The 57,671-nt window shown below is 42.0% G+C and carries 50 protein-coding genes and 1 tRNA gene; 37 read left to right on the forward strand and 14 right to left on the reverse strand.

The annotated features are described in order from the left end of the window. Nucleotides 1–157 precede the first annotated feature (157 nt). The 10 genes from ABEQ24_RS07105 to dnaA form a co-directional block, all read right to left on the reverse strand. Nucleotides 158–1,246: an HD-GYP domain-containing protein gene (locus ABEQ24_RS07105; protein WP_430006133.1), complete on the reverse strand. Its 1,089-nt coding sequence runs from the start codon at nt 1,244–1,246 to the stop codon at nt 158–160. A gap of 101 nt (nt 1,247–1,347) precedes the next feature. Then, nucleotides 1,348–3,906: a DNA gyrase subunit A gene (gene gyrA, locus ABEQ24_RS07110; protein ID WP_430006134.1), complete on the reverse strand. Its 2,559-nt coding sequence runs from the start codon at nt 3,904–3,906 to the stop codon at nt 1,348–1,350. Between the two features lie 582 nt (nt 3,907–4,488). Further along, complete coding sequence (locus ABEQ24_RS07115; RefSeq protein ID WP_430006135.1) at nt 4,489–5,862, reverse strand: copper amine oxidase; 1,374 nt, start codon at nt 5,860–5,862, stop codon at nt 4,489–4,491. A gap of 145 nt (nt 5,863–6,007) precedes the next feature. Then, nucleotides 6,008–6,268 (reverse strand): spore coat protein, encoded by a 261-nt coding sequence (locus ABEQ24_RS07120; protein ID WP_133313043.1) that lies wholly within the window; start codon nt 6,266–6,268, stop codon nt 6,008–6,010. Between the two features lie 160 nt (nt 6,269–6,428). Next, complete coding sequence (gyrB, locus tag ABEQ24_RS07125) at nt 6,429–8,351, reverse strand: DNA topoisomerase (ATP-hydrolyzing) subunit B (protein WP_430006136.1); 1,923 nt, start codon at nt 8,349–8,351, stop codon at nt 6,429–6,431. Between the two features lie 37 nt (nt 8,352–8,388). After that, nucleotides 8,389–8,667, reverse strand: a complete 279-nt coding sequence (gene remB / locus ABEQ24_RS07130; protein ID WP_430006137.1) for an extracellular matrix regulator RemB — start codon at nt 8,665–8,667, stop codon at nt 8,389–8,391. Between the two features lie 16 nt (nt 8,668–8,683). Continuing rightward, complete coding sequence (recF, locus tag ABEQ24_RS07135) at nt 8,684–9,796, reverse strand: DNA replication/repair protein RecF (RefSeq protein WP_154318358.1); 1,113 nt, start codon at nt 9,794–9,796, stop codon at nt 8,684–8,686. Nucleotides 9,797–9,873: 77 nt separating this feature from the next. Further along, nucleotides 9,874–10,086, reverse strand: a complete 213-nt coding sequence (gene yaaA / locus ABEQ24_RS07140; RefSeq protein ID WP_430006354.1) for a S4 domain-containing protein YaaA — start codon at nt 10,084–10,086, stop codon at nt 9,874–9,876. Nucleotides 10,087–10,446: 360 nt separating this feature from the next. Then, nucleotides 10,447–11,583: a DNA polymerase III subunit beta gene (gene dnaN, locus ABEQ24_RS07145; RefSeq protein WP_430006138.1), complete on the reverse strand. Its 1,137-nt coding sequence runs from the start codon at nt 11,581–11,583 to the stop codon at nt 10,447–10,449. Between the two features lie 225 nt (nt 11,584–11,808). Then, a complete protein-coding gene (gene dnaA, locus ABEQ24_RS07150) occupies nt 11,809–13,158 on the reverse strand; it encodes a chromosomal replication initiator protein DnaA (RefSeq protein ID WP_430006139.1) in 1,350 nt (449 codons plus the stop codon). A gap of 967 nt (nt 13,159–14,125) precedes the next feature. On the opposite strand from dnaA, the gene rpmH reads away from it, so the two are divergent. From rpmH to ABEQ24_RS07205, 11 genes are all read left to right on the forward strand, one after another. Next, nucleotides 14,126–14,260, forward strand: coding sequence for a 50S ribosomal protein L34 (rpmH, locus tag ABEQ24_RS07155; RefSeq protein WP_070878917.1), 135 nt, complete (start codon nt 14,126–14,128; stop codon nt 14,258–14,260). A gap of 162 nt (nt 14,261–14,422) precedes the next feature. Beyond that, nucleotides 14,423–14,797 (forward strand): ribonuclease P protein component, encoded by a 375-nt coding sequence (rnpA, locus tag ABEQ24_RS07160; protein WP_070878916.1) that lies wholly within the window; start codon nt 14,423–14,425, stop codon nt 14,795–14,797. A gap of 115 nt (nt 14,798–14,912) precedes the next feature. Then, nucleotides 14,913–15,689: a YidC family membrane integrase SpoIIIJ gene (spoIIIJ, locus tag ABEQ24_RS07165; protein ID WP_070878915.1), complete on the forward strand. Its 777-nt coding sequence runs from the start codon at nt 14,913–14,915 to the stop codon at nt 15,687–15,689. After that, nucleotides 15,686–16,306: an RNA-binding cell elongation regulator Jag/EloR gene (gene jag / locus ABEQ24_RS07170; protein ID WP_430006140.1), complete on the forward strand. Its 621-nt coding sequence runs from the start codon at nt 15,686–15,688 to the stop codon at nt 16,304–16,306. The genes spoIIIJ and jag overlap by 4 nt, the downstream gene beginning before the upstream one ends. Nucleotides 16,307–16,578: 272 nt before the next feature. Next, complete coding sequence (gene mnmE, locus ABEQ24_RS07175) at nt 16,579–17,964, forward strand: tRNA uridine-5-carboxymethylaminomethyl(34) synthesis GTPase MnmE (RefSeq protein WP_430006141.1); 1,386 nt, start codon at nt 16,579–16,581, stop codon at nt 17,962–17,964. 84 nt (nt 17,965–18,048) lie between these two features. After that, nucleotides 18,049–19,938, forward strand: a complete 1,890-nt coding sequence (mnmG, locus tag ABEQ24_RS07180; protein WP_430006142.1) for a tRNA uridine-5-carboxymethylaminomethyl(34) synthesis enzyme MnmG — start codon at nt 18,049–18,051, stop codon at nt 19,936–19,938. A 23-nt stretch (nt 19,939–19,961) separates the two neighbouring features. After that, complete coding sequence (gene rsmG / locus ABEQ24_RS07185; RefSeq protein WP_430006143.1) at nt 19,962–20,678, forward strand: 16S rRNA (guanine(527)-N(7))-methyltransferase RsmG; 717 nt, start codon at nt 19,962–19,964, stop codon at nt 20,676–20,678. 95 nt (nt 20,679–20,773) lie between these two features. Further along, nucleotides 20,774–21,640, forward strand: coding sequence for a nucleoid occlusion protein (noc, locus tag ABEQ24_RS07190; protein WP_430006144.1), 867 nt, complete (start codon nt 20,774–20,776; stop codon nt 21,638–21,640). Nucleotides 21,641–21,840: 200 nt separating this feature from the next. Next, nucleotides 21,841–22,602, forward strand: a complete 762-nt coding sequence (locus ABEQ24_RS07195; protein ID WP_070878939.1) for a ParA family protein — start codon at nt 21,841–21,843, stop codon at nt 22,600–22,602. Then, nucleotides 22,595–23,449 (forward strand): ParB/RepB/Spo0J family partition protein, encoded by an 855-nt coding sequence (locus ABEQ24_RS07200; protein ID WP_430006145.1) that lies wholly within the window; start codon nt 22,595–22,597, stop codon nt 23,447–23,449. Before ABEQ24_RS07195 ends, ABEQ24_RS07200 begins: the two co-directional genes overlap by 8 nt. Before the next feature lie 150 nt (nt 23,450–23,599). Then, nucleotides 23,600–24,301, forward strand: coding sequence for a DUF554 domain-containing protein (locus ABEQ24_RS07205; RefSeq protein WP_430006146.1), 702 nt, complete (start codon nt 23,600–23,602; stop codon nt 24,299–24,301). Here the strand turns inward: ABEQ24_RS07205 and yyaC are convergent. Then, nucleotides 24,298–24,921: a spore protease YyaC gene (gene yyaC, locus ABEQ24_RS07210; protein ID WP_430006147.1), complete on the reverse strand. Its 624-nt coding sequence runs from the start codon at nt 24,919–24,921 to the stop codon at nt 24,298–24,300. The two genes, ABEQ24_RS07205 and yyaC, sit on opposite strands and share 4 nt — an antisense overlap. A gap of 179 nt (nt 24,922–25,100) precedes the next feature. Between yyaC and ABEQ24_RS07215 the strand changes: the two genes are divergently transcribed. From ABEQ24_RS07215 to ABEQ24_RS07330, 24 genes are all read left to right on the forward strand, one after another. Beyond that, a complete protein-coding gene (locus ABEQ24_RS07215) occupies nt 25,101–25,994 on the forward strand; it encodes a mechanosensitive ion channel family protein (RefSeq protein WP_430006148.1) in 894 nt (297 codons plus the stop codon). After that, on the forward strand, nt 25,991–26,188 hold the full coding sequence (locus tag ABEQ24_RS07220; protein ID WP_430006355.1) for a DUF951 domain-containing protein: 198 nt from the start codon (nt 25,991–25,993) through the stop codon (nt 26,186–26,188). Before ABEQ24_RS07215 ends, ABEQ24_RS07220 begins: the two co-directional genes overlap by 4 nt. Nucleotides 26,189–26,552: 364 nt before the next feature. Next, entirely contained in the window at nt 26,553–27,653 is a 1,101-nt protein-coding gene (ychF, locus tag ABEQ24_RS07225) for a redox-regulated ATPase YchF (RefSeq protein ID WP_430006149.1), read from the forward strand. Nucleotides 27,654–27,765: 112 nt separating this feature from the next. Continuing rightward, nucleotides 27,766–28,053, forward strand: coding sequence for a 30S ribosomal protein S6 (gene rpsF, locus ABEQ24_RS07230; protein ID WP_070878903.1), 288 nt, complete (start codon nt 27,766–27,768; stop codon nt 28,051–28,053). Between the two features lie 39 nt (nt 28,054–28,092). After that, on the forward strand, nt 28,093–28,629 hold the full coding sequence (ssb, locus tag ABEQ24_RS07235) for a single-stranded DNA-binding protein (protein WP_430006150.1): 537 nt from the start codon (nt 28,093–28,095) through the stop codon (nt 28,627–28,629). A 43-nt stretch (nt 28,630–28,672) separates the two neighbouring features. Beyond that, complete coding sequence (gene rpsR / locus ABEQ24_RS07240; RefSeq protein ID WP_029282950.1) at nt 28,673–28,912, forward strand: 30S ribosomal protein S18; 240 nt, start codon at nt 28,673–28,675, stop codon at nt 28,910–28,912. Nucleotides 28,913–29,060: 148 nt separating this feature from the next. Next, entirely contained in the window at nt 29,061–29,990 is a 930-nt protein-coding gene (locus tag ABEQ24_RS07245; RefSeq protein WP_430006151.1) for a YybS family protein, read from the forward strand. A 95-nt stretch (nt 29,991–30,085) separates the two neighbouring features. Further along, on the forward strand, nt 30,086–32,065 hold the full coding sequence (locus ABEQ24_RS07250) for a DHH family phosphoesterase (RefSeq protein WP_430006152.1): 1,980 nt from the start codon (nt 30,086–30,088) through the stop codon (nt 32,063–32,065). Continuing rightward, nucleotides 32,062–32,511 (forward strand): 50S ribosomal protein L9, encoded by a 450-nt coding sequence (gene rplI / locus ABEQ24_RS07255; RefSeq protein ID WP_430006153.1) that lies wholly within the window; start codon nt 32,062–32,064, stop codon nt 32,509–32,511. The genes ABEQ24_RS07250 and rplI overlap by 4 nt, the downstream gene beginning before the upstream one ends. A gap of 166 nt (nt 32,512–32,677) precedes the next feature. Further along, the gene (dnaB, locus tag ABEQ24_RS07260) at nt 32,678–34,042 is read left to right on the forward strand and encodes a replicative DNA helicase (RefSeq protein ID WP_430006154.1); all 1,365 of its coding nucleotides are present in this window, start codon (nt 32,678–32,680) and stop codon (nt 34,040–34,042) included. An 899-nt stretch (nt 34,043–34,941) separates the two neighbouring features. After that, entirely contained in the window at nt 34,942–36,228 is a 1,287-nt protein-coding gene (locus ABEQ24_RS07265) for an adenylosuccinate synthase (protein WP_430006155.1), read from the forward strand. Between the two features lie 441 nt (nt 36,229–36,669). Continuing rightward, nucleotides 36,670–36,742, forward strand: a tRNA-Phe gene (locus tag ABEQ24_RS07270). 371 nt (nt 36,743–37,113) lie between these two features. Continuing rightward, the gene (locus tag ABEQ24_RS07275) at nt 37,114–38,568 is read left to right on the forward strand and encodes a peptidoglycan DD-metalloendopeptidase family protein (protein WP_430006156.1); all 1,455 of its coding nucleotides are present in this window, start codon (nt 37,114–37,116) and stop codon (nt 38,566–38,568) included. A gap of 257 nt (nt 38,569–38,825) precedes the next feature. Next, nucleotides 38,826–39,530, forward strand: coding sequence for a response regulator YycF (gene yycF / locus ABEQ24_RS07280; RefSeq protein ID WP_070878896.1), 705 nt, complete (start codon nt 38,826–38,828; stop codon nt 39,528–39,530). A 5-nt stretch (nt 39,531–39,535) separates the two neighbouring features. Next, nucleotides 39,536–41,380 carry a cell wall metabolism sensor histidine kinase WalK gene (gene walK, locus ABEQ24_RS07285; RefSeq protein ID WP_430006157.1) on the forward strand — a complete coding sequence of 615 codons (1,845 nt, stop codon included), beginning with the start codon at nt 39,536–39,538 and terminating at the stop codon, nt 41,378–41,380. Next, nucleotides 41,370–42,716 (forward strand): YycH family regulatory protein, encoded by a 1,347-nt coding sequence (locus ABEQ24_RS07290; RefSeq protein WP_430006158.1) that lies wholly within the window; start codon nt 41,370–41,372, stop codon nt 42,714–42,716. Before walK ends, ABEQ24_RS07290 begins: the two co-directional genes overlap by 11 nt. Next, entirely contained in the window at nt 42,703–43,509 is an 807-nt protein-coding gene (locus tag ABEQ24_RS07295; RefSeq protein WP_309193483.1) for a two-component system regulatory protein YycI, read from the forward strand. The genes ABEQ24_RS07290 and ABEQ24_RS07295 overlap by 14 nt, the downstream gene beginning before the upstream one ends. 6 nt (nt 43,510–43,515) lie before the next feature. Then, nucleotides 43,516–44,310 (forward strand): MBL fold metallo-hydrolase, encoded by a 795-nt coding sequence (locus ABEQ24_RS07300; protein WP_430006159.1) that lies wholly within the window; start codon nt 43,516–43,518, stop codon nt 44,308–44,310. A gap of 103 nt (nt 44,311–44,413) precedes the next feature. Further along, nucleotides 44,414–45,634 (forward strand): S1C family serine protease, encoded by a 1,221-nt coding sequence (locus tag ABEQ24_RS07305; RefSeq protein WP_430006160.1) that lies wholly within the window; start codon nt 44,414–44,416, stop codon nt 45,632–45,634. A gap of 208 nt (nt 45,635–45,842) precedes the next feature. Then, entirely contained in the window at nt 45,843–45,998 is a 156-nt protein-coding gene (locus ABEQ24_RS07310; RefSeq protein WP_430006161.1) for a CxxH/CxxC protein, read from the forward strand. An 82-nt stretch (nt 45,999–46,080) separates the two neighbouring features. Next, on the forward strand, nt 46,081–46,560 hold the full coding sequence (rlmH, locus tag ABEQ24_RS07315) for a 23S rRNA (pseudouridine(1915)-N(3))-methyltransferase RlmH (RefSeq protein WP_133312999.1): 480 nt from the start codon (nt 46,081–46,083) through the stop codon (nt 46,558–46,560). A 485-nt stretch (nt 46,561–47,045) separates the two neighbouring features. Beyond that, complete coding sequence (locus ABEQ24_RS07320; protein ID WP_430006162.1) at nt 47,046–48,173, forward strand: GerAB/ArcD/ProY family transporter; 1,128 nt, start codon at nt 47,046–47,048, stop codon at nt 48,171–48,173. Further along, complete coding sequence (locus tag ABEQ24_RS07325; RefSeq protein ID WP_430006163.1) at nt 48,139–49,596, forward strand: spore germination protein; 1,458 nt, start codon at nt 48,139–48,141, stop codon at nt 49,594–49,596. The genes ABEQ24_RS07320 and ABEQ24_RS07325 overlap by 35 nt, the downstream gene beginning before the upstream one ends. Beyond that, complete coding sequence (locus ABEQ24_RS07330; RefSeq protein WP_430006164.1) at nt 49,596–50,753, forward strand: Ger(x)C family spore germination protein; 1,158 nt, start codon at nt 49,596–49,598, stop codon at nt 50,751–50,753. The genes ABEQ24_RS07325 and ABEQ24_RS07330 overlap by 1 nt, the downstream gene beginning before the upstream one ends. 115 nt (nt 50,754–50,868) lie before the next feature. Here ABEQ24_RS07330 and ABEQ24_RS07335 read toward each other — a convergent pair whose 3' ends face one another. Further along, nucleotides 50,869–52,083: an MFS transporter gene (locus ABEQ24_RS07335; protein WP_430006165.1), complete on the reverse strand. Its 1,215-nt coding sequence runs from the start codon at nt 52,081–52,083 to the stop codon at nt 50,869–50,871. Between the two features lie 326 nt (nt 52,084–52,409). Between ABEQ24_RS07335 and ABEQ24_RS07340 the strand changes: the two genes are divergently transcribed. After that, nucleotides 52,410–53,627: a TerD family protein gene (locus ABEQ24_RS07340; protein ID WP_430006166.1), complete on the forward strand. Its 1,218-nt coding sequence runs from the start codon at nt 52,410–52,412 to the stop codon at nt 53,625–53,627. Nucleotides 53,628–53,690: 63 nt separating this feature from the next. Here the strand turns inward: ABEQ24_RS07340 and ABEQ24_RS07345 are convergent, their stop codons facing one another. Then, nucleotides 53,691–54,986, reverse strand: coding sequence for an MFS transporter (locus ABEQ24_RS07345; protein WP_430006167.1), 1,296 nt, complete (start codon nt 54,984–54,986; stop codon nt 53,691–53,693). 121 nt (nt 54,987–55,107) lie between these two features. Between ABEQ24_RS07345 and ABEQ24_RS07350 the strand changes: the two genes are divergently transcribed. Beyond that, nucleotides 55,108–56,340, forward strand: coding sequence for a helix-turn-helix domain-containing protein (locus tag ABEQ24_RS07350; RefSeq protein WP_430006168.1), 1,233 nt, complete (start codon nt 55,108–55,110; stop codon nt 56,338–56,340). 57 nt (nt 56,341–56,397) lie between these two features. Here the strand turns inward: ABEQ24_RS07350 and ABEQ24_RS07355 are convergent, their stop codons facing one another. Beyond that, on the reverse strand, nt 56,398–57,567 hold the full coding sequence (locus tag ABEQ24_RS07355) for a DUF418 domain-containing protein (protein ID WP_430006169.1): 1,170 nt from the start codon (nt 57,565–57,567) through the stop codon (nt 56,398–56,400). Between the last annotated feature and the right edge of the window lie 104 nt (nt 57,568–57,671).

Here is a 57,671-nt window from a genome sequence, read left to right on the forward strand (position 1 = left end):
GACCCCTTTAATATATCATTTCCACCCAGTTCGTGTCAATCATTTTTTTAAAAATAATTTTCTTAAACTGCTTTATGTAGAAGGTTTCTTACTGACTTATAGAATTATATCAGCACCTATTAAAATAAGCAATAAGAAAAGAGCAAAAAGTTTGCTCTTAAATGATTTCTTCTATAAAAAGGTGATTTTGTCCTTTAAGTGCAAGAATTTCATCAGTTTCTTCTATCTTTATAAGAGGTCTGGTCGGATCTTTATCTTCTATAAATACAATCACTGCTATTCTGCCGTCTGACAATCTGACAGTTGTCCCTGAACTTAGTTTTAGCAGCCCCTTTTTCAATTCGTTCAGTGCCTTGAGATCAAATTTCCCGAACTCATCATGCATGAGCTGTTCTAAGACTTTAAAAGGTGATTGTCTTCTTCTGTGCGGCCTTTCGGAGACCATTGCCTGATATGCATGAGCAAGAGCCGCAATTCTGCCGAAGGGATGAAGCTGTTCTGCCTTTGCTCCTAATGGGTACCCGCTGCCGTCAAGGCGCTCATGATGCTGCAGAACTCCAAGCTTAACAGCTTCTTTTAAAGAAACGATATTTTTCAGCATTTTGTAACTGTGAACGGGATGCTGCTTAATTTCTTTAAACTCTTTGTCTGTCAGAGCTGTCTTTTTAGTCAGAAACCCCTGCTCTACTTTTGTTATGCCGCAGTCACACAGAAGACCCGTCATAGCGACCTGTGTCGTATCTCCATAGGAAAAGCCCATACCCTTTCCTAAATAAGCGCTTACTAATCCGGCAGATACTGAGTGGTGGTAAAGATGATCATCATCTTTCGTATATTCGTAGGTTTTAAATATCTTATCGGGTTCTTTCAGTCCCTGCTCAACAACAGGAATTAATAGATTTCTGATTTTCGAGATATCAACCAAAGCGCCGGATTGCCAGTCCAGATACAATTGCTTAAAGGCTTGCACAGCGTTATTATACAGTTCTTCGAAACGGGTGTTCTTTGTTGAATTTACTGTTTTTTCAGCTGCAGAAGAATCAAGGATTACCCCAGCAGGTTTAAAGGCATTTCCATTTTCAAAGTATGGCTCTACTTCTACTTCATTTATTAAAAAAGCCTGCAGAATTTGCAAAAGATCTTGATTTAAAATGGTCTGGCTTCGCATCAACGGTTTGTGCGACTTTGAAAATACGTCTTTTGACAGTATGCATCCTTCAGACAGCTGATTAATATGGACTCTCACATGAATCCCTCCCATCCATATTATAAACGATTCCATTTAGTAGAAAATGGTTTTTAAAAATAAAAAAAGACATAGCTTTAAAGGCTATGTCTTTCAATTTCTTATTCTTCTGTATCCGGTTCACCAGAGGTGTCTTCTGCAGAAACTTCTTCAGTTGAGATTGGTGCTGCAGATGAATCTTCCTGTAATCCTTCTTCATTCTCCAAAAGCTCAGCATCTTCCGGTTCGAGCTCTTCTTTTTCTACAACAGCGACAGTAGCGACGTGCTCTTCGTCGCCAAGTTTAATCAGCTTAACACCTTGTGTGTTACGGCCGGTAGTAGAAATACTGTCGATTGCCATCCGGATAAGAACACCGCTTGCCGTTATCAGCATGAGATCCTCTTCTCCGGTCGAAGGCTTAACAGAAATCACTGTACCATTTTTCTCAGTGACGTTGCATGTTTTAATCCCTTTACCGCCGCGGCTTTGAATCCGGTATTCAGCTGCAGGCGTCCGTTTGCCGAATCCATTGCGTGTTACTACAAGGACATCGACATCTTCTTCAAGGATTTCCATTCCGACAACTTCGTCATCAGAATCCAGGGTAATCCCCTTAACACCAGTAGCTGTACGTCCCATTGAGCGGACATCTGTTTCAGGGAAACGAATGAGCATTCCTTTTTTCGTTCCAATCATGATGTGTTTCGTTCCATCTGTTAAACGGACAGAAATAAGTTCATCGTTTTCACGCAGGTTCACTGCGATCAAGCCGCCTTTTCTGATATTCGCGAATTGTGTCAGAGGAGATCGTTTAGATATTCCTTCTTTTGTTGTAAAGAATAATGACCAATCGTCCACAAATTCAGAAACAGGGATGATGGCATTCACCCATTCGCCTTTTTCTATTTCCAGAAGGTTAATAATCGGAAGTCCTTTTGCTGTTCTTCCGTACTCTGGAATTTCATACCCTTTTGCACGATAAACTTTCCCTTTATTCGTAAAGAAGAGAATCGTGTCATGAGTAGATGTTGTTAAGAGATGTTCTACGAAATCATCCTCATTCGTGCCCATACCCTGAATCCCTCTGCCTCCTCGGCGCTGGCTGCGGTACGTTGAGATTGGCAGTCTCTTAATATAGCCGTTGTGAGTAAGAGTAATAACAATATTTTCAACAGGAATCAGATCTTCATCTTCAATCATTTCAATTCCGCCGGACACAATTTCCGTACGGCGAACGTCATTGAAACGCTCCTTGATTTCTTCTAATTCCTCGCGGATAATTTCAAGAACTTTTTCATCGTCAGCCAAGATTGCTTTTAATTCTGCAATCAGCTGCACAAGTCCCTGGTACTCTTCTTCGATTTTTTCTCTTTCAAGACCTGTTAAACGCTGCAGACGCATATCAAGAATCGCCTGTGCCTGTTTTTCAGATAGAGAGAAGTTATCCATCAACCCAAGACGTGCAATATCCGTAGTCTGAGAGCTGCGGATCAGGGAGATGACTTCATCCAAGTGATCGAGTGCAATTCTCAAACCTTCTAAAATATGTGCGCGAGCTTCCGCTTTGCGAAGTTCAAACGCTGTACGGCGGCGAATAATAACCTTCTGATGATCCAGATAGTAGACAAGGAACTGCTTAAGGTTCAATACTTGAGGCTGTCCATTTACAAGGGCAAGCATGTTAATGCCGAAGCTTGTCTGAAGGGCAGTCTGCTTGTAAAGGTTGTTTAGTAGAACGTTTGAATTGGCATCTTTGCGCACTTCAATGACGATGCGCATCCCGTTGCGGTCTGATTCATCACGCAGATCGGTAATGCCTTCAATCTTCTTGTCACGCACAAGCTCAGCAATTTTTTCAATTAACTTCGCTTTATTTACCTGGTAAGGAAGTTCTCTTACGATAATGACTTCTTTACCTGATGCTTTTTCCTCAATTTCTACCTTGGCACGGATAGTAATCGAACCGCGGCCTGTTTCGTAGGCTTTACGAATTCCGCTTCTGCCGATAATCTGACCCGCAGTCGGGAAATCCGGCCCTGGAATAATCTCCATCAGCTCAGGAATGCTTACATCAGGGTCCTTGCTTACAGCAAGTACACCGTCAATGACTTCTCCCAGCTGATGAGGAGGGATATTTGTTGCCATGCCGACTGCGATACCCGCTGCACCGTTTACCAGCAAGTTAGGGTAACGTGACGGAAGAACAACCGGCTCACGTTCAGAACCATCATAATTGTCCTGATAGTCGATTGTATCTTTATTGATATCGCGGATAAGCTCCATCGCAATTTTGGACATGCGCGCCTCTGTATAACGCATCGCTGCAGCTCCGTCGCCATCGACAGAACCGAAGTTTCCATGTCCGTCTACAAGCATATATCGGAAGTTGAAATTTTGAGCCATGCGGACCATTGAATCATAAACGGCACTGTCACCATGCGGGTGATACTTACCGATTACTTCTCCGACGATACGGGCAGATTTCTTAAACGGTTTATCAGACGTCATCCCTAAATCGTTCATAGCATATAAAATACGGCGATGAACAGGCTTTAACCCGTCACGAACATCGGGAAGAGCGCGCGAAACGATAACACTCATCGCATAATCAAGGAAAGATGAGCGCATTTCATGACTAATATTTATCTCTTTTACTTGAGGAGTTTTATTTTCTTCCATGTTTGAACCTCCCTAATCTATATAGCTCCAACCAGAAAACCGGAAACGCCAAGGTCCGTTTGGACCGGGAATACAGGCGCCGGAGCCTGTCAAAGTGTACGTATATTTAAACTCTTATTTAAACTCTCTAATCTCATAAGAAAAGCGCAAAAATTTATACTTTCTTATCTCATAAAAAAAACAGGAGTTAAAGGTCTCCAGAAACTTTTGATCTTATAATTCTTTGTTAATAAAATATCAAACTGAATATGTATGGCTGAATAAAATTAAATAATAGCCTACTCTCCATTATATCAATAAACCTATGACATTACACGTCAAATTCAGATAAAAATACGATTCATCTAAAGAATCCCCGCCTATTTAGGCGGGGATTTCAGTTTTTCTTTTAATTTCTGTATAGGCAATCAATCTTTCGTCATGTGTCCGTTCTATAAGGTGTATTTTTATTAGCGTCACCATTTGTCGCCTGCCTCAGCAGTGCTGAGACCAGTCTTATAGCTTCTTTTTTCATTCAGCAGTCCTGAAGCTTTGCAGCCTGTCCGCCCCATTTAGATGACTTTCTCTGCCCCGCTTTATCCCTTAGTTATTAACAGATTTCCTGCGAGCGATCATCGCAATCGAAACTGAAGCAAGGATAAATCCAAAAATGCTCCATAAGACTGCACTGTTGTTTGTTTCGCTCATGCCGCCCAAGCCTGTTTTAGGCATTTCAGATGGTTTTTCCCCTTCAAATTTTTCAGGGAACTGATCAACAATCGCACCGGACATTGCCTGGCCAACTCCAAACATATGTGTGTAAGCCACATGAATATTTTCATAAGCTGCAGGATAATCTTTGCCTGTATAGCTGTTGAATGCATTCAGCAATTGATCAACATGCTCTTTAAGGCCCGCCTCAAGGTCAGCCGCTTTTAAGCGTCCTTCTGTTGCTGCATCAAGGAATGCCGCTTGTTCTGCACGGTATTCATCTAATTCCGCTACAGCCTGTTCTTTCCCTTCTTCGTTGTTTTCAGCTGTTGCTGTTACATAATCGACAAAGTACCCGATGTGGCTGCTCCAAATCTCTTTAAATTTTGCAGCGCCTTCTGCACCGTAAACAGATTCAACGGCTGCTGTTAAATCCTCTGTATTTTCATTTAATGCGCCTGCTGCTGCTTCGAAGTCTTCTGCTCCGTCGATGCCTTTTTGCATAGTAAGCGCTGCAAGTGCTGCATGCTCAGAGAATACTTGGTTTAAATCCGCTCTTAAGTCTGCAGCTGGTGTATCCACTGATGTATTTTCAAACTTGTCAGGATACTGATCGGTAATTGCCCATGATAAGCCTTTGCCGACTCCGAACATATGGTGCATTGATTCTGTTATGTTGTCATATGCTTTATCATATTCGCCCGTTCTGTAGCTTTCGAAAGCCCAGATTAATTGATCAATATGAACGTTTAATCCTTCTTTAAGATCTTTCGCTTTTAAACGCCCTTCAGTTGCCGTATCAAGGAATCCTGCTTGCTCGGCTCTATACTCGTCCAGTTCAGCTAATGCCTGTTTTCTGCCTTCTTCATTGTTTTCAGCTGTTGCTGTTACATAATCGACAAAGTATCCAATATGGCTGCTCCATATTTCTTTGAATTGTGCTCCAGCTTCTTCACCGTATACAGATGCCACTGCTGCTGATAATTCTTCTGTATTTTTATTAAGCTGACCCGCTGCTGCTTCAAAATCTTCTTTGCCGTCCATTCCTTTTTGCATAGCAACAACGGCTAAGTACGCATGTTCTGAGAGGATCGCATCAAGTGATGCACGAAGATCGACAGCAGGGTTAGAAACGTCTGTTGAAACCATACCTCCGTGATTGCCTCCATGACTTCCGCCGTGATCTTCTGCGCTCGCTGTGCCAAACGCCGGAAACAGCAGGGAAAAACTGAGGGGTACTGCGATTAGAGCTTTTTTCATCTTCATTTTGGATTCTCTCCTTTTTCCATTTAGTTTATTGGGTATTTACATTAGGACTAACGGAAAGAGCTTTAATAAGGATCACAAAATATTGAAAAAAATTTAATTTAAAAAGAAAAAAACATCCTTTTCGGATGTTTTTCGGCTGATCTTAGTAATAAGGGTAGTACGGATATGGATACGGCGGATAATACGGATAAGGATAACCATAGCCATATCCATATCCAGGTGTTAATAATGCACCTGTTGCAAGCCCTCCAAGAAATCCAGTTGCAAACGGAAAACCAAATCCTGGTCTGCCGAAACCGAACCCCGGTCTTCCAAAACCAAATCCAGGTCTCCCGAATCCGAATCCAGGTCTGCCGAATGGACGCCGCATGTCATCTTGGTGATAAAACTGCTGATTATTCATCTTTACGCCTCCTGCTTAGATAAATTGCCTACTTACTTTAAAAAGATATGCAGGACGAGTTTAAAAGTAGTGGGCTACTTGTGAATTAATCAGCATGGAGAAAAAGAAAAGGCAAAGCATTTTTCTGCTTTGCCTTTTCTTTATGAGTAATCCGGGATTCTTAAATATCCAGATTCTTTACATATTGTGCATTTCCTTCGATGAAGTTTCGGCGCGGCTCTACTTTGTCACCCATAAGGATGTCAAACGTTTCATCTGCTTCCATCGCATCTTCTAATGTTACTTGAAGGAATGTTCTTGTATTCGGATCCATCGTTGTTTCCCAAAGCTGCTCAGGGTTCATTTCCCCAAGACCTTTGTAGCGCTGAATGCCCGGTTTAGGAGTAGCCGGCAATTCCGCCATCAGCTTCTCCATTTCTCTGTCATTGTACGCATATTCAATTCGTTTACCCTGCTGCACTTTATATAAAGGCGGCTGCGCAATGTAGACAAATCCATTTTCAATGATTTGTCGCATATAGCGGTAAAAGAATGTCAGCAGAAGGGTCCGGATATGGGCTCCATCCACGTCAGCATCTGTCATGATGATAATTTTATGATAACGGGCTTTTGAAATATCAAAATCCTCTGCAATCCCTGTTCCGAGAGCGGTAATGATCGTGCGGATCTCGTTATTGGAAAGAATTTTATCCAGACGGGCTTTTTCAACATTAATAATTTTCCCTCTAAGCGGAAGGATCGCCTGGAAATGACGGTCGCGTCCTTGTTTAGCAGAACCTCCGGCAGAGTCACCCTCAACTACATACAATTCAGAGATAGAAGGGTCTTTAGAAGAACAGTCTGCAAGTTTTCCCGGCAGATTTGAAATTTCAAGTGCGCTTTTGCGGCGTGTTAATTCACGAGCTTTTTTCGCTGCAAGACGTGCTCTAGAGGCCATTAGTCCTTTTTCAAGGATTTTCTTGGCCGTTGAAGGATTTTCCAGTAAAAACTTCTCAAATCCTTCTGCAAAAAGGTTATCCGTAACGGTTCTCGTTTCAGAGTTGCCTAATTTTGTTTTGGTTTGACCTTCAAACTGCGGATCAGGATGTTTAACAGAAATAATCGCTGTTATCCCTTCACGCACATCATCACCAGTCAAATTGGCATCATTCTCTTTAAATGCACCATTTTTGCGGGCATAGTCATTTATGACTCTAGTGAGGGCTGTTTTAAATCCAGCTTCATGAGTTCCGCCTTCATACGTATGAATGTTATTGGCAAAAGAATAAATGTTGCTTGTATAAGAATCATTGTATTGCAGGGCAACCTCAACTGTAATGCCGTCCTTTTCGCCTTCCATGTAGACAGGCTCTTCATGAATGACTTCACGCGTGCGGTTTAGATGCTCGACATATGATTTAATGCCGCCTTCATACAAGTATTCCTTTTTGCGTTTATTTTCGCGTTTATCTTCAATTGTGATTTTAATATTCCGATTCAAGAACGCAAGCTCTCTTAAACGGTTTGCAAGAGTATCAAAATCATATTCAACCGTTTCAGTAAAGATTTCTGGGTCCGGACAGAAGTGAGTTGTCGTCCCTGTGAGTTCACTTTCTCCGATTATTTCCAAATCGCCAGCCGGCACTCCGCGCTCAAACTTTTGATAATGGATTTTCCCTTCACGGTAAACAGTAACCTCAAGGACAGTCGAAAGCGCGTTAACTACTGAGGCACCAACGCCATGCAATCCGCCTGATACTTTGTAGCCTCCGCCGCCGAATTTCCCTCCGGCATGGAGAACGGTCATGATGACCTCAACTGCAGGACGTCCCATTTTTTCATGAATCCCTACCGGAATCCCGCGTCCATTGTCTTTTACGGTGATGCTGTTATCTTCTTCAACAATAATGTTGATTTCATCACAGTAACCAGCAAGCGCTTCGTCAATACTGTTATCTACAATTTCCCAAACGAGATGGTGAAGACCTTTTGCTGCTGTTGATCCAATATACATCCCAGGACGTTTCCGGACAGCCTCTAAGCCTTCTAATACTTGTATTTGGTTTTCATCATAAGTTTGCTGTTCGATTTGTTTTTGTTCCATCGCCACTATGATCACCTACACTTTTCTTAAGGGCTTATTACGAATGATTTTTAAATGGTTCATCCGCAACCATATCTATGTCAAATGTGAATTTTGCGCGTTTTTTCAACGTGCCTGATGCAAGAGGGGAAAAATAGATTTTATCTGTGGTTACAACAATTGATTTTGTCACACCGCTCGCAAGCTTGACTGTATGATTCTGATGTTTTTCTAAAAACTCGCTGACAATGCCGGAAGTATTTGAAGAATGATGATCAATAATCATGACAACTTCTTTTGAGGGAATCACAAAATTATCTCCCAGGTGAATATACAAGAAAAACCACCTCTTTTCAGCGTGTCAGCCTGCCTTTTGAAACACGGTATGTCGTTGCTTCTTTCAGCGTCTGATGGTCAATGCCTTCAACACTTGTTGTTGTTACAAATGTCTGCACTTTCCCTTGAATCGTATTCAATAAATGAGATTGTCTGTAGTCGTCGAGTTCTGATAAAACATCATCAAGCAGCAAAATCGGGTATTCTCCAATTTCCTCATGGATTAATTCAATCTCTGCAAGCTTCAGCGATAGTGCGGTCGTCCTCTGCTGACCCTGGGATCCAAATGTCTGCACATCTCGCCCATTCACAAAAAATAAAAGATCATCTCTGTGAGGTCCGGCAAGGGTTGCGCCGCGCTCAATTTCTCTATCTTTTATTTTATCAAACTTCTCTTCATATGCTTCTATCATTTTCGACAAACTTGCCTCTTCTGATACATCGACAGAAGCTTTATACTCAATTGTTAACGTTTCAAGTCCTCTGCTGATGCCTGTATGAATCGGCTGAGCCCACTTTTGCAGTTTTTCTATGAACTCAATTCGTTTTAAAATGACCTTTGCGGCAGACTCTGCAAGCTGCGAAGTAAGTACATCAAGCATCGTTCGATCCGTCTGTTTGCGCATTTGCATCTGCTTTAAATACTGATTTCTCTGCAGCATAATTTTTTGAAATCTATTTAAATCATGAAGATAGACAGGTGAAACCTGACCGATTTCCATATCAATAAAACGCCTTCTGATTTGAGGGCTTCCCTTTACGAGATTGAGATCCTCGGGTGCAAACATGATGACATTCATTGCCCCTACATACTGGCTTAATTTCTGCTGTTCAATATGATTCAGCTTCGCTTTTTTCCCTTTTTTCGAGACAACAAGCTGCATAGCAACTGATCCGCTGTACTTTTCTACTCTGCCTTCTATTTTAGCATATTCCTTGTCCCAATAGATAAGATCTTTGTCATTTGAGGTGCGATGGGACTTTGCCATAGCTAATACATAGATGGCTTCCATCACATTGGTCTTGCCCTGGGCATTCTCTCCTAAAATAACATTGACTTTATTTTCAAACTCTACGGTCAGTTCTTCATAATTCCTGTAATTCCGCAGCGTTAATTCTTTGATAAACAAATCCGTTCACCAACTTTAGTTTTTGCTCTTTTTGCAAAGAGAGTGATCATTCTATATATATTAATGGCCTGCAAGCCTTAGTTTTTCACAATAAAAGAGCCAAAGTCCGGAATATCAACTGTATCATCAGCAAACAGTTTTTTCCCGCGGCGGTTTTCAGGTTCGCCATTTACAAAAATTGCATATTCCTGCAAAAACCATTTAGCCATGCCGCCTGATTGAATAACTTCAGCAAGCTTCAGGAACTGGCCAAGCGTAATGTATTCTGTCTCAATTTTCACTGGCTTTATTGACATTGCAGATCGCCTTCTTTCTTTAAGTTTCCAACAGCTAATTTTACTAAACTTATCCATACTTTCACAACATCTATTTAAACCTTTATTCTCTTCGCGCCAGCCTTGTTCGTTATCGCGAATAACAGTGTCCGCCACACGTGTACACAAAGCGGGTATAAGGTCCTGCGAAAGGAAAAGAAAAGCTGCCAGCTTGTGCCAGCAGCTTGTTTAAGAGATAAGAAAATATAAAAATTTGCGCTTCGATGGCGAGCGGAATCGCCCAGAACGGCACCGAAAGTAGCGGCAAAAAGCGCCTTTTCTGACAGAGCCTTATCTGTCATGCCTGCGCTAAACGGGCGCTTTCACTTTTCTTGATTAATACGTTCTGACAGGAAGAATTAATTGGAGAATCGAATCGTCTTCCGGAGTGCGGATTAAAAATGGTCTCATTGCACCCGTAAAGCTGATTTTAATTTCCGTTCCTTCAAGTGCTTTTAATGCATCCATCATATATTTTGCACTGAATGAGATTTTTAATTCTTCGCCTGTAATCTCCTGAGTCTGAACTTCCTCAATGACTTTTCCGATTTCCGGCGTGTTTGAAGAAACTTCTACAATACCTTCTTCAAGCGTTGAAAACTTAACTACGTTATTTCTTCCTTCTTTTGCAAGAAGCGATGCCCGGTCAATTGCCTGAAGAAATTCTTTTGTATTAAGGACCATATCTGTTTTGCTCTCAGCAGGAATAAGTCTTGTTGTATCCGGGTAGTTTCCGTCCAATAATCTTGAGAAGAAAAGTAAATTTTCAGCTTTAAAAAGAACTTGGCTTTCTGTTATCACTATTTCAATTTCATCACTTGTGTCTGCGAGAATTTTGCTTAATTCATTTAAGCTTTTTCCTGGAATAACGACATTATAAGTGCTGTCAGTATCCGTTTCGATTTTTGCTTTACGGAGAGCCAGACGGTGACTGTCTGTTGCAATACAGATTAATTCTCTATCTTCAAGCTTCCAGTTGACCCCAGTCAAAATGGGACGCGTTTCTGAAGTCGAGACTGAGAAAACCGTTTGACGGATCATTGTTTTTAAGAGATCTGTCGGCACTCTAAAACTGTTATGTTCTTCTACTTGCGGCAGATGAGGATACTCTTCCGCATCAAGCCCGTTAAGGTTAAATTCTGCTTTGCCTGAGCGGATGACAGTCATATGCTGGCCAAGAACTTCAATTTCTACGGATTCCTTCGGGAGTTTCTTAACAATTTCTCCAAAAAAGCGAGCCTGAAGAACAATGCTGCCAGTTTGTTTGATTTCGACGATTTCTTTGCCGTTTTCTTCAGTTGGGATAAACGATTCGATTGAGATGTCAGAATCACTTCCTGTAAGTGTGACACCTTCTTCTGTTGCAACAATTTTAATTCCTGTCAAAATCGGGATTGTTGTTCTTGAAGATACGGCTTTCATTACATCTTGAACACTTTGAACTAACCGATCTTTTTGGATGACAAATTTCATTTAGGGAAATCCTCCTTTTTTTTCGTATGGGAGCATAATTCTTTGAGCCACTTAATATATATATTATTTAAAGAAAAAATAGTAGAAGTACTAGTAGGGCCTGTGGAAATGTGTATAACTCTGTTGACGAAAGGAAACACAGCCTATCCACCTGTGGACAGACTGTGTATGAATCGTGCTTGGTTATTCACATTATCCATATAAAATTTTATTAGTGCAAGCTTTTTAAGAGCCCTTCAGCATGTTTTCAATCTCTTTAAGCTGTTTAACAAGCTGATCATCAGCCTGAAGCAGTTTAGAGATTTTTTCATGGGCATGAATAACTGTCGTATGGTCACGGCCTCCGAATTCTTCGCCAATTTTAGGCAAAGAGGAATCCGTTAATTCTCTTGAAAGATACATGGCAATTTGTCTTGGGAACGCGACTGATTTCGTGCGTTTCTTTGCTTTAAAATCTTCTAGTTTTACACTGAAATGCTGGCCTACCATGCGCTGGATGTCAGCAATCGTGATCATTCTCGGCTTAGAGCTTGGAATAATATCCTTGAGTGCTTCTGCTGCGAGATCGGCATTTATATCTTTATTGATTAAAGATGAATAAGCTACAACTCGAATGAGTGCACCTTCAAGCTCACGGATATTTGAATCAATCTGATTGGCGATGTAGAGCATAACCTCATTTGGAATATCAAGCCCTTCAGCCTTTGCTTTCTTTCTGAGGATGGCAATTCTTGTTTCAAGGTCAGGCGGTGTAATGTCTGTTATTAAACCCCATTCAAATCTGGAACGAAGCCGGTCTTCGAGAGTTGGAATTTCTTTTGGAGGACGGTCGCTTGAGATTACAATTTGCTTGCTTTCTTCATGGAGCGTATTAAACGTATGGAAAAACTCCTCTTGAGTTTGTTCTTTACCTGCAAGAAATTGAATATCATCTATAAGCAGCACGTCGACACTTCGGTATTTATTCCGGAAGTCTTTCGCTTTGTTGTCACGGATACTATTGATAAATTCGTTCGTAAACTTCTCAGATGATAAATAAACAACTTTCGCGTTAGGCTTGTGATCAATCACATAATGGCCAATGGCGTGCATTAAATGCGTTTTTCCAAGTCCGACCCCCCCGTAAATGAAAAGCGGATTATACGCCTTCGCCGGTGCTTCGGCCACAGCAAGAGAAGCTGCATGGGCAAAACGGTTCCCTGAACCGATTACGAATGTGTCAAACGTATATTTCGGATTCAGCATATTTTGCGGAAGCTCAATCTGTTCTTCCTCTTTAGTCATCGGCTTTATCGGTGATTTTGGCATAAAATCAGCTTCATTTTGATTTTGGGGAATGATAAATTTTATCAGCAATTCCTCGCCAGTAAGCTCATATATGGTATTGGCAATCAAATGCAGATACCTGGATTCAAGCCAGTCACGCGCAAATTCATTAGGTGCAGTGATTGTTAATGTATCTCCCTTAAGAGCATGAGCTTTAGTGGATTTAAGCCATGTTTCAAAACTTGGCTTGCTCAGCTTTTTTTCAATTTCTGATAAAGCTTTGCTCCATAATTCATCAATATTCTCCATATGAGGCATCTCCCTCCTTTTTCTATAAAATGAACGTGTACATGTTTTGTACAACAGCTGGATGATTGTGAATAAAAATGCAAAATGAACAAAATGTGCATAAATATATAGTATAGTAGAAAAACGTCTTTTCGACATAAACCGTTAAATGTGGACAAGTTTTTTAACAGGGTGTTTATAATCTTTCCACATGTTATCCACAGTGTGTGGATAAACAGGATATAGACGTTCCAATATTCAGAGTGAAAACACAAATATAATATCAAATTAAACGAAGCGGTGCAATGGTTTTATAAAACTTATCCACATATCAGGCTCCATGTTGAGAATAATTGTCCACATATGTTTATTCTGTGTGAAACCTGTCGATAACAGGTGTGGATAAAAAATATGTCGAAAAAACTATGCACAGTCTATGGTGTTTGACAGATTTGTACACTGAAAAATTCGTTCAGAAATTTATTCTTTGAATTTAATTAGAGAGGATAAGTTCTTCCGAATGTGATTTTGAAGAATGCTCTTTTTATATTTAAATTTTGGTGTGCTGCAGTGGAGATCCGCGGTTTCGTAAATTTTGTTGCTTTAAAACTAGATATTAAAGACCCTAAGTGGATTGTAGCGGATAAACTTGACTCCTGCGGGAAAGTAGAGGGAAATGGGAGTCCCCGGAAGCGAAGCTGAGGAGGCTCCCACCCGGACCGCGGAAAGCAAGTTCCTCTCGCTGCAAGAAACGGACAACATTTATCACCAAAACAACAATATTTGCGAAAACAGCTTAAGGAAAAAAGCATGAATGTGACTTGAATTTGTATGAAATGTCTATACACAGCCATGAGAAACAATAAATAATTCAGAAACAATGTTTCACCATAAGATCTTTTTTGACATATGGTTGACAATTCACTAGGTCACTCTCTATAATTAGTAAGACTGTCTTTAACAGCTATTCCTCAGGGAGGTGTCTATAATGAAAAGAACTTATCAACCAAATAAACGCAAACATAGTAAAGTTCACGGTTTCCGCGCTCGCATGAGCACTAAAAACGGACGTAAAGTGCTAGCTGCACGTCGTCTTAAAGGAAGAAAAGTATTATCAGCATAGGCCACTGAAAAATATCAGTGGTCTTTTTTACATGGCCCAATCCTGTTTATGGTTGGGCCATGTTTTTCAAAAACAGCTGTTTAAATAGATATTGTTAAAGAAATAATGATGGAAAAGCTCTCAGAAGGCTGAGGAATTCAGGCAAGGATCCGGAGTGAGGATATGAAAAAGAAAAACCGCATCAAAAAAAACGAAGACTTCCAAAAAGTATTCAAGCATGGAAAGTCGATGGCAAATAGACAATTTGTGATCTATATGCTGAATCAGCCTGAAGAAAAAGAATTCCGTTTAGGTTTATCAGTCAGTAAAAAGATAGGAAATGCCGTAACAAGAAACAGAATTAAGCGTCTCGTCCGCCAAGTTTTTCTTGAAGAAAAGGACAGCTTAAAAACAGGCATTGATTATATAGTAATTGCCAGAAAGCCGGCATCGGAAATGGACTATCATGAAGTGAAAAGCAGTTTACTGCACCTTTTCAGAAAAACAAAAGTCCACAGAGCGAGACCGCAGCGCGAAAACTCCATTAAAAATACATAGAAAAATGAAAAAAGAAAAATGAAAGACGTTTTCTTTTTTGAAAGATGTTAAAATAAATGTTGAATAAAGTCGGCAGAACTTGCAGGTTTAGATATTTTGTTAGGAGGAATACCGGTTGAAAAGGAGAATATTGTTAGTGCTTGGCTTAGTGAGCATCATGATGCTTCTTACAGGCTGTACAGAAGTGAACCAGCCAATCACAGAGGAAAGTCAGGGTTTCTGGAATCACTACATTGTGTATCCGTTGTCATGGCTGATCATCTATTTTGCAGAATTAATGGGTAATAGCTACGGACTGTCAATCGTTATCGTAACGCTGATCATTCGTTTTGCGATCTTGCCTTTAATGATTAAGCAGATTAAAAACTCAAAAGCTATGCAGGAATTGCAGCCAGAAATGCAAAAGCTTCGTGAAAAATACAGTTCTAAAGATCAAAAAACACAGCAAAAACTCCAGCAGGAAACAATGGCTTTATTCCAGAAGAATAAAGTAAATCCTCTTGCAGGGTGTTTTCCATTATTAGTTCAAATGCCAATCCTGATCGGTTTTTATCATGCCATTATGAGAACAGAAGCAATCGCAGATCACAACTTCCTGTGGTTTGACCTTGGATCACGTGATCCATTATTCCTTCTGCCGATCATCGCTGGTATTACAACATTCATTCAACAAAAATTGACAATGGCAGGAACAGCAAATCAAAATCCGCAAATGGCTATGCTTTTATATATCATGCCAATTATGATCGTCGTCTTTGCTGTCAGCTTCCCAGCTGCACTATCTTTATATTGGGTAGTCGGAAATCTATTTATGATCGTGCAGACAATGATCATCTACGGACCTGATATTAGAGCGAAAGCACTATTAAAATCGGGAGGAACGAAAAAGTGAGAGAAATAACTGCTACCGGACTTAGCGTCGAAGAAGCAGTACAATCCGCTTTAACACAGCTGAATGCAAGCGAAAAAGAAGTTGAAATTACCGTTCTTGATGAAGGGAAAAAGGGATTTTTAGGACTTTTCGGCGCAAAACCTGCAATGGTAAAAGCCGTTAAACGCCCGAATCCTGCTGAAGAAGCATATCGTTTTTTGACTGAAGTGATCAAAAATATGAATGTCGATGCAAAGGTTGAAATGATTCAGGAAGGCAAAAATGTGACGTTTCAAATTGAAGGAGAAAAGGTAGCGCTTTTAATTGGAAAGCGCGGACAAACACTTAATTCCCTGCAGTATTTGACACAGCTCGCAGCAAATCGTCATTCCAATCACTACCTGCATATCACAGTGGATGCTGAAAACTACAGAACCCGCCGCAAAGAAACGCTTGTTCAGCTCGCTCAGAAACTTGCACACCAGGCTGTTCGTACAAAACGAGAGGTTCCTTTAGAACCTATGCCTTCATATGAACGTAAGATTATCCATGCTGCTCTTGTTAACCAGCAGCATAAGATTAAAACATACTCGGTCGGAGAAGAGCCTAATCGTCATCTGGTGATTGCTCCGAAATAGCAGTGCGAAACCCCGCAGATCATAGATCAGCGGGGTTTTTTTGTGTATTCTTTCATGCTAAAGGGCTTAGAAACCTTTCAGTTGGAAATATTGTTATTAACATGTGGATAAGTTAAAATGATAATAAGAGAATTGTGCGGAATTTCAGTCTGTGGATAATTCGATATTTTTTTCTTTCCAATAAGAAATAACTATGATATCTTATAAATTTGACTGCGTAAATTATGGGAAATTCTATATAGATTTATTTTGAAAGAAGCGGGGTGAAACGGATGGAATTCGATACAATTGCAGCAATATCCACACCGATGGGAGAAGGAGCCATTGCCATCGTAAGACTGAGCGGGGATGATGCAATCGGCATTGCGGACAAGCTGTATTCAGGTCCTTCAGGAAAGAAATTGACAAAGGTCCCGTCGCATACGATTCATTACGGGCATATTGAAGATCCTGATACGGGCCAAATCGTAGAGGAAGTCATGGTATCTGTTTTGAAGGGTCCTAAGACATTTACGAGAGAAGATATAGTAGAAATAAACTGCCACGGCGGGATTGTAACGGTTAACCGTGTCCTGCAGCTTGCATTAAACCACGGTGCCCGGCTTGCGGAGCCTGGAGAATTTACAAAGAGAGCATTTTTAAATGGCCGGATTGATTTATCTCAAGCTGAAGCTGTGATGGATTTAATACGGGCAAAAACAGATCGTGCAATGAATGTTGCGCTTGGACAGATGGAAGGCAGACTGTCCAAGCTGATTCAGCGTCTGCGCCAGGAAATTCTTGAGACACTTGCCCATGTGGAAGTTAACATAGATTATCCTGAGTATGATGATGTAGAAGAAATGACGCACAGCATGCTGATTGAAAAAGCGACACTCGTTAAAAATGAGATTGAAAAGCTGCTTCAAACCTCTCAGCAGGGAAAAATTTTAAGAGAGGGTCTTTCAACGGTTATCGTAGGCAGACCTAATGTTGGGAAATCTTCGCTTCTGAATAGTCTGATTCACGAAAATAAAGCGATAGTAACAGATATACCGGGAACGACAAGGGATGTTATTGAGGAATATGTAAACGTCCGAGGCGTGCCTCTTCGTCTGGTTGATACAGCCGGCATCAGGGAGACAGAGGACATAGTTGAACGGATCGGTGTAGAAAAATCAAGACAGGTATTGAAAAAGGCGGACCTTATCCTGCTCGTACTAAACTACAGTGAGGCTCTTTCAATAGAGGATGAGCAGTTATTTGAAGCTGTCAGCGGCATGGACGTCATTGTGATTGTAAATAAAACAGACCTTCCTGGAAAAATAGACTTGGACCGGGTGAGAGAGCTTGCAAAAGGTTCACCTGTCGTTACGACTTCTCTGCTTGAAGAACAGGGAATTGACCAGCTTGAAGAATCCATCAGCTCGCTGTTTTTTGAAGGCAGCGTAGGCTCTTCAGATTTAACATATGTTTCAAACACAAGGCATATTGCTTTGCTTTCACAGGCAAAACGAACGATTGAAGATGCACTTGACGCGATTGATGCGGGAGTGCCGATTGATCTTGTGCAAATCGATCTTACACGTACGTGGGAGCTGCTTGGTGAAATTATCGGAGATGCTGTTCATGAAAGTTTGATTGATCAGCTGTTTGCACAGTTCTGTTTGGGAAAATAAGAACTGTTCGATGGAAAATATATTCTACTTAATATAGATACACAATTTTTGAAGAGAGCTTAAAATATAAAGGAGGTTCATACCATGGGATATCATGCAGGTGATTATGATGTTGTTGTTGTCGGTGCAGGCCATGCAGGGGTTGAGGCCGCCCTCGCTTCTGCGAGAATGGGTGCAAAAACGCTTGGTCTGACAATAAATCTTGATATGGTTGCTTTTATGCCTTGTAATCCATCAGTTGGCGGACCGGCAAAAGGAATCGTTGTGCGTGAAATCGATGCTTTGGGCGGGGAAATGGCCAAAAATATCGATAAAACACATATTCAAATGAGAATGCTGAATACAGGCAAAGGACCGGCTGTGCGTGCGCTGCGGGCTCAGGCGGATAAATTTACGTATCAGCATGAAATGAAGAAAACGATGGAAAATGAACGGAATCTTACAATGCTTCAGGGAATGGTCGACCGTCTTATCATTGAAGACGGAGAATGCCGTGGCGTTATCACTCAAACGGGTGCGGAATATCGCGCGAAAACAGTTGTTCTGACTACAGGCACATTTTTAAGAGGGAAAATCATATTAGGTGAACTGCAATATTCAAGCGGACCTAATAATCAGCAGCCTTCTATTAAATTATCAGAGCATCTGCAGGAAATCGGACTTGACATGGTCCGTTTTAAAACAGGAACACCGCCTCGTGTAAACAGTCATTCAATTGATTACAGCAAAACAGAAATTCAGCCGGGTGACGACGTTCCCCGCGCTTTTTCCTATGAAACGACAAAATATATTACCGATCAGCTTCCATGCTGGCTGACTTATACAAGTGAAGAAACTCATAAAATCATCGACGATAATCTCCATCGTTCGCCAATGTATTCAGGTATGATTAAAGGAACTGGCCCGCGTTACTGTCCTTCAATTGAAGATAAGGTCGTCCGTTTTAATGATAAGCCCCGTCATCAGATTTTCCTTGAGCCGGAAGGCAGAAACACACAGGAAGTATATGTTCAGGGATTATCAACAAGTCTTCCGGAAGATGTACAGCGAAGAATTCTTGCATCCATACCCGGCCTGGAAAAAGTGGAAATGATGCGTGCAGGCTATGCGATTGAATATGATGCAATCGTACCTACACAGCTATGGCCAACCCTTGAAACCAAAAAGGTTCCAGGTCTCTTTACAGCGGGACAAATTAATGGCACATCAGGCTATGAAGAAGCAGCAGGACAGGGCTTAATGGCCGGAATTAATGCAGCCAGTAAAGCACTTGGCAAAGAAGAAGTCATCTTGAGCCGCTCAGATGCTTATATTGGAGTATTAATTGATGATCTTGTCACAAAAGGCACAAATGAGCCGTATCGTTTATTAACGTCCAGAGCGGAATATCGCCTGCTTCTTCGTCATGATAATGCCGACTTGCGTTTAACGGATATTGGACGTAAGATTGGACTTATCAAAGAAGAACGCTATAGCGCATTTTTACTTAAAAAAGAAGCAATTGAAGCAGAGAAAAAACGTCTGAACTCTGTCATCATCAAACCAAATGAGCAGACACAGGAGTTAATCAGACGTGCAGGCGGCAGTGAACTGAAAGACGGAATCCGTGCATCAGATCTTATTAAACGTCCTGAAATGAATTATGAGCATATTCATGCTTTAGCACCGGCTGATGAAAATATTTCCGGAGAAATAGCCGAACAGGTTGAAATTCAAATTAAATATGAAGGCTATATTGAAAAGTCCCTTCAGCAGGTAGAAAAGCTGAAGAAAATGGAAAACAAAAAGATTCCGGAAAATATCGATTACGATGCGATTTCAGGCATCGCTTCTGAAGCACGCCAGAAACTGAAGGAAGTCAGACCGCTTTCAATGGCACAGGCATCCCGTATTTCAGGGGTAAATCCAGCAGACATCTCCATCCTTCTCGTGTATATGGAGCAAGGAAGAATAGCTCGTGTTTCTAACGAATAAAGCAGATCAGAAAGGTTTTGAGTATGGACATTTCTTTATTTAAATCCAGTCTTGAGGAAAAGGGAATCTCGCTTTCCGCAAAGCAGCTGGAGCAATTTGAGACTTACTACGAATTGCTTGTAGAGTGGAATGAGAAAATGAATTTAACTTCAATTACAGAGAAAAAAGAAGTTTATCTTAAACATTTTTATGATTCTATTTCTGCTGCTTTCTATTTTGATTTTACAAAACCGCTCTCCATTTGCGATGTAGGTGCAGGTGCAGGGTTTCCAAGTCTTCCGATTAAAATATGCTTTCCGCATTTGAAAATTGCGATAGTTGATTCTCTTCAAAAGAGAATTACATTTTTAGATCATCTGACAAAATCACTGAACCTTTCCGACGTATCTCTTTACCATGACAGAGCAGAAACGTTTGGAAAAAACAAAGCTTTCAGAGAAACCTATGATGTTGTGACAGCACGGGCTGTAGCGCGTTTATCTGTTTTGAGCGAGCTTTGCCTGCCGCTTGCTAAAACAGGCGGTCACTTCGTAGCAATGAAAGCTGCATCAGCTGAGGAAGAGATGATGAAAGCCGAAAAAGCGCTTAATACGCTTGGCGGCAAGGTGAAGGGAAAGTATGCCTTTGAGCTGCCGCTTGAGGAAAGTGAGCGCTCAATCATTATTATTCATAAACAAAAATCAACACCTGCAAAATATCCGCGTAAACCAGGTACGCCTAATAAACTTCCATTAGAATAGAAAAACAATACGTGGAAAGTTCGTTTTGCATGCAGGAATAAAGAGACTTGAAAGAGAATTAATATGATGGCAGTTTCTAAAGGTGGTGTAGGCGCATGAAGCATCCATTCTCTCGTTTTTTCGGTTTGGGAGAAAAAGAAGATACAGCAGAAAAAACAGCAGTAATTGAAACAGAAGAAATTGATGATTCCGTATATGATGAGGTTAAAAAGATTTCCGTTGAGGAAATCGTGCCAAATCGCTTTCAGCCGCGTACCGTTTTTGCGGATGAAAAAATAGAAGAGTTATCGCTTACGATACGTACGCATGGGATTATTCAGCCGATTGTTGTACGTCAGGTTGATGGAAGATATGAAATTATTGCCGGGGAAAGACGGTTTAGAGCTGTCCAAAAACTAGGATGGGAAACAATTCCAGCTATTGTAAAGGATTTCAATGACACAGAAACAGCTTCTGTAGCTTTAATTGAGAACCTGCAGCGCGAGGAGCTATCAGCCATTGAAGAAGCCGTGGCCTACGCAAAGCTGCTGGAACTTCACGACTTGACTCAAGAAGCCCTTGCCCAGCGTCTGGGAAAAGGACAGTCTACAATTGCCAATAAGCTCAGACTGTTAAAGCTTCCTCAGGAAGTTCAGGATGCTTTGCTCCAAAAGAAAATTACAGAGAGACATGCAAGAGCACTCATTCCTTTGAAGAAACCAGATCCGCAAATCACATTGCTCTATGAAATCATTGAAAAGCAGTTAAATGTCAAGCAAACAGAAGACCGCGTTGTCAAAATGCTTGAGAAAACCAGCCCAAAAGCTAAACCAAAACGCAAAGCATTCAGTCGGGATACCCGTATTGCGATGAATACCATCCGTCAATCTTTGACAATGGTGCAGGATACTGGCGTAAAAATAAATGCTGAAGAAGAAGAATTTGAAGAATACATTCAATTCACTATTAAAATACCTAAGTAGCTCTCTGCCATTTGAGTAGAGAGTTTTTTCTATGTTTATGAAATGATAAAAATCTGTCGGCCTGCGCAATCTGACGATACCGCTTTTCTAACTTGTATGCGCATTTTCAAGAATTGCAAAAAAGTTCAAACCATTGGCAAAGTTTCGTGATAAAATAGAGAGCATGATAGAGTTCATGTTTAGTGAAAGCAGGTGACATTGTGGGGAAAATTATTGCCATTGCGAACCAGAAAGGCGGAGTCGGAAAAACGACAACTTCCGTTAATCTTGGTGCGTGCTTAGCATATATAGGAAAACGAGTTCTTCTCGTCGATGTTGACCCACAAGGAAATGCGACAAGCGGTATAGGAATTGAAAAAGCCGATGTAGAACATTGTGTTTATGATATTTTAGTTGATGATGTCGATGTAACAGAAGTCATTAAGCCAACTGCTGTCGAAAATTTGGATGCAATTCCGGCTACAATCCAGCTTGCGGGTGCCGAAATTGAACTTGTGCCAACCATTTCTAGAGAAGTCCGTCTGAAACGTGCGCTTGAAAAAGTAAAACATAATTATGACTATATGATTATTGACTGTCCTCCGTCTTTAGGGTTGCTGACAATCAATGCCTTAACAGCCTCAGATGCTGTGCTGATTCCTGTTCAATGTGAATATTATGCACTTGAAGGATTGAGTCAGCTGCTGAATACTGTGAGGCTTGTTCAAAAACATTTAAATACCGACTTAATGATAGAAGGCGTACTTTTAACAATGCTTGATGCACGCACCAATTTAGGAATTCAGGTTATTGAAGAAGTCAAAAAGTATTTTCGCGATAAAGTATACAAAACGATTATTCCACGAAATGTCCGTTTAAGCGAAGCACCAAGTCATGGACAGCCGATTATTATTTATGACCCGCGCTCAAGGGGCGCTGACGTATACTTAGAATTGGCAAAGGAAGTGGTTGTTAATGGCTAAAGGGTTAGGTAAAGGAATCAATGCTTTGTTTACGAATATGGAAGTAAGCAAAGACGAAACGCTGCAGGATATTAAAATCAAAGATCTGCGTCCAAATCCTTATCAGCCCCGCAAAACATTTTTGCCAGGAGCGATTGAAGAATTGAAAGAATCCATCCTTCAGCACGGGATTCTTCAGCCGATTATTGTCCGTAAAAGCATTAAAGGCTATGAGATTGTAGTTGGCGAGCGCCGTTTTCGTGCAGCAAAGGCAGCAGGCCTCCAGGCAGTGCCGGCCGTCATAAGAGAGCTTACAGAGCAGCAGATGATGGAGCTTGCGCTTTTAGAAAATCTTCAGCGCGAAGATTTATCTCCAATTGAAGAAGCGGCAGCCTATCAGTCCCTGCTTGACCATTTGCATATAACGCAAGAAGAGCTTGCGAGACGCCTGGGCAAAAGCAGACCGCATATAGCCAATCATCTAAGATTGCTGTCCCTTCCTGAAGACATTCAAACACTTATTTCTGAAGGCAAGATTTCAATGGGCCATGGCAGAACATTGCTTGGACTGAAGAAAAAAGACAAGTTGAAGCCTTTAGCGGACAAAATAATGAAAGAGCAGCTTAATGTCCGTCAAGTTGAGCTCTTCGTGCAGCAGTTAAACGAAAATGTTTCACGTGAAACGAAAAAGAAAACAGGCAGTCAGGATATCTTCATTAGAGAAAGAGAATCCTACCTGCGTGAATATTTCGGGACGTCCGTTACGATTAAGCAGCAGAAGAAAAAAGGGAAAATCGAAATTGAATTTTTCTCTAAAGAGGATTTGGAAAGAATTTTAGAGTTGCTTGAAGCTGAGCAATCATCTTAAGCGGCCATCTGACAGAATAGATGGCTTCTTTTTATGTTTTAGAAAACGATAAAAATGTTCAGCGCCAGCACATGACTTATCTGCCGTTACAGGTGCGGCAAGCTGGAGCTGAATAAAGGCTTGCGCTTTTAAGCGGAAAGAGGGATTTAAGTGGTGTTATTAGGAAGTTTAGTAAATGCAGCTGGGATTATCATCGGCTCCCTTCTAGGTTTATTGCTTCGCAGAATACCGGAATCAATGAAACAAACAGTTATGACAGGCATAGGTCTTTTTGTGATGGTACTAGGCCTTGATATGGCGCTTGAAAGTGAACAGCTGTTTATTGTGATTATCAGTCTTGTTTTTGGCGCAGTCATAGGAGAAGCAATTGATATTGAGAAGAAACTGCATCAAGTGGGATATTGGCTTGAGAAAAAACTGAGCAGAAATCAGACCGGGGATTTTGCACAAGGTTTTGTGTCCGCTACCCTTATTTTTGTCATTGGAGCAATGGCAATTGTGGGATCTCTTGATAGCGGATTGAGACAGGATCATGATATTTTGTACACAAAGTCGATGATTGATGGCTTTACGAGCATGGTTCTTTCAAGCACGCTTGGCATTGGCGTTCTTCTTTCAGCAGTCCCTGTTTTCATTTATGAAGGCGCCATCGCATTGTTTGCGAATGTCATTCATCAGTATGTACCAGATTCTTTGCTTAAAGAACTGATTTCTGAAATTACGGCTGTCGGCGGGATTCTGATCTTTGCAATTGGAATCAATATGCTTGCAATAAAAGCAATCCGTGTTGCGAATTTGCTGCCGAGCCTGGCAGTTGTGACAGTCATTATTATTTTCATGAATATGGTTTAATTGATGTTCACATCCTTGGCATGATTAAGCCAGGAGCTCTTCGTCTTTAATGAGATTTTTTTAAGTTCGATCTGCTGATCAGCAAGAATAATGCTTTTTGCAATAATTGAAGCCATTGTCATAACAAGATGCAGTCTTGTATTCTGCAGAACAAAGAATTCCATAAATCCGCTGACGTTTACGATTCCATTAATATGAATGTCTCCCACTTCAGGGAGCACTTTGTTTACACCCGCACCAGGCTTGATCGGACCTGCTCCAACTTGAAAAGTCCCTACACTTTTCAGTCTGCCAAGGCATGCATCAATTGCCAGAATGAATGGATTATCGAACGTTTGTTCTATTTTTTGGATGGTTTCTTCAAGGTTAACTGCATGGACAGGGTGCTCGAGCGTTCCATAAACATGAAAATGCTTCAGACCGGCATCATTAAGTTTAGTGCCTACTAATGGACCTAAGCAATCACCGGTTGAGCGGTCTGTGCCAATGCAGAGAACTACAATTGGTTTCCGTACAGAAAGAAGGAGTTTCATTTCTGATGATAAGTGTTCTGCCGCATGGTCATCTTCATAATAAATTCGGTCACGCTGCGGTTTTAAAAAGCCGGATTTAAAATTCATCATTTCACTCCTTCAATATAGTAGTAACAGTATACGGAAGAATATAGAAATCTATACATAATTAAGAGATATTAAGAGTTTTTGCCATGCACTGTAATTTGCTTTGAAAAGTTGTTAAAATAAAACCTATCTTTATGATTGCAACGTGTGTTTCTTCCTAATAGAAAGGTTGATCTGATGTGGATTTTATAAATAAGCTTATCGAAAAAATGGGTGCTTCTCTTCTTAACGAAGATTTATGGCTGGATTTCGGAGTAGGTCTGCTGAAGATTATTGGCATTATGATTCTTGCAACAATCCTTATTCGCGTTGGCAATGTCGTCATCGGGAAGATTTTTATGCTGAGAACAAAGTCGCCGCTCCGCATTTCAGAGCGCCGGGAAAATACCCTGGTCAAGCTGCTTGATAATGTTCTGACATACCTCGTTTATTTTGTCGCTCTGCTGATGATTCTTGAGACGCTGAGTTTTGATGTGAAGGCTCTGCTGGCGGGAGCGGGTATTGTCGGGCTTGCTGTCGGATTCGGTGCACAAAATTTAGTCAGGGACATTATTACGGGATTCTTCATTATTTTTGAAGATCAATTTTCAGTAGGTGACATGATCCGTGTCGGCCAATTTGAAGGAACGGTAGAAGAAATTGGACTTCGCACGACAAAGATCAAGAGCTGGACGGGTGAAATCAATATTCTTCCAAATGGAAATATTACCGAAGTGACGAATTTCTCCGTAAATAACAGCGTCGCTTTTGTAGATGTCAGTATTGCGTATGAGGGAGATATTCCGAAAGCAGAAAGGGTCATTGAAGATCTCCTGCTTGAGCTGCCTGATAAATATGAAGAAATGGTAGCACCGCCTGAATTGCTTGGCGTCCAAAACCTTGGTCCGTCTGAAGTTGTCTTGCGGGTAGTCAGCGAAGTCCTTCCTATGAAGCATTTTCATATATCCCGTGTGCTGAGAAAGGAAATTAAGATGAGGCTTGATGAGCACGGCATTGAAATTCCATTCCCTCGCATGGTTATGTATACAAGGCAGGATGAAGGGGCTAAACAAAAGGAAAGGATGAGCGAATAGTGGACAAGGAATTTGGCATAAATGACGTTGTCGAAATGAAAAAACCTCATCCATGCGGTGTGAATCGCTGGAAAATCATCAGAATGGGCATGGATATCCGCATAAAATGCGAAGGCTGTGCTCACAGCGTGATGATTCCGAGACGGGATTTCGCCCGGAAAATGAAAAAAAGACTGGTCAAGCATGAAGAATAAATGTTTCATGGCTTAAAAATTGGTTTATTTAGGGAGGAAACCTTGTTTTTCGGTTGGTTTCCCCCTTTTTTAAGGGAAAAGAAAGGATAAAATTTTGCGCTTCGATGGCGAGCGGAATCGCCTAACTCCTCGGCCAGAACGGATCCTCCAGTAAAGGCAAAAAGCGCCTTTTCTGACGGATCCTTATCTGTCTGTCGGAGCTAAACGGGCGCTTGCGCTTTTCTTTTAAAACCAGATTTTAACCATTCATGACATCCCCTCTTAAGCTTGTCATTTCATGCGTTACTATCTATAATTGTTGAAGATTGGTTAGAATTCGGATTAATCGATTATATATTGTTCATATAGAGGAGTGGAAATAACCATGGCTTTAACCGCTGGTATTGTTGGACTTCCGAACGTAGGAAAGTCAACGCTTTTTAACGCCATTACACAGGCCGGTGCAGAATCTGCAAACTACCCGTTCTGTACAATCGACCCTAACGTAGGGATTGTAGAAGTGCCGGATGAGCGTCTTCAAAAGCTTACAGATCTTGTGAAACCAAAGAAAACGGTTCCGACTGCATTTGAATTTACCGATATTGCAGGAATTGTTAAGGGTGCAAGTAAAGGAGAAGGACTTGGAAACAAGTTTCTTTCACATATTCGTCAAGTAGATGCGATTTGTCACGTTGTACGCTGTTTCGCAGATGATAATATTACACACGTTTCAGGAAAAGTAGATCCAATTGATGATGTTGAGACAATCAATCTTGAGTTGATTTTAGCGGATTTAGAGTCAGTAGACAAGCGTATTGAGCGTGTCGGAAAGCTTGCTAAACAAAAAGACAAAGAGGCTGTTTATGAGCACGAGGTTCTGTTAATGCTGAAAGATGCATTTGAAAACGACAAACCTGCCCGCTCAGTGGAATTCACAGATGAACAGATGAAAATTGTTAAGCATCTTCATTTGCTTACAAGCAAACCTGTTTTGTATGTAGCTAATGTATCTGAAGATGAAGTGGCTGATGCTTCTAATAACGAATATGTAAAAGCAGTCCGCGAATTTGCCGCAAATGAAAAAGCCGAAGTGATTGTTGTATGTGCGAAGATTGAATCTGAAATTGCTGAACTTGACGGAGAGGAAAAAGAAATGTTCCTTGAAGAGCTTGGCATTGAAGAATCAGGTCTTGATCAGCTTATTAAAGCTTCATACAAACTTCTTGGTCTTGCGACATATTTCACAGCGGGTGTACAGGAAGTCCGCGCGTGGACATTTAAAAAAGGGATGAAGGCTCCGCAATGCGCCGGCGTTATTCACTCTGACTTCGAACGCGGCTTTATCCGCGCGGAAACAGTTTCCTATGAAGATCTGCTGAATGCAGGAACTATGGGAGCAGCACGAGAAGCCGGGAAAGTGCGTTTAGAAGGAAAAGAATACATCGTAAAAGATGGCGACGTCATTCATTTCCGTTTTAATGTTTAATTCGGTTGCTTAAAGTCGTTTTGTTTGCTATAATTTAAACTTGTGAGTAATTGAATTGTTTAATTGCTCCTTGCCCGTTCAGGGCCGTTTAGACCAAAAGGAGGTGTAAGAGATGAATAAATACGAAATCATGTATATCATCCGTCCAAACATTGAAGATGAGGCTAAAAAAGCTCTAGTTGAGCGTTTCAACACAATCTTAGCTGACAATGGTGCGGAAGTTGAAGAAACAAAAGAGTGGGGCAAACGTCGCCTTGCTTATGAAATCAACGATTTGCGTGACGGTTACTACATGCTTCTTCAAGTTGCATCAAAGCCGGAAGCTGTTCAAGAATTTGACCGCTTAGCGAAAATCAGCGAAGACATCATGCGTCACATGGTAACTAGAAAAGAAGTGTAATTCATATAGATTAGATATCTTTAAAAAAGGATGATTCTGATGATGAATCGGGTTGTTTTAGTCGGCAGACTAACAAAAGATCCAGAACTGCGCTACACACCAGCTGGAGCAGCAGTTGCTACTTTTACATTAGCTGTAAACCGCGCCTTCACAAACCAGCAGGGTGAAAGAGAAGCGGACTTCATTAACTGTGTCGTATGGCGCCGTCCGGCTGAAAATGTTGCAAATTTCCTCAAAAAAGGAAGTTTGGCAGGAGTAGATGGACGTCTTCAATCACGCAGCTATGAAGACCAGACTGGCAAACGCGTTTATGTAACTGAAGTGGTTGCAGAAAGCGTACAGTTTCTTGAACCTAAAAGCGGCAGTGGAAACAGCGGCGGCGGTGGCGGAAACAACAACAATTATTATGGCGGAGGCCAGGGTGGACAAGGCGGACAGCAAAATCCATTCAGCCAAAATCAAAATCAAAATCAAAATCAGAATCAGCGTAATCAAGGCCGTTCGAACTTTGATGACGATCCATTCGCTAATGATGGAAAGCCGATTGATATCTCTGATGATGACTTACCGTTTTAAAACATATAGTACGAGCATTTCTTAATGGAAGGAGGAAATAACTATGGCAGGCGGACGCAAAGGTGGACGTGCAAAACGTCGTAAAGTGTGCTACTTCACTGCACACGGAATCACTCACATCGATTACAAAGATGTAGATTTGCTTAAAAAATTCGTTTCTGAGCGTGGTAAAATCTTACCTCGTCGTGTAACAGGAACAAGCGCTAAATACCAACGTAAATTAACGATTGCTATTAAACGCTCTCGTCAAATGGCTTTACTTCCATACGTATCTGGCGAATAATAAGATGAAAAAGGCAGTGAGGATTCCTTGCTGCTTTTTTATTATTCTGAAATCTTTTTGCGGATGAAAGGATAAGTGTTCTGATCTATTTGATTTGTCACACACGGTTCATTTAAAATAAGCTTGGAAGTATAAAAGAGGTGAAACTGTGAAAAGGGTTAACGTACTGACAGAAGGTGCAATTTTACTTGCGCTTTTTACTGTATTAACATTAATGACACTTTATCTGCCGCTGATCGGGGCATTTTTAATGGTCTTTTTGCCATTGCCGTTTATCCTTTATACGGTAAGACACGGGATCAAAGCTGCTTTCACTCTAATGGCCGCTTCGATCTTTATTACATTGATAGTTGGTTCTTTGTTTGCTTTGCCATTAACTTTAACATATGCCCTCAGCGGAATCGTGATGGGCTACTTTTATCAGAAAAGGCAAACAGCCGGAGCTTTGATCGGGGGCACAATTGCATTTCTAATCAGCTTTGTTGTCATGTATGCAGCGTCCGTGGCATTTTTTCAAATCGATCCAATTGAAGAAGCTGCAGGCAGCATGAATGAAACGATTGAAATGGCAAAATCAATGATGGCTGCAATTGGTCAAGAAGCAAATGAAGCAGCGATTAATCAATTAGAAGAGCAAATGAAGTACATAGGCTACTTAATTCCAAGTTTGCTTGTAAGTGTTTCTTTTATCTTTGCTTTACTTTCTCATGCTGTGACGGTTCCTGTTCTAAAAAGACTGAAAATCCAGCTGATGCCGTTAAAGCCATTCCGGGAGTGGAAGCTGCCGTCAAGCATTGTCTGGTATTACTTGATTGTCAGTTTCTTATTATTTTTAAATCTTGATACAGGAAGCTTTCTTTATATTGCTGCTGTAAACTTGCTGTTTGTTCTGCAGGTGCTGCTGGTCGTACAGGGTTTCTCTTTTATTTTCTTTTACAGTCATGTGAAAAAATATTCGAAAGCTGTGCCTGTTATAGCAGTCATTCTTTCTTTGATTCTGCCGATCCTGATGTATCTTGTGCGAATCTTAGGTATAATTGATTTAGCTTTTAATTTAAGGGGTCGCGTGAAGAAATAGCACAATTGCGCATAAACTAGATTCATACAGTGCGCAGCAGGAGTAAGCCGCAATCTTACGTATGTTTCACTGTTTTTTGAGGAGCTGAAACAAAAATGCCCAGTTTTTATGAAAAACCATTTATCAGGTATCCCCTGTTTGCCTTAATCGGACTGACCGCGATTGCCATCATCATTATCTTTTATTATCAATGGATGATCGGTGTTGCCTGCGTCTTTCTATTAGGCGGGATCTTATTTCTTTTGAAAATTGCCGATAAAAAGCTTAAGAGTGCGATGGAAACCTACATTTCTACTCTCTCTTACCGTTTGAAGCGGGTTGGAGAAGAAGCTTTGATGGAAATGCCGATCGGAATTATGCTATTTAACGAACATTACCATATTGAATGGACAAATCCGTTTTTGACATCCTGCTTCCATGAAGACACATTGGTCGGCAGGTCGATGTATGATGTAGCCGAGTCCCTGGTCCCCCTCGTGAAGCAGGAGGTTGATACGGAAACCATTACACTTCACGAACGGAAGTTTAAAGTCATTATCAAGCGTGAGGAAAGACTGCTGTATTTCTTTGATGTAACAGAGCAGACAGAAATTGAAAAGCAGTATGAGGATGAGCGCACTGTGCTTGCCCTTATTTTTCTCGATAATTACGATGAAGTCACTCAAGGCATGGATGATCAGACTAAAAGTACCATAAATAGTCAAGTAACCTCATTGCTGAATAAATGGGCAACAGATAATGGCATCTTCTTGAAAAGAACGTCATCAGAACGGTTCATGGCCATTCTCAATGAAAACATTTTAATAAAGCTTGAAAAAGGAAAGTTTTCGATTCTTGACGAAGTAAGAGAACAGACGACAGTTCAAAATATATCCCTCACACTGAGCATCGGTATAGGATCCGGCGTGCCGTCTCTTACTGAGCTTGGGGATTTGGCTCAATCAAGTCTTGATCTCGCATTAGGACGCGGCGGAGATCAGGTTGCCATTAAGCAGACGAACGGAAAAGTGAAGTTCTATGGCGGCAAGACGAATCCGATGGAAAAAAGAACGAGAGTGCGTGCAAGGGTTATCTCTCATGCGCTGACTGAAATTATTTCAGAAAGCGACAAAGTCATTATTATGGGGCATAAATACCCTGATATGGATTCAATAGGCTCAGCCATCGGCATCCTGAAAGTAGCTCAGGTGAACGAAAAAGAAGGCTTCATTGTTCTTGATCAAAATGAGATTGATACAGGCGTGCAGCGGCTGATTCAGGAAGTAAGGCAGCATTCAGACTTATGGTCCCGTTTTATCACAAGAGAAGAAGCTCTGGAAATCTCAACAGATGACACGGTTCTGATTGTTGTGGACACCCATAAGCCTTCACTTGTCATCGATGAAAAGCTGCTGAATAAAGTCGACAATGTTGTTGTGATTGATCATCACCGCCGGGGTGAGGAGTTTATAAAGGATCCATTGCTCGTTTATATGGAACCTTATGCATCATCAACAGCAGAGCTTGTGACAGAACTGCTTGAATATCAGACAAAACGTTTGAAAATGAACATGATTGAAGCCACCTCCCTGCTCGCAGGCATTATAGTCGATACAAAAAGCTTTACTCTCAGAACAGGTTCCCGTACATTTGACGCAGCCTCTTATTTAAGATCTAAAGGCGCTGACACGATTCTCGTGCAAAAATTCATGAGGGAAGATATTGATCACTACGTAAAGCGGTCAAAAATTATTCAAAACACCAATATGCTTAAAGATGGCATTGCCATTGCAAAATCAGATGCTGATTCAGAGGATTATTTTGATCAGGTCATCATTGCTCAAACAGCAGATACGCTCCTGGCGATGAGCGGTGTGGTGGCGTCATTCGTTCTTGCAAGAAGAAATGAGCACACAATCGGCATCAGTGCCCGTTCCCTTGGGGATATCAATGTGCAGCTGATCATGGAAGCCTTAGACGGCGGAGGTCACCTCACAAATGCGGCTACACAGCTTGAGCATGTATCGCTGCTTGAAGCGGAAGAAAGATTAAAACATGCGATTGAAGAGTATTTAGAAGGAGGAACTAAGTCGTGAAAGTTATTTTCTTGAAAGATGTAAAAGGTAAAGGGAAAAAAGGGGAAGTTAAAAATGTAGCTGACGGCTACGCACATAACTTTTTAATTAAACAAGGACTTGCGATTGAAGCGAATCAGGCAGAGATCAGCAAGCTGCAAGGCCAAAAGAAAAAAGAAGAAAAAGAAGCTGCAGCAGAGCTTGAAAAGTCTGTGGAGCTAAAAGAAACGCTTGAAAGCTTAACGGTAGAGCTTAAGGCGAAATCAGGAGAGGGCGGCCGCTTATTCGGGTCCATTACAAGCAAGCAAATTGCTGATGAGCTGCTGAAAACCCATGGTCATAAAGTGGATAAACGCAAAATTGATCTTCCTGATGCGATTCGTGCTCTAGGCTATACAAATGTGCCAGTAAAACTGCATCCGGAAGTAACAGCCACTGTTAAGGTGCATGTAACAGAACAAAAATAATCATATGTAAAATGTGATGTGTGAATGGATGCTGCTTCTTTTCGCAGCATCACATTTTTTCTTATTATAAAGAATTAGAGCTGAAGGGCCTTACTCCTCAGTTGTCTGCAGGAACTGACCAAGGCGTGCTCAATTCTAATTAAATCAAAGAAGGACGGTGATCATCATGAATGAAATGTTTGATGATCGGATTCCCCCGCAAAATATTGAGGCGGAGCAAGCTGTACTCGGAGCGATTTTTCTAGAACCCGCATCTTTAATCACCGCTTCTGAAATTCTGATTCCAGAAGATTTTTACAGAGCATCTCATCAGAAGATTTACAATGTGATGCTGAAGCTTGCGGATAAAGGGGAGCCTGTGGATTTAGTAACAGTAACCTCTGAGCTTGCGGATGCCAATTTATTAGAGGAAATCTGCGGAGTATCCTATTTAAGTGATTTGGCAAATGCAGTACCGACTGCTGCCAATATCGAATATTACGGAAGAATCGTAGAAGAGAAGTCGATTTTGCGGAGATTGATCCGAACAGCTACAACGATTGCTCAAGACGGTTATTCCCGTGAAGATGAAGTGGATGTTTTATTGAATGAAGCAGAAAAAAACATCATGGAGGTCTCACAGCGGAAAAACGCGGGAGCTTTCCAGAATATTAAAGATGTCCTTGTTCAAACGTACGATAACATTGAATTGCTCCACACAAGAAAAGGCGACATTACCGGAATTGCCACGGGCTTTACAGAGCTCGACAGAATGACAGCAGGATTCCAGCGAAATGATCTGATTATTGTAGCTGCCCGTCCGTCTGTTGGTAAGACCGCTTTTGCCTTGAATATCGCTCAAAACGTGGCCACGAAAACAGATGAAAACGTCGCGATCTTCAGTCTTGAGATGGGGGCAGATCAGCTTGTCATGAGGATGCTTTGTGCAGAAGGCAACATTAACGCACAAAATTTGCGGACAGGTAACTTAACTCCGGAAGACTGGGGCAAGCTCACCATGGCGATGGGAAGCTTATCGGATTCAGGGATATTTATAGATGATACACCTGGTATCCGGGTAAGCGAAATCCGTGCAAAATGCCGGCGCCTCAAACAGGAAAGCGGCCTTGGCATGATCCTGATTGACTATCTGCAGCTGATTCAAGGCAGCGGACGAAATAAAGATAACCGTCAGCAGGAAGTATCTGAAATTTCGCGGACACTTAAGTCGCTCGCAAGGGAATTAAAAGTGCCTGTTATCGCCTTATCCCAGCTATCACGCGGAGTTGAGCAGCGCCAGGACAAGCGTCCTATGATGTCAGATATCCGTGAATCAGGAAGTATTGAGCAGGATGCGGATATTGTTGCTTTCTTATATCGTGACGATTACTACGATAAGGAATCCGAAAATAAAAATATCATTGAAATTATCATTGCAAAACAGCGTAACGGTCCAGTTGGCACCGTCAGTCTCGCTTTCGTAAAAGAATACAATAAATTCGTTAACCTGGAACGGCGATTCGATGATGCCGGTGTTCCGCCAGGTGCTTAGAGCTGTCGCTGAAGACAGCTTTTTTTTGTGGAGAAGGATGATTAGCGATGATTGGAGATTTATTTAGGGGGTTATTGCAGGAATTGAGTTGTGGAGCACTTTTCTCGGTGCTGCGCGCTCATAATGTGGTGTAAACTCGGTTCTGAAGCACTTCCCACGTGTTTTGACCCGCATAAAGTGCAGCAACCTTGGTTCTGAAGCACTTTTCACGTGTTTTGGCCCGCATAAAGTGCAGCAACCTCGGTTCTGAAGCACTTTTCACGAGTTGCAACCTACATAAAGTGCAGTAAACTCAGTTCTGAAGCACTTTTCACGTATTATGACCCGCATAAAGTGCAGCAAACTCAGTTCTGAAGCACTTCTTACGAGTTGCAACCTGCATAAAGTGCAGCAACCTCGGTTCTGAAGCACTTTTCACGAGTTGCAACCTACATAAAGTGTAGCAACCTCGGTTCTGAAGCAGTTCCCACGTGTTTTGACCCACATAAAGTGCAGTAAACTCAGTTCTGAAGCACTTTTCACGTATTATGACCCACATAAAGTGCAGCAAACTCAGTTCTGAAGCACTTATCTTATGCTGGAGCCCTTATTATATGCTGCAAACTTAGTGATGACACATTATATAAGAACAGATCTCCGCATATTGTAACATCTACGATTTTCACCTCTATCCAAACCGACACACGCATTCTCCTATCTGGAATGAAACCCTAAAACAAGGGGAATCTATGTAAAGATGAACAAAATCATTCGCAATCGCCATTTATTACGAACGAAATTAAAATGTAATCTTATTAATGTTCGTCTTTTCGTTGACTTTCGATTCGTTTGCTGGTAAAATTAGCTTGTTTGATCGTGCGAAAAGAGAAAGAATTGCAAAAAACCGGAGGTGCACACTAATGTCTTCAGTAGTAGTAGTTGGAACACAATGGGGAGATGAAGGTAAAGGAAAGATTACCGACTTCCTTTCAGAAAATGCAGAGGTTATCGCTCGTTATCAAGGCGGGAATAACGCTGGACATACGATAAAATTTAACGGTGAAACATATAAGCTGCACTTAATTCCATCAGGTATCTTTTACAGTGAAAAGACCTGTGTAATCGGCAATGGAATGGTAGTAGACCCGAAAGCTCTTATAAAGGAGCTTGCTTATCTTCATGAGCGCGGAGTAAGCACAGACAATCTTCGCATCAGCAATCGCGCGCATGTCATTCTTCCTTATCATCTAAAACTTGATGAAGTGGAAGAAGAACGCAAAGGCGCAAACAAAATCGGTACGACTAAAAAAGGAATCGGCCCTGCATATATGGATAAAGCAGCGCGCGTAGGAATCCGCATCGCTGATTTACTGGACCGTGAGTCTTTCGAAGAAAAGCTAACTAGAAACCTTGAAGAAAAGAACCGCATGCTTGAAAAGTACTATGAGACAGAAGGATTCACGATTGAAGAAATCCTTGATGAGTACTATGAATACGGTCAGCAGTTCAAGCAATACGTTTGCGACACAGCTGTTGTCTTGAATGATGCTCTTGACGGAGGCAGACGCGTGTTATTTGAAGGTGCACAGGGCGTTATGCTTGATATCGATCAAGGTACGTATCCATTTGTTACTTCATCAAACCCGGTAGCGGGAGGAGTAACAATCGGTTCTGGTGTAGGACCAACGAAAATCAACCATGTTGTCGGTGTTTCTAAAGCATACACAACTCGTGTTGGAGACGGCCCGTTCCCTACTGAACTTGATAACGAAATCGGACATCATATCCGCGAAGTCGGCCGTGAATACGGTACAACAACAGGCCGCGCACGCCGCGTAGGCTGGTTTGACAGTGTCGTTGTCCGTCATGCACGCCGTGTCAGCGGAATTACGGATTTATCCTTAAACTCCATTGACGTTTTAACTGGCATCGAAACATTAAAGATTTGTACAGCATACAAATACAAAGGCGAAATCATGGAATCTTTCCCTGCAAGCCTAAAAGTACTTGCTGAGTGTGAACCTGTCTATGAAGAGCTTCCAGGCTGGACAGAAGACATCACAGGCGTCCGCGACCTTGGTGAGCTTCCGCAAAACGCACGCAACTACATCGAGCGTGTATCACAGCTTACAGGCATCCCTCTATCAGTATTCTCAGTGGGACCTGACAGAACACAAACAAATGTTGTAAGAAGCGTATACAGCTAAGTAAAGGATTGAAAGGGGGCTTGCCTCCTTTCGATTTTTAGATAGTATCAAAATTTTTTTTGTTATGGAAGGCAAGGAAGCGCCCAAGCGCCCGAATCGTACCCTGCAAAAATCGAAAAAGCCTTTTCCCAGTAAACTTGGGAATTTGAAGATATTATTTAGATAGTAATCGATATGAGTTTTTATTTATATTAAAAATTTCCTTGTATTTCCGCGAGACATACATTATAATAATAAAGGTCCGGTGTTAAAGAGCGTTTTACATAACATTGTGAAAAGATTACATAAACATGGCTCGGTAGCTCAGTCGGTAGAGCACGATCGAATAAGCTGAGAAGCATTCACATCAGCGCACAAATTGAGCCGCTGCTTGGCTAAGCTTCCTGAAATTTGGGCGAAGGTCCCAAGAACAAAACAACATTGTACTTCATACTTAAACATGGCTCGGTAGCTCAGTCGGTAGAGCAAAGGACTGAAAATCCTTGTGTCGGCGGTTCGATTCCGTCCCGAGCCACTCAAAAAAAGACATGATCCTTTTAGGATGCATGTCTTTTTTCTTTAGAGATAAGAAAGTATAAAATTTTGCGCTTCGATGGCGAGCAGAATCGCTCAACTCCTCGGTCAGAACAGGCGTTTGTGCTTTTTTTATGTGACATTCTCATCATGATAAATTCTGCTTATATGGGTATATATTGTCAGGAAGCAGTAAATTATGTCACCAATAATACAGAAATGTTACATTTTGCAAAATGACTAGGTAATTTTCTGATAATATGCTAATTTAATATAGTGATAAAAAAATAGAATTTTGTCGAAATAGAACTATTTGCTTATAAAATGATAGATAAAGTACTTAGAAGTGGTTAATTGGGAGGAAATTAAATCGTGTTTAAGCGCATAAATGGATTCGTTGGAAACAACGTTCACTATACAAAAAACAGCATAATGAAGAAGGCTTTTTTTAGTTTGGGTTTTGCAGGAGCATTGTCGTTTGGCATCGGATCTGCATCTGCGGAAGAAAAGCTTGAAACGGTATATCATGTTTATTTAGATGGAGAAAGAATTGGTACAGTCGACAGTCAGCAGTTAATTGATGACCTTTCAAAGCAGAAAGTTGAAGAGGCCAAAAAGAACTATAAAGATTATCAATTAACGGTTGAAGAAATTGAAATGATCCCAGAGCAAATGTTTCGTCCTGTTTCAAACAACGAAGAAACAGTAAATAAGCTTCATGCAGAAATGGATGTTGTAGCAGAAGCTGCATCCATTAAGGTAGACGATCATAACGTTGCGTACTTCAAAAATAAAGAAGAAGCAGAACGTGTTTTAAACCAATTTAAAAGCAAGTATGTGTCAGAGGATGTTTTAAAGCAGCTTGATACGATGAAAGAATCCACCGTGCCTCTGCAGCCTATTAAAGAAAATCAATCTCGTATATTAGACGTTTCCTTTTCTGATAAAGTTTCAGTTTCAGAAGGAAAAATTTCTCCCGATAAGCTGATTACGGCCGAGGAAGGCTTAGAGCTTCTGGAAAAAGGAACACTTAAAGAGAAAAAACACAAAGTTGATGGTGCTGATGTACTCAGTACAGTAGCTGCTGAATATAAACTTACTGTAGAAGATCTACTTGCACTCAATCCAAGTTTAGAAGATGAAGATGTTATTAAACCTGGTGACGAACTGAATGTAAAAGAGTATAAACCATTTACAAATGTTCTTGTAAAAGAAGAAGTATCCAAAAAAGAAGCAATTGCTTATGAAACAGAAGTAATTGAAGATTCTTCTATGTTCAAGGGCGACAAGAAAACGAAGCAAGAAGGCAAAGACGGTCAAAAGCTGTTAAATTATATTGTTTATAAAGAAAACGGAAATGAAGTGAAACGCGATACAACAAAGGATGAAACATTGACTGAGCCGGTAAAGGAAATTATCGTTAAAGGCACGAAAGTCGTTCCTTCACGCGGCAATGGATCTTTAGCATGGCCTGCTGTCGGCGGGACTGTAACAAGCAAGCTTGGCACTCGCTGGGGAAAAATGCATAAAGGAATAGATATTGCAGGTGTAAGTGATCGTACAATTAAAGCTGCCGATAATGGGAAAATTGTTTATGCAAGCAACTCGGGAGCCTATGGAAACAAAGTTGAGATTGACCACGGCAATGGCATGAAAACAGTCTACGCACATCTAAACTCTATTTCTGTCTCTGTAGGTCAAACCGTATCTCAAGGCCAAAAAATCGGTGTCATGGGATCTACCGGACGTTCAACAGGCGTTCATTTGCATTTTGAAGTTTACCAAAACGGAAGTTTGAAAAATCCGCTTAATTACTTGAAAAAATAACCTCTAGCTTTGCTAGAGGTTTTCCTTATTTCAGCTCGGCAAAATGCCGGGTTTTTGTCTTTATTGAATGAAAAAAGGTTTAGTGTAAGTTTTCACTGAATTCTTGATGAACCTCTTTTCACGCTGCAGCTGTTTCACCGCAGCACATTTAGGAAATAGCTAAAAAGAAATACGCCTTGAAAAGGTGAATCTGTTTAGTAGAAGTGGTAAATTAAGAATAAGGAAAGAAACACCTTATGTAAAAGGGGCGATAGGCCATGGAAAAGAAGATCTTAGTTGTTGATGATGAAAAGCCGATTGCAGACATTCTGCAATTTAACTTAAAAAAAGAAGGCTACGAAGTATTTTGTGCCTACGATGGAAATGAAGCTGTCGAAATGGTAGAAGAAATCCAGCCTGATCTTATTCTTTTAGATATCATGCTCCCGAATAAAGACGGCATGGAAGTATGCCGTGAAGTCCGAAAAAAATATGAAATCCCCATTATCATGCTCACTGCAAAAGATTCTGAAATCGATAAAGTGCTTGGACTTGAACTCGGAGCAGATGATTATGTTACAAAGCCTTTCAGCACCAGAGAGCTTTTGGCGCGTGTAAAAGCGAATTTAAGAAGATTGCAGGCTCTTCCTCCAGAACAGCAATCAGACAAAAATGAAATTGAAATCGGCTCATTAACGATTCATCCGGATGCCTATGTCGTCTCTAAACGCGGTGAAACGATTGAACTGACTCATCGTGAGTTTGAGCTGCTTCATTATTTAGCTAAACATATCGGACAAGTGATGACGCGTGAACACCTCCTTCAAACCGTTTGGGGCTATGATTATTTTGGTGACGTCCGGACTGTAGATGTGACCGTGCGCAGACTCAGGGAGAAAATCGAAGATAACCCGAGTCATCCGACTTGGATTGTGACGCGAAGAGGTGTCGGGTATTACTTGCGTAACCCTGAACAGGAGTAGGTTTCATGAATAAAGTAGGTTTTTTTAGATCGATCCATTTCAAATTTGTCATGGTATATGTGCTCCTTATTATGATTGCCATGCAGATCATTGGAGTTTATTTTGTGCAGCAGCTAGAAAGATCTTTGACAGAAAACTTCAATACGTCCATTACGCAAAGAATTAATTTTATTAATTACAGCATTGAACAAGAAATGACAAAAGAGCGGACAGAAGATCCAACAGGCACCCTCCCGACGCTTGAGGAAGATATCACCGCTATCTTAAAGGACTTTGCCAAGGATGAAATCCAGGAAATCAGAGTCATTGATAAAAATAGCCGTGTAATTGCTACGTCAGATCCTAATAATAGCGATATTATTGGAAAACGGACGACAGAAGTTCTTGTAAAACGGACGCTTGTATTCGAAAAACCGGATGAAAAAGTCTATATAGAACGCGACACCAGCAGGCGTGTATGGGTTTCCTCAACTCCTATTAAAAATATTGACCAAGAAACCATTGGAGCATTGTATCTTGTAGCTTCGATGGAAGAAGTATTTTCTCAAATGAGGGTTATCAATGGAATCTTAGCCACGGGAACCGGTATTTCCTTGGCAATCACAGCAGCATTAGGTGTTTTTCTTGCGCGTACGATTACAAGGCCAATGTCTGATATGAGAAAGCAGGCAATCGAGTTATCTAAGGGTAACTTTTCCAGAAAAGTCAGAGTTTACGGCGAGGATGAAATTGGCCAGCTTGCCATTACCTTTAATAATCTGACAGATAAACTGGAAGAAGCACAGGCCTCTACTGAAGGAGAACGGAAGAAGCTGGCATCTGTTATTGCCCATATGACGGATGGCGTTATCGCAACGAACCGAACTGGAGAAGTTATTTTGGTCAACAATCCGGCCTTGGAAATGCTTAACGTTTCACGTGAAACCGTTTATGAGGTACCGATTACGAAGATACTCGGAATTGAAGACGAGTATACGTTTGATAGTTTAATTGAGCAGCAGGACTCCCTTATTTTAGATGCAAGCACTGAGGATAAGCCATACATCCTAAGAGTAAACTTTTCTGTTATTCAAAAAGAGCAAAAACGAAATAATGGGCTGATTGCTGTCATTTATGATATTACCGAACAGGAAAAAATCGATGAGGAAAGACGCGAATTTGTAGCTAACGTATCTCATGAACTTAGAACGCCGCTTACGACGATGCGCAGCTATCTGGAAGCACTTGCCGATGGAGCCTGGGAAGATAAAGAAATTGCTCCTCAATTTTTAAACGTCACTCAAAATGAGACAGAACGGATGATTCGTCTTGTGAATGATTTGCTGCAGCTTTCAAAACTGGACAGCAAAGATTACCGCATCAATAAAGAATGGATTAACTTTACTAATTTCTTTAATCAAATTATTGACAGGTTTGAGATGACTAAGGAACAGCACGTAACCTTCTTGCGTAAGCTCCCGGACGAAAAACTTTATGTAGATATTGATCCGGATAAGATTACACAAGTGCTGGATAATATTATTTCAAATGCTCTCAAATATTCGCCAGAGGGCGGTCTGATTACATTTAAGGTGGAAGTTCAAGAAGATAAGCTTCAAATCAGCGTAACAGATCAGGGTATGGGAATTCCAAAAGGAACCGAGAACAAAATATTTGAGCGGTTTTACCGTGTGGACAAAGCGCGTACAAGAAAGCTTGGGGGAACAGGTCTCGGCCTTGCTATAGCAAAAGAAATGATTGGCGCGCATGATGGGGAAATATGGGCAAAAAGTGTGGAAGGCAAAGGAACAACAATCTTGTTTACTCTTCCATTTACCCGGGATCAAGAGGATGATTGGGATGAATCGTGAACAAGCAAAAACAGTCATATTAGTGCTGCTTGTCTGCTGCAGTGTGTTTTTTACGTATAATCTGTGGACATTTAAGCCTAATTATGACTTTATACAAAATAGCCAGTATTTAGAAAATGCACCTATCAGTCAAGTGAAAAATGAGCCGGCTAACGTGATCCGTCCTTATCAGATGTTTGTCCATCAAAATGCCGAGCATTACGGAACGTATAAAGCAGAAAATATTGATTTCCTGTGGAATCAGCTGCGAAACTGGAATATCAGCGAAGTGAAAAATGTTTCAAGCAGATATACGTCTGATCAGTTGGATGAGTGGCTGAATGGGAAAAGCGAATCGAAAAAAATAGAATTTGTTTTCAGTGACAAAATTCCGTTTGAAATCTTTCAATCTATCTTTCAATATAAATCACAGAAAACCATCTACTCTTCTTTTGACCGGATTGACCTGCCTCAGGCAAAAGCCAATCAGCCGCAAAGAATTATTTTTGTTTCTGTCGAACAAAGACTTGTATATGAGGCATCTATCAGCAATGAAAATGCCAAAAACATCATTGCTTCCATCATTGAAAAAAAGGAAAACCTGGATCCGTACATTTCTATTGATTTTTTTGAAGATAAGAACTTGCTTCTGCCTGAGGGCAAGATTGAACTGAATCAGATGAAGTATATTATTAATTCGATCAGCGGTGAGGATTTTAAACAGGCGCTCTTTACAAATCCGAGCTATGTAAGAAGAGAAATGAAGCCTACACAAAACGTCTATACTGACGGAACAAGCCTGCTGACTGTTTATCCAAGCCAGGAGAGATTAAGATTTGTCAATCCGACCATTGATCCGAGCATGTTTATTGAACGTGGAAAAGCTATGAAACAAAGCATAGAGTTTCTAAATAATCATGGCGGCTGGACAGATGACTATCAGTTTTACAACATGGATTCCGACAGCCAGCTTGTTTCATTTCGTCTGATGGTTGACTCTGTACCTGTGTTTGAAAATAATACAAACACGTTTGGACCTACTGAGATTTCGATGCGGTGGGGAAATAACGAAATTGCGACCTATTTGCGTCCTCTCTATGATTTGGATGCAGAATTTGTTCCAAATGCAGTAAAAATGCCAAATGGCGAAGAAATCATCAATCTGCTTGAGCAGAGAAAGACGATTGAAAAAGAAAATGTGAAGCGGGTATTTCCTGCTTATGAAATGTCTGCAACAGCAGAGCCGAGAATTGTTGCCGTTAAGCCTTACTGGTACGTAGAAACCGAAAGCGGCCAATTCGTTAAGCTGCAGGCAGGAAATGATACGCTTGGAGGTAACAGCGATGGATTGGAGTAAGACGAAATCCATTTTTATACTGGCATTTCTCGTTCTGAATACGTTTTTAGCGATTCAATATTTTAATATTATCATTACAAACAGCAGGTATGATGTGATTCAAAAAGCAACAGTTGAAGAACAGCTTGCAGCCGAAGGAATTACTTATGTAGAGCTTCCTAAAGGAAATGAAAAAGGTGCTTACATTTCAGCTGAAAGCAAGGTTTTCTCTGAAGAAGAACTGAAGGCTTTATCCAATCAGGAGATTCTTAATGTTGAAAATAACTTCACCGGATTAAAAGCTGAATTTGAAAAGCCGATTGGACTGCCTGAGACCAATACCCAGAGTAAATTGAATCAGATTGTCCGCGAGAACATCCTTTACGGAGATCAATACGCTCTGTGGAAGACGGATAAGGTAAAAAATACAATCGTCTATATTCAAACCTATAATGATAGAATGGTGTTTCAGGATCTTTCTACTGATCAGAACATCGGAATGCTGACCCTTTATCTAAATGATAAGAATCAGATTGTCAGCTATGAGCAGACCATGCTTGAAAATATTGAGGATCTGGAAGAAAGACAGGACACCCTCCCTGCTCTTAAGGCACTGGAGGCTCTCTACAATAAAAATGATTTAAAGCCAAACAGCAAAGTAACAGATGTGCAATTTGGCTACTATACACCTTTTCCCTTATCAGGAGAACAGATATTGGCACCTACATGGCATATCGTTGTAAATGAAAAAGAGGATTATTACGTAAATGCATTAGAAGGACAAGTGATCCGTTCTAATGAAAAATTGGAGTGAGAAACGATGAGCTTGCAATTCAGTGTTCTCGCAAGCGGAAGCACGGGCAATGCCACTTATATAGAAACAGATCAGCATTCATTGCTCGTTGATGCGGGATTCAGCGGTAAACAAATGGAAGTACTGTTTCAGCTGATCGGGAGAAAAATCAGTCAGCTGTCCGGTATTCTTGTTACCCACGAGCACAGCGATCATATTAAAGGTTTGGGGATTCTTGCAAGAAAATACAAGCTGCCGGTTTATGCAAATGAGAAAACGTGGAATGCCATGGAAGGGCTGATTGGAGCCATTCATCCCGATCAGAAGTTTATTTTCCAGACAGGCACCGTTCAGTCATTTGGCGGACTTGATGTAGAATCGTTCGGCGTGTCACATGATGCTGCTGAGCCGATGTTTTATGCTTTTCATCATGGAGACAAGAAGCTGGCATTAATTACGGACACAGGGTACGTCAGTGACAGAATGAAGGGGATCATTGATAACGCGGATGCCTTCGTTTTTGAAAGCAACCATGATGTGGATATGCTCAGAATGGGTCACTATCCATGGAGTGTAAAACGCCGGATCCTGAGTGATGTCGGCCATGTATCAAATGAAGATGCTGCCCTTGCAATGACCGATGTGATCGGAGACAACACAAAAAGAATTTACCTGGCGCATTTAAGCAAAGACAACAATATGAAAGAACTCGCCAAAATGTCTGTACAGCAGACGCTTGCAAGCAAAGGATTCATGTCCGGCGAACAGTTTGAACTGTACGATACAGATCCTAAAAACCCAACGCCTCTCGTGACTCTCTAAGATATAAAAATAGATTTTTTTGGATATCCTTGAGTATAATATTGCTAAGATATACACACTATTCATACAGGGTTTGTTTGTGTGAAAGGACGGGTGAAAAGCGATGGGGTATTACGATCAGGATTATGAACAGTATAGTCGAAAACAAAAAGGCAACCGGGGCGGAAAGTTTTTGCCAGGCCTCCTTGGTGCTGTTTTAGGAGGGCTTCTCGTCATTTTCTCCATTCCAGTGCTTGCGAATATGGACATCCTTCCATATAACCTCTCTTTAGGAGATGACGACGAGGAAAATGGCGAGGACCAGGATCCGAACGCAACTGAACCTGCCAAAAACATTTCAGTCGATGTAAGCACAGCTGTTACGCAAGCTGTTGACAAAGTCTCAAAAGCTGTCGTTGGCGTCGTGAATATTCAGGAAGCCGGCTTCTGGAATGAAAAAGGCGAAGCGGGCACAGGATCAGGTGTCATTTACAAAAAAGAAGGCGGCAATGCTTTTGTCGTCACCAACTATCATGTCATCGCCGGAGCCGCTCAGATTGAACTGAGCTTAAGTGATGGAACCCGTGTGCCTGCTGAAGTCCTTGGAAGTGATGAGCTGATGGATCTGGCTGTTCTCAGAACAGAAAGCAAACAAGTGGAGCAAGTCGCGGAATTTGCAAACTCAGACAATGTGAAGCCTGGAGAACCGGTCATTGCCATCGGTAACCCTTTAGGCCTTCAATTTTCAGGATCTGTCACACAGGGCATCATTTCCGGCACAGAAAGAGCCATTCCCGTTGATTCCAATAATGACGGCGAGGTGGACTGGAACGCAGAAGTTCTACAGACAGATGCAGCCATCAACCCTGGAAACAGCGGCGGAGCGCTCGTGAATATCGACGGAAAATTAATTGGCATCAACTCAATGAAAATTGCTCAATCAGCCGTAGAAGGCATTGGGCTTGCGATTCCAATTAACCTTGCTGCTCCAATCATTGATGACTTAGAAAAGTATGGAGAAGTCAGACGCCCATTCCTTGGCATCGGCATGCGTTCATTAAATGAAGTATCAAGCTATCATTGGGAGCAAACGCTGAAGCTTCCGGAGAATGTAAAGTCTGGTGTAGTGGTCATGAGTGTGAATCCAGCATCGCCTGCAGGCCAGGCTGGACTGAAAGAGATGGATGTCATAACAGAATTTGACGGCAAAGAATTAAAAGATATCATCGACCTTCGAAAACAGTTATATAAGAAAGCTGTTGGAGAAAGTGTAGAACTCGTTTTTTACCGCGAAGGGAAAAAACAATCAGTGAAGCTGAAGCTTGGAGAAGAACAGGAGGGGTAAGTTTCTCCTGTTTTTTCTTTGTACGAATAGAACATATACGTATATAAATTTCCACACAATGTCTAGCTCCATCGCCCAACTCCTCGGCCAGAACAAATCCGTCAAAAAAGTCAAACCCGGACTTTTCTGCCGGATTCTTATCTGTCTGTCGGAGCTAAACAGGCGATTCCGCTTTTCTAATCACATTGTGGATAAACGGAGGAATACTATGAAATGCTGTGAAGAACACATCGAATTAGCGATAGATATGTATGTAGACGAGCATGAAATTGCGCCAGAAATCGAAAAAATCAGAGAAATCAACAAGTTATCCACAACCTGTGAATTGTGTACAAACCTTGCTGTATATATAGTGGGGAACTAATATTCGCACACTAAATGTGGATAAGTTGTGCACAAGTGTGGATAAAATCTGTTGGTAATCTGTTCTTAAGTGGGGATAGCCTGTGAATATAACAATTTGTACAATTGGAAAGTTAAAAGAAAAATATCTAAAACAAGGAATCGACGAATTTTTAAAGCGTTTAACACCATACGCAAAAGTCGACATCATCGAACTCCCGGACGAAAAAGCACCTGAAAACCTAAGCGAATCCGAAATGGAAATGGTCAAACAAAAAGAAGGAGAACGCATCCTTTCTAAGATCTCGGATGACACTCACGTTATTGCACTGGCGATTGAAGGGAAAATGAAATCATCCGAACAGCTTGCAGCTGATTTGGACCGTTTAGCTACATATGGGAAGAGCAAAGTGGCGTTTGTGATCGGCGGATCGCTTGGTCTGAGTAATGAGGTTATGAAGAGAGCGAATGATACGCTGTCTTTTTCGAAGATGACGTTTCCGCATCAGTTGATGAGATTGATTTTGGTGGAGCAGGTTTATCGGGCTTTTCGGATTAATAGGGGGGAACCGTATCATAAATAACAGAAGCAGAAAGTGGAAGTAACAATTAGTAAGTTAATATAAAACCAACATCACAAAAAGAGTGTAGTTTTTTAAAAAAATTACACTCCTTGGTATTTTCACTTTGTTGATTGTAAGTCTGACTGCAAACAATCCATATACAAACCCCATGATCATCATTATTAGGCAGAATATGCTTTCTAAACAGTATGGTGTAAGGCCATATTATGGTTTTTTAACAAATTAAAAACAGGACATGTATGCAATTTTTATTCGAAGATTATGATTTAAGAGGAAGTACCAAGAACAACCCAACGTTCTTGGTACTTCTTTTTAATATTATCTAAGCCATTCCCTCAGCGCATCCGCATCTTCTCTTCACTAACCACCTAAAAATCCTTAGATAAATATATAGAAGTATTCCACTCTCCCTATTCTTTTTTTACATAATAACTAAACCCTCCGGCAACCATAAAAAGGTAAATATATACAACCTGGAGATGCCTATGCAAAGTTTAACGAAAATTCTTATACCGAGACAGCTGTTTACGCTCCTGATTTTATCCACTGGTCTGCTTAATCACGTGATTCTCATCCCGAATCTGCTTACCGCTTCAGGAAGGGACAGCTGGTTGAGTGTCCTTTTATGCTGTCCGGTAGCTTTATTTTTCTTGTGGCTTATTTACTACATTGTTAAAAATTGTCCGGACGAAGGTTTTTTCAGCATGGTTCAAAACCGGTTTGGCAAGGTTTTCTCCGCCATTTTATCGTTTCCGGTCGTTCTATTTTTGTGTTCCAGTTCTTATTTAACGTTCAAAGATCTTGTTATATGGCTGAACGCTTATTTTCTCGCGGATGCCTCTTTACTAATGATCAATATCATTCTTATTGTTGTCTGTTGTGCCATTACTTGGGCAGGGATAAGAGCCATGGCCATATCGAGCGGCTTTCTTCTGCCGCTTGTCATGCTTTTTGGCATTTTTATAGCTATTACGAACACCAGTCTGAAGGACCCGCAGCTTCTGTTTCCTTTACTTGCAGAAGGCTATGAGCCTGTTATTAAAGGGGGAATCTACACACTGTCAGGTTTGCTTGAAATCTATCTTGTCATCCTCCTGCAGCCCTTCTCCCAAGAGCGGATTAAGTTCCATCAGCTGCTTGTGTTTCTGATCATCTTGATCGGCTTGATTATCGGCCCTCTTACTGCCTCCATAATGGAATTCGGGCCGACGGAAGCAATCACCTTCCGCTATCCGGCCTATGAACAGTGGCGTATCCTGAAAATTGGGGAATACATCTCCCATCTCGATTTTTTTGCTTTGTATCAGTGGCTGAGCGGGGCTGTCATCCGGATAGGTTTGTTCATGTATTTGCTTGGTGCCTTTTTTACAAAGAAAAAAACACATTACAGGCTGAATACCAAGCTTGTCATCATCATGTATCTGCTGTTATTTGCCGCCATTCTGATCGATGTTGACACCTATTCTTTTACTCAAGTCATTTATCACTACTTTTTGCCGGCATGCATGGCATTCTTTTTAATCCAGATACTACTATCAGCGATACTCATTTTTGTAATCAAAAAAAGGGATGAAAAGCATGGCAATGACACCGGAATCAACTCCACAGGGTGAAGAAAGTTTAGTTGAGAAAGCAGCGGGACTGAAGGGGAAATTCTCGAAAAGTCAGGATTTGGTCTGGAAGGAACACGAAACGATTAGCGGCAGATTCGAACTTATTTATCTGGATACCTTAATTGATGGGAATTTTATGAATCAATCGATTTTGCCGAAACTTGGAGAAGCCCTTGAAGGAACGTTAGAGAAGACGATCAAGGCACGGTTTCAGGCGGAGGATGTTACTTGGCAGGCGGCAGAAGAGCTGTCTCAGCTGCTTTTTGAAGGCAAAGTACTGTTCCTCATTGAAGATAGGATTTTAAGCATTCAAGCAGGGGATTTCCCGAAGCGCAAGCCGGAGGAATCATCGCTGGAAACTTCCATCAGAGGTCCAAAGGATGGGTTTGTAGAGGATATCAGAACGAATATCTCCTTGATCAGAAGAAGGCTTAATACAACGTCCCTTTGCCTTGAGAAGTTTACAATCGGAAAAAGAAGCAATACAAAGGTGGCCCTCATGTACCTGGATGATGTCATTGACCAAAGAGTCCTTGATGAAATTCGAAAAAGATTGAATGGAGCAGATTTAGATCTTTTGACCAGTGTTCATGAATTAGAATCCACCGTCCGGGATACACCATATTCTTTCTTTCCAACGATGGATTTTACCGGCAGGCCGGATTTTATCGTACAGGTATTGAACCAGGGCAGATTTGCCCTTCTGGTCGATGGAAATCCCACTGTCTCGTATGCACCGATCAATTTGCTGCTGCAGACAAAATCTCCTGAGGACACGTATATCAACTATGCCTATGTATCATTGGAGAGAATCATCCGAGTCATTGGAATAACCGTATCGGGATTTTTGCCGAGTATCTGGATTGCGTTCTCCGCCTTTAACATTGAGCAGATTCCATATCTTCTTGTGGCAACCATCTCTGTCTCAAGGTTCGGACTGCCTTTATCCGCACCCATTGAAATGTTTGTCATTCTATTTCTTTTTGAGCTGTTTAACGAAGCAGGAGTGCGTCTGCCGCGCGCAATCGGCCAGACAGTTGCCGTTCTTGGGGGCTTGATTGTGGGGGACGCTGCAATCAGGGCAGGCCTGACCTCGCCAACTATGCTGGTTGTTGCGGCCATAACCTATATTTCCTCCTTCACGTTGGTGAATCAATCGCTTAGTTCTGCCATCACCATCGTCAGATTCGGCGCAATCATTCTTAGCACCTTCCTGGGATTGTTCGGTGTAGTGTTAGGTTTTATTTTAACGGTATTCTATTTTTCTACCCTGACGTCCTTTGGCACGCCATACTTCGGTTCACTGGCTCCCATCAGCTTAAAAGAAATCATTAAGGCTTTCCTTAGGGCGCCAATCCAATTTTATAAATCACGAACGACCTCCACTAGTCCAAATGATCCTACAAGGGGGGACCAGTCATAATGGGCAAGGTGAAAGCAGTCTTTCTAAGCTGTGTCCTATTTCTCACAGGATGTTCAGGGATAAAGAATATCCAGGATCTTACCTATGTTGTGGCAATCGGGATGGACTTTGATGAGGCAGAGAACGAATATGTGGTATACCTCCAAGGGCTGAATTTTGCCAATGTCGCCAAACAGGAGGGCGCTAAATCGGTGGATCCAGTTCCAATTTTTATCGCCACGGCAAGAGGAGAAACCATGAATCTGGCTGTTAGCAAGCTCTACGGAAAATCCGAACCGCCACTTTACTTCGGCCATGTCAATACGCTGTTGTTAACAAATCGCCTCATTCAGAGCAAGTCAGGCGAAATACTTGAGGAAGTCGGAAGAAATCGTTCCCTGCGGCCGACCATGAAGGTACTTACAACGGAAGAGAAAATTGAGGATGTCTTTAATGTACCGGCTCTTTTCAATTATCCTGCCATTTACACCGTTCTTTTTAAGGAGAAGTTCAGTCAAAAGGCAGAGAATGAATTAAAAGCGATTACGATGATGAATTTCCTGCGGGACTATTATGAACCGATGGGAACGGCAAAAATTCCGTCTGTAAAAATTGATGAAAGCAGCTGGAAGGCTGATAAGGACTATCAGGTATTGTACCTCAATGGATTTTCGGCCTTTCAAAACCAGGAGTATAAAAAAGACATTCCTTTAGAGCATGCGGTCATCATTAATTGGCTGACGGAAAAGGGAATCTCTATTGATCAGAGGGTGGAAAAGGATGGAGAGCTGGCAGCTGCCGTCAAGCTAGGGGAGCCGAAGATGAAAATCAAGTACGATGAAACGGCAGAAAAGCCAAAGTTCTCTATAGAAGTTTCCGTCAGTGCGGATCTCCTGGAAAAAATACAGCAGGACCTGACATTGAAATCTCTGAAAAAGCAGATAGAAGAAGCTGTAAAAGCAAAAGTCGAAGCCGTCTACTATGAAGGGTTGGAAAACAAACTGGATGTCCTGAATGCAGGAGAGAAGTGGTATAGGAAGCACCCTAAGCAGTTTCAACAATTAAAGGAGAACCCCGCCTTTTACCTTGATCGGGAATCTCTTACAGAGGTGAAAGTCAGCGCGCAAATCCTGCATTTCAACAGCTATAAATTCAAAAGAAGTTTAGACCGGGAATGAAAAGGAAGTGCCGTGCCTCTTTTTAGAAGTAAATGCAGCGACAGGAAATCAACTAAAAAGAAGTACCAAAGAACACACCACCGCGTTCTTGGTACTTCTTTTTAATTGTATTCGCTCAACCAGTCCGCAGCTTCTCTTCCCCTCCTATCTGTTTCTGCTTCTGATCTAACCGATAACTCATGAAAGTCAAAAGACTGGCAGCGATGGCAACAATTCCTCCTACCCACGTTACATTCATCAGCTCTCCCTGATGGTATACGATTCCGCCCAGTGCGGAGCCGAATGCGATGCCGACGTTGCTTGCGACAGGCATGAGGGAGGCGGCAAGTCCTGTTGCTTTTGGCTGGTAGATGCCGGCAAGGTCGATCAGGTAAAGCTGGGTGGATGTGGTTAACAAGATGGCCATCAGGGACATGAGGCCGATGTTAATCAAACCGAGCGTAAACTGATTGGTTGTCCAGTAGAGACTGATCAGGACAAGGGCCTGGATGAGAAAGACAAATCTTAGTCGTCCGATGGCGTTGCGGCTGGCGATTTTTCCGGCGAGAATGTTGCTGAAAATCGAGATGAACCCGTAGCCGAACAGGATCAGGCTGATGGAGCCTCCAGGCGCTTCCATCTGTTTCAGAATTGGGACGAGATACGTGAAGACGGCATACGTTGCTCCAAATCCAAGAGACGGAATGAAAAAGGCCATTAGAATTCTCGGGTGTGTCAATAATGAAAATTGATCGCGCATGGAACTGCGGGCTTGCTTCTGCAGATCAGGCAAGACGAAGAAAGCGGCTAAAAAGGCTATTCCCCCGAGAAGCGTCGTTAGCATAAACGTTGCATTCCAGTTGAACCTGCCGGCGACCAGGGTGCCGAGCGGGACGCCAACTACGTTTGCAAGGGTAAAGCCGCCAAATACAAAGGAGATGGCAAGGCTGCGTTTTGCGGCCGGCATCGTTTCGCTGGCAACCATCATGGCAAGCGAGATTAACACACCTGTGACAATGGCCGTGAGCATTCTGAGCCCAAGGAGAAGAGTATAGCTTGACGATATGATGCACAAAGCATTCAGAATGATGAACGCCCCGATTAAAAACAGCATCCATTTGCGCTTTTGGAAATGGCTTGTTGCTGACATGACGAGCGGTGTGGCCACGGCAAATGTGATCGCAAAGGCGGAAACCAGTGTGCCTGCCTGTGAATTGGTTATTCCAAGACTCGATGAAATGTCAGTCAAGATTCCGACAATGACAAATTCGCTTGTGCCGAGAACAAATGTTAATAAGGATAGTGTTAAAATAAGCAGCCAGTGCCGCTTAGTCAATTCTAGAGTGTCCATAATGACCCTTCCTTCTTAGGTGAACTTGCGAAGTAACGAAACAATTTAATTATGATAACACAGATGCGCTTTGCGAACGGTATAAAACGTTTGGTAATTGTTTGGTGAAATCTCTCCTTACATAGTTCAAAAGTTTAACAGGAACTTTTTCAGCAGCTGCTGTATGGCAGTTCTTTTTCGTTTTCTAGTTGTTTTCACCCGCATCATTTCAATAAAATGGTATAATTTACAGTGGGATAAAGGACAATCAAGCTTCACGCAGAAGAATCTTTTCTGCAGTGATTTTCAGATACTAATAGATGAATAGAAACAAGGAGTGGTCATAAATGAACGCAATGCTGCAAATGGGCGGAAACACCGTTTTAAGTTCCCCAAAAGGCTATGTAACGGTGAGTTTTGACCGGTCAAATACGATCGATATTTCTTTAACGGCTTTCCTTTTAACAGATACAGATAAAGTGCAGGGGGACAGCGGGATTATCTTTTACAATCAGCCGAATGGCCCTGCCGGTGTTGCGACGCTGCTGCCGTCTGAGAATGCGGGGAACACGGTCATACATAACCTGCAGTTTGATATGAGCAAAGCTCCTGCCAGAATCAGCAAGATTGCCATTACGCTGACAGAGGATAACCACACGGGGTTTGCGAATGTACGGAATTTAAAAGCCCAGGTGCGCTCGGGTGACAAGGTAATCGAGTTAACGCCGTCCAGCTTTTCAAAGGAAAACGGGATTGTGGTGCTGGAGCTGTATGTGAGAAACGGCCAGACAAAGGCGAAGTCCATCTGGCGCGGCTTTGATTCGGGCCTTGAAGGTCTGTGCAGGAATTTCGGTGTGGAAGTGGAGCCTGAGGAGCAAACTGCTCCTCCAAAAGCTGTTCAAACGCCGCCCGTCAAAGAACCTGTAAAGGCGCCGCCTGCTCCTGAGAAAAAAATTGTTCTTGAAAAGGTAAAGGGCAAGATCAATCTCGACAAAGGCCAGAAGCCGGTCATGATTGAGAAGACGCCGGAAATTACGGCTACGGTGTCATGGAAGACGGGGACAGATTATGATATCTATGCGCTCGTTTACACGAAGGACGGCAGGCAGGTCGATGTCGCAATGTTCGGGGCTGCAGGGGTACCTCCTCTGAGAAAGTTCGCAGGCGGAGCGGTTGAGCATATGGGAGATGTCGGAAGAGACAGCCGGAAAACGAAGACAGAGGTTATTAAATTAAGGTTAACGAACGATATCCTCGCCGTCGTGCCTGTTGTTTACTCCGCTCAGTCCAACGGAGCAGGTTCCTTCTACCGGTACAAGGTGTCGATGAGCATCGATAATCACAGCGGGACCTCCGTTACGATTTCCGCCAAGAATGCCAATGACAACGACCGGATCTATACGTGTGTTCCGGGAATTCTGCATAATACCCCGGATGGCGTAATCATCAATCCGCTGGAGCTGTACAGTTTCCCGAACTCAGAGTACAGACCACAGCTTAGAATGGGTGCATCAGGTATGGTCGAGGTTGTGATGGATGCAGGGCCGATTAATAATTATAAATAAAAAACGCGGACTTACCTTAATGCTGGGTAAGTCCGCGTTTTGCTTTTTTTAGGTGAACTGTTTTTACACAGCCGTCCCAGCTTCAGACAATACCCCTTTTTCCCTGCCGAGCTCCGGATGCACCTTTCTAACAACACTCGGTCTTGCCAGGGTAACGACCACTCCAATCAGGATTGCTGCAGAGGCAAGCAGGATGTACTGACCCGGTACGGCGTCGTACAGGAATCCAAACAGGATCATCCCGAGCGGCATGAGAGCCATGGCCATCGTTTCGATTAGTGAGAATACGCGGCCTTTGTAGTCGTCTTCGATCATTTTCTGCATCATGACCTGAATGGGTGTGTTGATGATGATGATCATGGCGCCGAAGCTGAACATGAGAATCATGTAAAAGATGAAGAAGGACCAGTAGGTCAAATCAATCATGAGCGGCAGCGCAGTGGCTCCAAGGATGATGCCGATGGTAAGAATGCCGCGTTTTGAGACGAGAAATGGATACTTGACCTCTTTTCGGACTGAGAAATAGACAGATAGGACGAGCATGCCGGCGGCGAAGGCTCCCTGCGTGAATCCGAAATGCTGTGATGACAGGTTTAGTTTTTCAATCAGGATGTAGGAGTAGCCTACCTCAAAGGCACCGAACAGGAAATTGACGATGAGGCAGAGCCAGATCAGGGTCATGAGCACCTGCTTCGTTTTCAAATAGCTTACGCCTGCTTTCATGCTCTGCCACATGGATTCTTTTGGCTTTCCTTCGGTTTTACGTTTTGCAAAAAGGGTGAAATTCATGGTGGATTCAAGAAGTACGGCTGCGATGGAAGCGGCGATGTAGATGATCAGAAAGGTCTCCATTGAAACGGCTCCATATAACAATCCTCCGGCTGCCGGACTGCCGATTGCTGCGAAGGACATGGCCATCTGGTTGAGTGACATGGCCCGCTGGATGCGTGCTTCGTCGACTAAGCCGGTGATGGATGATGAGAACGTGACGGAAGAAAAGGTGGAAGCGATGGCCAGGATGCTTGTTGTGATGTAGATGGCGGTCAATGAGAGACCATAGGTCAGGCTCACGTAAAGAAGACCGCTGATGGCAAGGGTAGTTGAGATCTGTGAGAGGATGACGATTTTTTTCCGTGAGTATTTGTCTGCGGCATAGCCTGCAAAGGGTGAAATCAGCGTCCGAGGCAGAATGTTGCATAGCAGGTTTGCAGCAAAGCTTGTGGCCGATCCTGTAATTTGCAGGATGTGAAAGCTGATGGCAAAGGCATATACCTGTGCGCCAAACGTTGAGATGAGCTTGCTGATGGTGAAGGTGAACAAATGGCAGGTCGCCATTTTTAATTTTTTTATTTCATCCATTAAAAACCCTCCAAATAGCAAAAGTTTAATTTAATTAAACAAATTATACCTCAGTCTGCTCTTCCATTTCAAGCAAAAGTTTAATAAAATTAAACTAATTAGAAAAATTGGGGTGTTAACCATGTTAGGGGAACGAATTCGAAACCTGCGGAAGCAGAAAAAACTGACACTTGCAGAGCTTGCGGGATCCGAACTTACGAAAGGAATGCTGAGCCTGATTGAGAACAATAAAGCGAATCCGTCTATGGAAAGCCTGGCCTATATCGCGAAGCGGCTGGAGGTGGATGTGTCCCATCTTGTTAATGAAGTAAATGTGGTTGAGCTGAGAGAAGTGCTGAATGAGGCAGAGAGAATATACAGCACGAACAAGGATGATCTTGCTGATAAATACGAAAAGCTCATCCATCTGATTGAACCGCATGTCCATAAGCTGCAGCAGGGTTATGAAGCGGCAAGGCTGCTGGAACTGTACGGACGCAGCATGTGCAGCGAGAAAAAAGAGTGGAAGGAACCAATTGACAAAGCCACAGTGCTTTATGAACAGATGAACCTGACACAAAAGCGGGCAAGCACGGGCCTTTTCCGGAGCATCGTCCATTTTATCGGGCACCATTATGAAAAGGCGCTGGAGGTGTTGCTTTTTGAGCGGAAAGAAATCGAAAAAAGGTTTGCCTATATTGACCCGATCACAAGGCTTGATCTCGATTATCATGAAGCCATCATGCACTTTGCAGTCGGCGATACCATGTCTGCAAAACGAGTGATGAATGAGGCGATCGCCTTTTCAAAAGAAAATAAAATGTATTACCTGATTGATGATTTGTACCGGATGGCAGCTGCTTCTGCCCTGATGGCTGAGGATACAGAGCTGTATACCTACTACATCATGAAATTGAAGCAGTATGCTGAATTCTCGGAAGATGAAGGATCCTGGCTCAGCTATCAGCTGTTTCATATTGAATCTTTCATTTTGGTCAAACATGATTACCGGGCGGCGCTTGATTTGATCAATCCGCACTTGGAGAAGGCAGAAACGGGCCTGAAATTCAAAGAATGGTTCTTCCTCCAAAAAGGGAAAGCCCTGCATGGCCTCCGGGAATATGAAGAAGCCATCCGCTATTTGAATCTGGCGGAAGTTCCGCCTTATCATCACCACCCGTTTGATTTATCCCAGTTTTACTTGAGGGATACTTACAAAGCCCTGTGCTATGAAAAGCTGGGGGATTCAGAAAAAGCTTTGGCGGCGGCTCGGACAGCGGTGGAGCGGTTTGAGGCAATGCCGGATTCGCCGTATAAAGAGTTCAGCAGGAATACGTATGAGGAGCTTGGGGGAAATAGAGAGATACAAAAATAGACATAAGCTGTAAAAAACATGAACCACCGGGCTTCAACTGCCTCCCGGTGGTTTTTTCTACTTATTTTTATACACCAATCTTCTTAAGAAAACCTCCATAGGACCGTTAAGATGCTGTTTCTCCAATACAGTGGCCAAAAGGAGTGAAAAAAGCCAGACTAAAACAGCAATCACAGCAGCCATTCCGTTACTCACCTTTCCTCCCAAATCAAGTGCTGCTGGCGATAAAAGAAGGACAAGCATCGCTTCATTCCAAATATAGAAGGTTAAGGAACGTTTTCCCAGGGCCGCTAATGAAAGGGTGAATCGTCCCGGAACGACTAATTTTGCCCCGATGATTCCAAATAGCGAGGCATAAGCCAGTCCTCCGGCGATTCCGGTTAAAATGTGCAATCCGTTCATGATACCGGCTGTAAAGAATCCAGGCTGCCAGACAGTTCCTAAAAGAGATAATGGGAGAGCGCCTGCCAGCGAGACAGATAATCCTGCAAAGGTCATGACATAGAGTGTTTTTAACCGCTGCTCCGGTTCTGTTAACAAGCGATATTTCGCCATCCACATGCCAAGCAGAACGGACGGAAGAATCGGGAACATGATATATATTAATAAAGGAATAGATGGAAATGAAAGCATCGCAGCAAAAGCAGTGTCAAGGTAGGTATCTGCGGCTGAGACCTCCGGGGGGAAACCATAGCCGCCGATTTCCTGCATATTAAAGCCCCATGCGACCGGTACCATCACCCCGTAGAACAGTGTGATTAAAACAAAAGTTTTGATCAACGTTTTTATTTCGCGTTTCAAAAGCCCGCTGACGATTAGTCCGGCTATCCCATAGGCCATAAGAATATCCTGTCCTCCAATGAAGACGGCCAGCGAAACACCGAATAAAATCAGATACCAGGAACGGCGCCGTATCGTTTTAATGGCAGCCTTTTCTGTTTCTCCTCTTGAGAGCTGACTTTCATATGCCAAAACAAAGCCATAGCCAAGCAAAACGGCAAACATCGCCCTGGCCCGGTTATCAATCAGGAAAAGGCCGATCAGATTCACGATTTGATCAAAGAAATTGACAGCCTCAACTCTTTGCATGATTCCGGGTTCAGAGGCGTACAAATAAAGCGGGGCATGAGCAAGTGCAATCAGCAGCAGCATAGCACCTCTTGCAAGATCCAGTGATAGTGCGCGCTTTGCTCTTCCGGCTTTTTGGGAATTTGATGAAACATTCATAATGCATTCTCCCTTGTTTAATACAATTATTAACCTGTAGCTGGCTAGGATCGTGCACACTCTTTATAAGTATATTTACGGTGCTCCCTGCCCTTGAGAAACGT

This window comes from Metabacillus idriensis, assembly GCF_050483325.1.
In the GTDB taxonomy this organism is placed as follows: domain Bacteria; phylum Bacillota; class Bacilli; order Bacillales; family Bacillaceae; genus Bacillus_P; species Bacillus_P idriensis_A.

What these genes read in the sequence shown, in the direction of transcription:
- ABEQ24_RS07310 (WP_430006161.1), top strand. Translation starts at nt 45,843, where the DNA reads ATGAAATGCTGTGAAGAACACATCGAATTAGCGATAGATATGTATGTA.
- noc (WP_430006144.1), top strand. Translation starts at nt 20,774, where the DNA reads ATGAAGCATCCATTCTCTCGTTTTTTCGGTTTGGGAGAAAAAGAAGAT.
- ABEQ24_RS07120 (WP_133313043.1), bottom strand. Translation starts at nt 6,268, where the DNA reads ATGAATAATCAGCAGTTTTATCACCAAGATGACATGCGGCGTCCATTC.
- yycF (WP_070878896.1), top strand. Translation starts at nt 38,826, where the DNA reads ATGGAAAAGAAGATCTTAGTTGTTGATGATGAAAAGCCGATTGCAGAC.
- dnaA (WP_430006139.1), bottom strand. Translation starts at nt 13,158, where the DNA reads ATGGAGAATATTGATGAATTATGGAGCAAAGCTTTATCAGAAATTGAA.
- yyaC (WP_430006147.1), bottom strand. Translation starts at nt 24,921, where the DNA reads ATGAATTTTAAATCCGGCTTTTTAAAACCGCAGCGTGACCGAATTTAT.
- ABEQ24_RS07265 (WP_430006155.1), top strand. Translation starts at nt 34,942, where the DNA reads ATGTCTTCAGTAGTAGTAGTTGGAACACAATGGGGAGATGAAGGTAAA.
- ABEQ24_RS07300 (WP_430006159.1), top strand. Translation starts at nt 43,516, where the DNA reads ATGAGCTTGCAATTCAGTGTTCTCGCAAGCGGAAGCACGGGCAATGCC.
- mnmE (WP_430006141.1), top strand. Translation starts at nt 16,579, where the DNA reads ATGGAATTCGATACAATTGCAGCAATATCCACACCGATGGGAGAAGGA.
- dnaN (WP_430006138.1), bottom strand. Translation starts at nt 11,583, where the DNA reads ATGAAATTTGTCATCCAAAAAGATCGGTTAGTTCAAAGTGTTCAAGAT.
- ABEQ24_RS07200 (WP_430006145.1), top strand. Translation starts at nt 22,595, where the DNA reads ATGGCTAAAGGGTTAGGTAAAGGAATCAATGCTTTGTTTACGAATATG.
- gyrA (WP_430006134.1), bottom strand. Translation starts at nt 3,906, where the DNA reads ATGGAAGAAAATAAAACTCCTCAAGTAAAAGAGATAAATATTAGTCAT.
- ABEQ24_RS07355 (WP_430006169.1), bottom strand. Translation starts at nt 57,567, where the DNA reads ATGAATGTTTCATCAAATTCCCAAAAAGCCGGAAGAGCAAAGCGCGCA.
- ABEQ24_RS07290 (WP_430006158.1), top strand. Translation starts at nt 41,370, where the DNA reads ATGAATCGTGAACAAGCAAAAACAGTCATATTAGTGCTGCTTGTCTGC.
- ABEQ24_RS07335 (WP_430006165.1), bottom strand. Translation starts at nt 52,083, where the DNA reads ATGGACACTCTAGAATTGACTAAGCGGCACTGGCTGCTTATTTTAACA.
- ABEQ24_RS07325 (WP_430006163.1), top strand. Translation starts at nt 48,139, where the DNA reads ATGGCAATGACACCGGAATCAACTCCACAGGGTGAAGAAAGTTTAGTT.
- rsmG (WP_430006143.1), top strand. Translation starts at nt 19,962, where the DNA reads ATGGACATTTCTTTATTTAAATCCAGTCTTGAGGAAAAGGGAATCTCG.
- ssb (WP_430006150.1), top strand. Translation starts at nt 28,093, where the DNA reads ATGATGAATCGGGTTGTTTTAGTCGGCAGACTAACAAAAGATCCAGAA.
- ABEQ24_RS07320 (WP_430006162.1), top strand. Translation starts at nt 47,046, where the DNA reads ATGCAAAGTTTAACGAAAATTCTTATACCGAGACAGCTGTTTACGCTC.
- ABEQ24_RS07250 (WP_430006152.1), top strand. Translation starts at nt 30,086, where the DNA reads ATGCCCAGTTTTTATGAAAAACCATTTATCAGGTATCCCCTGTTTGCC.
- rpmH (WP_070878917.1), top strand. Translation starts at nt 14,126, where the DNA reads ATGAAAAGAACTTATCAACCAAATAAACGCAAACATAGTAAAGTTCAC.
- ABEQ24_RS07305 (WP_430006160.1), top strand. Translation starts at nt 44,414, where the DNA reads ATGGGGTATTACGATCAGGATTATGAACAGTATAGTCGAAAACAAAAA.
- ychF (WP_430006149.1), top strand. Translation starts at nt 26,553, where the DNA reads ATGGCTTTAACCGCTGGTATTGTTGGACTTCCGAACGTAGGAAAGTCA.
- rpsF (WP_070878903.1), top strand. Translation starts at nt 27,766, where the DNA reads ATGAATAAATACGAAATCATGTATATCATCCGTCCAAACATTGAAGAT.
- rpsR (WP_029282950.1), top strand. Translation starts at nt 28,673, where the DNA reads ATGGCAGGCGGACGCAAAGGTGGACGTGCAAAACGTCGTAAAGTGTGC.
- gyrB (WP_430006136.1), bottom strand. Translation starts at nt 8,351, where the DNA reads ATGGAACAAAAACAAATCGAACAGCAAACTTATGATGAAAACCAAATA.
- ABEQ24_RS07350 (WP_430006168.1), top strand. Translation starts at nt 55,108, where the DNA reads ATGTTAGGGGAACGAATTCGAAACCTGCGGAAGCAGAAAAAACTGACA.
- mnmG (WP_430006142.1), top strand. Translation starts at nt 18,049, where the DNA reads ATGGGATATCATGCAGGTGATTATGATGTTGTTGTTGTCGGTGCAGGC.
- rnpA (WP_070878916.1), top strand. Translation starts at nt 14,423, where the DNA reads ATGAAAAAGAAAAACCGCATCAAAAAAAACGAAGACTTCCAAAAAGTA.
- ABEQ24_RS07330 (WP_430006164.1), top strand. Translation starts at nt 49,596, where the DNA reads ATGGGCAAGGTGAAAGCAGTCTTTCTAAGCTGTGTCCTATTTCTCACA.
- dnaB (WP_430006154.1), top strand. Translation starts at nt 32,678, where the DNA reads ATGAATGAAATGTTTGATGATCGGATTCCCCCGCAAAATATTGAGGCG.
- ABEQ24_RS07115 (WP_430006135.1), bottom strand. Translation starts at nt 5,862, where the DNA reads ATGAAGATGAAAAAAGCTCTAATCGCAGTACCCCTCAGTTTTTCCCTG.
- ABEQ24_RS07295 (WP_309193483.1), top strand. Translation starts at nt 42,703, where the DNA reads ATGGATTGGAGTAAGACGAAATCCATTTTTATACTGGCATTTCTCGTT.
- ABEQ24_RS07340 (WP_430006166.1), top strand. Translation starts at nt 52,410, where the DNA reads ATGAACGCAATGCTGCAAATGGGCGGAAACACCGTTTTAAGTTCCCCA.
- ABEQ24_RS07345 (WP_430006167.1), bottom strand. Translation starts at nt 54,986, where the DNA reads ATGGATGAAATAAAAAAATTAAAAATGGCGACCTGCCATTTGTTCACC.
- walK (WP_430006157.1), top strand. Translation starts at nt 39,536, where the DNA reads ATGAATAAAGTAGGTTTTTTTAGATCGATCCATTTCAAATTTGTCATG.